Raw genomic sequence first — 57671 nt, forward strand, 5'->3', positions numbered from 1 at the left:
GGCAACGCGATGTTCGCGGCGTTCGCCGAGACGCGGCGGATGATCGGATGGACCAAGGGCAGCGAGATGATCGTCGTGGGGGTTGGGTACCCGACCCATCAGGCCTATGACATGCGGCGTCTGAACGATTTCACCGGTGCGGCGACAGATTCCGCCGCCTATGCCAAGTTCGCCAAGGAGAAGTATGGCGGTTGGGACCGGTTCCTCGATTTCCTGACCGGCAAGCTGCGCACGGAGATCGGGACGCGGTACAAGACGAACCCGTTGCGCCAGTCACTGTTCGGCCATTCGCTGGGCGGGCTGTTTGCCACCCATACGCTGTTCACCCGGCCGGACGCCTTTCACGCGATCATCGCCGCCAGCCCGTCGCTGTTCTGGCACGAGGCGCTGACGCTGAAGGAGGAACGCGATTTCGTCGCGCGGTTGCAGGCAGGCAAGGGCGGACGGGTCGCGCGGCTGCTGGTGGTGTCGGGCGAGCGCGAGGAGGCGATCCTCGAACGTTGGGACGGCGAGGCGTTCGTAAAGCGGATGGAGCCGCTGTCGGCGCACGGCCTTCGCGTACAGTCGCATGTTTATGCCGATGAGGGACATATGACGGTGCCGGTGCGCGCGGTGACCGACACGCTGCGGTTTGCGCTGGCGTGGCCGTGAGGGCGGGGTAAGCGGCCAGCATTAGATGCCGTGCGTCATCGAATATTGCGACCTAACCACGGGGCGCTATGAGTCTCGATATGCGATGGCTATCACGCTTGCTTGCCTTGGCGTTCTTGTCGGGAACAGCGGCGGGTTCGAGCTTGGTCCGCGATGCGGGCGACCTTGTCGTATTCGGCAAGCTGGACCAGCAGGAATATTCTGAATCGCTTGATGAACTCGGCCTCAATGGTCTCATCACGGCGCGGTTGCGCATCACGCGCGTCGTCAGCGGACGTCCGCCGTCCGAGCTGCTCAGAATTCAGTATATTGCTCACACCTACCGATCGCAGGGTCGCGCATTTCTCTTTCATCTGCGCCGCTCGGACGACGGCACATATCTTGTGTGCGGCGAGGGCGGGCGAGGTTTTATATGCGATTGACCGCTACGGCGTAACCTCGCCGAGATCCCCGTAAACCACCTTGCCCTGAAACACCGTCGCCAGCACTTTTGCCTTTGAGATTTCATAGGGCGAAATCTTGAACAGATCGCGGTCGATCACGACCAAATCGGCATTCTTGCCCGCGACGATTGAGCCGGTGAACTTGTCCATCCCGTTGACAATGGCGACGTTGAGCGTGTGGCTTTCGATCGCCTCGGCCAGTGTCACGCCCTCCTTCTTCAGCAACGGCCTTGCCTTCGCATCCCCAGCGGTACGGCGGGTCATGGCGACCTCCAGCCCCTCGATCGGGTTGGCGGTGGCGACGGGCCAGTCGGCTCCGTAAGCGAGCTTGCCGCGGTAACTGACGATGCTGCCCGCCGGATAAATCGATTCCATCCGCTTCTTGCCGATCACCGCTTCGGTCAGCTCCATGTACGGATACCAGGACGACCAGGTCGGCTGGAACTGCGCATAGGTGTTGAGCTTGCCGAAGCGCGGCTGGTCCGCCGGATCGACGACGTTGAGATGCGTCACCATGTGCGGGATCGACGATTTGCCGCTCGCCTTGCGCGCCGCCTCGACCGCGTCGAGCGAGATGCGCACGCCGCCGTCGCCGATCGCGTGGAGAAAGGCGTGGAGCCCCTTGGCATCGACCGCGGTAACCGCCTGTTTTAGCATGTCCGGGCTGATCTGCGGCGCGCCGCGCGCGGTGTCGCCTTCGTACGGTGCCAGCATATAGGCGGTTTTTTGCGGAATCACGCCGTCGACATAGAATTTGACGGTGTTGGTCAGCACCCCGCTCGCGCTGGCCCGCTCGACCGCCTTCAACAGGCCGGGCAGCTGATCCATGCCGCGCTCGTTCTTCCATTTGAGCGAAACGGTGATGTAGCTGGTCAGCGCGCCCTCGTCCTTCACCGCCTTATAGGCGTCGACCATGCGGCTTCCGCCCTGATCGTCGAACTCGACGCCCGCGTCGTTCCACGCGACGATGCCCAGACTGTTGAACAGCTTTGCGGTATATTTGACCGAGTCCTGGATGTTCTTGTCGGTCACCGGCGGGATCAGCTTTGCCATCAGCGCCTGCGCCGATTCCTGCAACCCGCCGATCGGTTCGCCGGTCGCGGGATCACGGTCGATGGTGCCGTTCACCGGGTCCGGCGTATCCTTGGTGATCCCGGCCATTTCCAGCGCTTTGGAGTTTACCCAGTTGGTATGGCCGCCGACCGAATCGAAGATCAGCGGTCGCGTGGTCGATACGGCATCGAGATATTTCTTGTGCGGCACGCCGTTGGGCGGGAACAGCGAATCCTCCCATCCGGCGCCAAAGATGGTGCCGGTGCCGGGATTGTCGGCAATGCACTTGCGGATGATCGCCTGATAATCTTCGATCGTCTTGCCATTGTGCAGCGAGCAGCGCGTGAACGACAAGGCACCGAACAGCGGGTGCGCATGCGCATCGCCGAATGCGGGCAGGACGAGGCGACCGACCAGATCGACGATCTTGGTCGCGCTGCCCCTGAATTTCGCGGTTGCTGCCTTCTTGCCGACCGCGACGATCTTGCCGTCACGGATCGCTACCGATTCCGCCCAGGGCTGCTTCTTGTCGACGGTATAGATGCGCGCGTTGGTGATGATCGTGTCGGCGGTGACCCGCTGACCGGCGAGCGCGCTGCCGCTTGCGCTCAGCGCCAGGAGGATCGCGGCGCGGCGAAGCGGGGCGGGGGCGTGCAGCATCGGGGACTCCTGATATACTAAAAAAGGGCCGGAACCGCGTGACGATTCCGGCCCATTGGGGGTGGTTCAGAACTTCTTGCGGATCGACGCGAGGATCGTTCGATCGCGCGAGAGGTAGCAATAACCCTCCGGCGCGGCCGGGTTGCGGCTGCAACTGGTGTAGATCGTCGTGTCGAAGATGTTGCTGGCGTTGATCCCGAAGGTCCAGCCCTCGCCATAGGTCAGCTCGACCATCGCGTCGGCGACGGTGAAGTCGGGCGTCACGAAGTTTGCGAAGGAGTCGATCTTGCTGCTGTTGTAACGGACACCGCCGCCGACTTTCAGGCCGATGTCGTTTGACAGGTCGAAGCCTTTGGTCGCCCAGAAGGTTGCCTGATGCTCCGGCAGATTGGCGATGCGTGCGCCCGCTGCGGCGGACGATGTTGCGGTCAGAACCTTTGCCTGGGTGTAGCTGTAGCTGGCGGTGAGGTGCGTGTCCCCGGGCAGGCGCATATTGGCCTCGAGCTCGACGCCCTTCGATCCGACCGATCCGCCCTGAATGAAGTTCTGGATGTTGTTGGGGTCGCGGCTGATATAGTTCGATTCCTTGATGTCGAACAGCGACACGGTGATGAGCGAACCGCGCATCGGCTCGAACTTCACGCCCGCCTCATATTGGCGACCGGCCTGTGGCACATAGGGAATGCCGGCAAAGGTGATGCCGAAACGCGGCAGGAACGATTCCGAATAGTTGAAATAGGGTGAGACGCCCTCGACCAGATCGGCGATGATTCCGACACGGAACGTCCATGCCGAGTTTGGCGGGGGGCTGGCCACGGTCGGATTGACCGCGCGGGTGGTGATGGTGGTGACGGTCCGTGAGGTGACGCGATCGCGGCGCACACCGGCGACCAGCGTGACGCGATCCCATGCGCGGATCTGTTCCTGCGCATAGAAACCGAAATTGGTGTTCTTGACCTCGTTGAAATTGGTCAGCGGCGGCGTGGTGATGTTGACGCCATAGACCGGATTGTACGCGTCCAGCGGATAGTCCGGCGTGGCGGGAAATGCCTCGCCCGTCCGCGCATGGAAATAGGTATAGTCGATACCGAACAGCAGCTGATGCTCGAGCGGGCCGGTGTCGAACTTCAGCGCGAGATTGTTGTCGCTGGCATAACCGTCATAATTGCCGTCGAGCAGATAGACCGATCGGCGGATGATGCGGCGCGTGGCCGGGTCGGCATAGCCCTTGGTGCCATTGCCATAGATTTCCTGATAGCCGGTCTCCATGCCGAAGATGCGCGAGCGGCTGTTGAACGTGGCGACATCGCCGAAATTGTGGGTCACCAGCAGCGACAGCGCCTTATAATCCGAATCCATATGGTTGAAGTCGGGCTCGCCGACGAACAGATGCGGATCGACCCGGTCGGCGGCGTTGACCGCGCCGATCGTCTTGGTGATCGGCACATAGGTCTGCGTGCCCAACCGATCCTTCTGGTACAGGCCGAGCAAGGTGATCTCGGTGTCCGGGGTCGGGCGGAAGCTGATCGACGGCATCACCAAAAAGCGATTATCGTCCTGTGACTCGTGGATCAGGTTGCCGTGGCGGACCAATGCGACAAGGCGGGCCGACACGCCGTCGGTCAGGCTTCCGGTCACGTCGAACTGGGCTTCCTTGCGCCCCTGTGTGCCGAAAACGACGCCGACTTCACCGCCGAATTCCTCGCGCGGCTTTTTGCTGACCCCGTTGAACAGACCGCCGACGCCGCCCGCGCCGTAGAGTGTCGAGGAAGGGCCGCGCAGTACTTCGGCGCGCTCCAGCGTGAACACCTCCATGCGCGCGCCATAGACAAAACTGGGCATGCGGTTGAGGCCGTCGAGATACTGGACGGTCTCGAACCCGCGCGAGAAAAAGAAATCGCCGCGCGTGTCGAGGCCGCTGCGCTCCGTCTGGACACCGGCCGAGTAGCGGAAGATGTCCTGAAAATCGACGGCGGCGCGATCCTGAAATTCCTCACTGGTGATGATGCTCACCGACTGCGGAATCTCGGTCAGCGCGGCATCGGTCTTGGTGCCGGTGACGGTGCGAGAACCGATGACGGTGACTTCGTCGTCGTCGCTTTTGTCTTGCGCGGCCGCGATGCCCGGCAGCGCCGCGATGCAGCAGGCGGTCAAAAGTGCGCGGCGCAACGCCCGCGCTGCGATGTGGTGTCCTTTATGCTTGGTCATGTGATGCCCCTTCCCCGAATGTCCCTGCAAACCGCCCGCCGCTTTTCGGGCAGGTCGATCTTCCCGAGTGCATTCAATCCTAGACCGGGCGACATGCCACGCGGTTTTCGGGGTAAGTGGGACAGCAAGTGGGTAAACGGGCGGGGCACAAGGCTGTCCCGCCGGACACCGGACAAAAATGCCGGAACCACGCGGACGTGGCCCCGGCACTGTCATTTACGGGAGTTTCAGAACCTGCGGGTAATTCCCGCCATGATATTGCGGTCCTTCGCCGCGACGCAGGAACCGTTGGTCGGCCCAAGCGAAGAGCAGAGATCATAATATTGCTTGTTCAGGATGTTGCTGCCGTTGACGGACAGCGTCCACAGGCCCTTCGACAGTGAGAGCATCGCATCCACCAGCGTGACGTCCGGGTTCAGCAGCGTCTGGCTCGAGTCGATGCGATCACCGATGTAGCGCACGCCAACGCCCGCACGCAGCTTCCAGTCGTTGCCGAACAGGAAGGTCTTCGATCCCCATGCCGATGCGATGTGGCGCGGCTGGCCCGGCACGCGGTTCCCGGCAGCGAGCGTGGTGCTGGCCTCTTTGCCCTTGGCGTCGATATAGCTGTAGGATGCGGTGAACTCGTAATTGTCGGGCACGCGGATCACGAGTTCAGCCTCGAACCCCTTTGACTGGATCGAGCCGCCCTGCAGGAAGTTCTGAATGTTGACTGGATCCTGCGACACGTAATTCGATTCGACGATGTCGAAATAGGATGCGGTGAACAGTGCGCCGCTGAACGGCTGGATCTTCACGCCGCCCTCGAATTGGCGACCCAGCTGCGGCACGAACGGGTTGCCGAAGAAGTCGCCACCCGGAACGGGCAGGAAGGATTCGGCGTAGCTGAAGTATGGCGACACGCCATCGACCACCTCGGCACTGATGCCGCCACGGAACGACCAGGCGACGTTCGGCTCCTCGTTCACGCCGTTGCGCTGCGACGTCGCCCGGTCTCGACGCACGCCCAGCACGACATGGACGCGATCGGCGAAGCTGATCTGATCCTGTAGATACACGCCCAGCTGCGTGCTCTTGTAATCGAGGAAGTTGAACGCCCCGAAGGCGAACGGTGCGGTCGGCTGCGGATTATAGATGTTGATCGGCGGCGGCGAGCCGAACGGCAGGCCGGGCGGGAAGATGATATTGTCGTAGGAGAAGCCTTCGCTCTTCGTCTGGTTGAAGCGGGTATAATCGATGCCGAGCAGGACTTTATGCTCGATCGGCCCGGTGTTGAAATCGAAGGTCAGGTTGTTGTCGGTGTTGAAGACGTTGCTCTTCTCGTAATTCACATAGAATTCGCGCTTGTGCATCGTCTCCGCCGCATCCGCCCACGGGTTGGCGAGGTAGTTGAGATACACTTCCTTGTAATCGGTATCCATGTGGCTGAATCGCGTCGCGCTGCGGAAGGCGACGTTCTCGGTGAATTTGTGCGACAGGATCAGCGCGGCGGAGAGATACTCCGTATCCATGCCGTTGAAGCCCGGCTCACCCTGATAGAAATTGAAGTCGACCTTGCGCACCCCGGCGGGGGCGAGGAACGACTTGTACAGCGGCGAATAGCCAAGCGAACCCTGCTTGTCCTTCTGCCACAGGCCAATCAGCGTGATGTCGGTCGCCTCGCCCGCCTGAAGCCGGATCGACGGGTTTATCAGCCAGCGATCGTCGGGCGTTCCCCACTGGGTCTTGCCGTCGCGGACCAGACCGACGAAGCGTGCCGCGACATTGTCGCTGAGCGGGCCGGTGACGTCGAGCTGACCCTGAATGCGATCATCGGTGCCGCCAAGCACGCCGACCTGACCGCCGAAGGTGAATTGCGGCATTTTGCTGACACCGTTCAGCACGCCGCCGGGACCACCCGCACCGTACAGCACTGAGGAAGGGCCGCGCAGCACTTCGGCCCGCTCCAGCGTAAATGCTTCGAGCCGCGCGCCATAAATGAAGTCGGGCATGCGCTTCAGCCCGTCGACATATTGGGCCGCCGCAAAGCCGCGTGTGATGACGAAATCGCCGCGGGAATCGACGCTGCCCGGCGCGGCGACGCCAGCGCTGTAGCGATAGATGTCCTGGAAATCGACGACCGAGCGGTCCTGAAACTCCTGCGCGGTGATGACGCTGATCGACTGCGGGATTTCGATAAGGGGCGTGTCGGTCTTGGTACCGGTTTGCGCGCGCGATCCGGTAACAGTGACGTCCTCGCCACTGGCATCTTCATCGGCGTCCTGCGCCACTGCAGACCCCGGCAGCGCGGCAACGCAACATGCGGCGAGCAACGCCAGCCGCAAACCGGTCGCTGACTTCATACGCATATGCCTCTTGTGCTTCATCATGTACAAATTCCCTTCCCCGAGATCTGAAGTCAGAGCCGCCCGTGTCTGTTGCATGGGCCGTTCTCCTCGCCGCCGCATTCAAGCGCAGATGCGGTCAATCGCTATGTGGTTTTCAGGGTAAATGCGTCGCAATATGGGTAAATCGGGTTCGCTTACCCGATACCGTCTCAAATGCATTCGCCGACTCAGTCGGCCAGCGAGGTGCCGCTGCTCGAAATAAAGCCGCGTTCGCGCAACACGCGCACCGCGTCGCGGCGTTTGTGAACGCCGATCTTCTTGAACACCGATTTCAGGCGGTATTTGACCGTATCGGGCGACATGCCGATCAGCCGCGCGATTTCCTTGTTCGAATAGCCAAAGCCGAGATGCTCGAGGATCGCGGATTCGGCATCGCTGAGCAGACCGGGTGCGGGGCCGGTGGCGGGGCGTGATGCGAGCGTGCGCGCGATGCCTTTGAGAAACTGACCGCGAAAGCGATCGAGCTGGCCGGTCCCGCCCAATGTTTCGTTGAGCAACGGTTCGGCGAAACGGCGCGCGTCGATGAACGGGCGGGCGATCCCCTGAAACATCGCGCTGCCAACCGCGTCGTCGAAACACGCACGCGCCTGTGCGGCATCGCCCGCTGTGCGATGGGCGTAAGCGAGCAGGATATTCACATCGATCAGCAATCGGCCAGCGCCATGCTGGGTCGCCCAGCGGCGGAGGTCGGTGAGTTCGGTGAGCGCCGCTTCATGCTCGCCGTCGAGGAGGGCGAGTCTGATCCGGCACAGCGACGCGGCGGTCACGACCGGACGATGGACGGTGATATCCGCCTCAGACGCCTGAGCGAGCGCATTGAGGTCGATGGCGTCGGCGGCGACGTGGGCTGCAGCACTATCCTCACCATGCTGGATCAGCAGGTCCAGCTCGCACAGCCCAGCCAGCAGATCGAGTTGTCGCAGCCGCCGGCGACTGGCGAGACGACGCGCGCGCGCGATCATTTCCTGCGCCGACTCGACCGATCCGTCGGCGGCCAGCGCGTGCGCGGCGGTGAAATAGGCGGCGGCATAGACGTCGGTCCAGCCGTCCGACTGCTCCATATGCGGCACCGCCCAGTCGAGCAGCGCCATCGCGGCGGCGGGCTGATCCTGTTCATACAGCAGCTCCGCCTCGAACGCGGCGCAATTGGCGGCAAGGTCGGAGCGGTCGCCAAAGCCGCTGCCGATCTCCAGCCGTGTCGCGGTCAGGATCGCGGTCGCATCCTTGACCCGCCCCTGTGCGTGACGGATGCGCGCTTCGAGGAAGCGGGTGAACACGTCGCTGTAGAGCGATCCCATCGCCTGATAATGTTCGCGCGCGGCGAGCGTGGGTTCTAGCGCGCGCTCCAGCCAACCGCCCTCGAAATACTTTGCGCCCAGCGTCTCGCTGACATTGGCGAACACCAGGTGATCGTTGGACGGCAATGTGCGCAGCAAGGCTTCGCGGGAGAGCAGATCGTCGAGCGTGACCGGCTCGTTCTCATAATCCGCGAGCACATCGCCGACGACGCGGATTTCAGTCATCTGGTCGGGTGACAGGTCGGTGGCGGCTGCGGCAAAGCTGTCGTAATCGGCGCGTGCGGTGGTCAGTTCGCCGCGTTTGATCTCAAGATAGACGCGGGCGAGGGCGAGGCGGGGGCGCACGGCGACGATCGCGGCGGGCAGTTTTTCCAGCCCGCGCTGGATCATCGCCTGATGGCCGAGCGGGATCAGCCGCCAGCCGCCGGCATCCTCCAGAATCGTCGCCAGCATCGCATCGTCATCGGCCTGAATGGCGTGGCTGACCGCCTCTGCGGTTTCGCCGCGTTCGGCGAACCAGGCGGCGACGCGGCGGTGGAGCGCGCGAAACTGCGCACTGTCTCGGCGGGCGAGGCGCTCGCGCAGATGTTCGGCGAACAGCTGGTGATAGCGATAGGCTTGCCGCTCGGGGGTGAGCGGCGTCAGGAACACGCCTTGTTCCTCCAGCCGCTCCAGCACCATCCAGCCGTCCTGCCGGTCGCACAGCAAATTGACGGCATCGCCGGTCAGCCGGTCGAGCAACGCCGTGCGGATGACGATTTCGCGCGTCTCCTCCGGCATCGTCATCAGCACCTGTTCGGACAGATAGCGTGCCAGTTCGGAGCTGGGACCGCGGAATTGCTCGACCAGACGGCGGTGATCCGCGCCGCGCTTCAGCGAGAGCGAGGCGAGTTGCAGTGCGATCGGCCAGCCTTCGGTCCGCTCGACGATGCTGCGGACATCGTCGCCGGCCAGGCCTTCGCCCACACTCCCGTCGAGCGCGCGGGCAAGCAATGCCTCCGCCTCGTGCGACGAGAATTTGAGATCGTCGGCGGTAAGTTCGACCAGCTGCTCTTCGGCAGCAAGGATCGACTGGCCCAACCACGGATAATCGCGCGAGGCGACGATGAAATGGCAGTTCGGCGGCGCAAGCTGAATCAGCGAGCGGACGAATGCGTCGACCTCCGGGCTTTCGGCGCGGTGGAAATCGTCGAGGATCAGCACCACCGTGCGTTTTTCCTGCGCCAGTCGGTTGACGATTGCCGAAACGGCGGCGCGCGGGGGCAGGCTGGCGGCCATGCGATCGCCCTCATCCCCGGTCATGTCGTGCGGTCCGGCACCTTCCAGCGCGAGGGCGATATAGCGGGTCAGGCGGCGCAGGTCGGAATCGTCGCGCTCCAGCGTCAGCCACGCGACGAGGACATTCGCTGGGTCGAACCGTTCCTTCCACTGCGACAACAGGCTGGTCTTGCCATAGCCGGCGGGTGCCTGAATGAGGGTGAGGCGGCGTTCGAGCGCGACATCGAGCCGCGCCAGTAGCAAATCGCGCCGGATCTGGTTGCCCATCCACATCGGAGGGGCCAGCTTGGTGTGGATCATTTCATCCATCGGGCGTTGTCCGTCGAGACCTCCGTCTGCGCATTCTATCCCATTTGTGCCGCAAGCCTATGTTACGATTTCATGGCGCTCAAGCGACGGGGCCGGGATTACCCGGAAACCCCCTGTCATTACCCGTTCCCCGAGGCCCGGCACCCGTTTTTCGCGTTGCGGACAGAGGCTTGCGCCCGCACCCTTAATGACAGTGCAGTGGGGCGGGAGTTCAGGTTGGTGCGGATTGGTGTCGATGTTGGCGGGACGAACACCGACGCCGTGTTGATGGACGGAAGCGCGATCGTCGCCTGGACGAAGCGCCCGACCACCGCCGATGTCAGTTCGGGCGTGGCCGCCGCGACCGAATCCGTGCTGTCGCAGGGCGGAGTCGCCGCGACGGCGGTCCAGTCGGTGATGATCGGCACCACGCACTTCGCCAACGCGCTGATCGAACGGAATAAGCTCGACCCCGTCGGCATCCTGCGGCTGGCCAGCCCGTCAGGCGAGGCGCTCCCGCCGCTGACCGGATGGCCCGCCGATCTGGCGCGCGGCATCGGCGATCACATCTTCCTGTTGCCCGGCGGATACGAGGTCGACGGGCGAGAGATTGCGCCGTTGGAGGAGGGCAAGGTTCGTGCTGCAGCGCAGACGCTGAAGGCGCGCGGGATCGACGCGATCGCGATCAGCAGCGCGTTCGCCCCGGTCAACGCCAGCATGGAGGAGCGCGCGGCGGCGATCGTCCGCGACGTGCATCCCACGGCCAGCATCACGCGGTCGAACACGATCGGGCGGATCGGCTTTATCGAGCGTGAGAATGCGGCGATTTTAAACGCGGCGCTGTCGAAGCTGGCGGCGTCGGTGGTGGCGTCTTTCGAGCGCGCGCTGCGGGATCTGGGCATCGCAGCGCCGCTGTTTATTTCGCAGAATGACGGCACCCTGATCTCCGCGCCACAGGCGGCGGCGAACCCGGTGCTGACGATCGGATCCGGGCCGACCAATTCGATGCGCGGCGCGGCTTTCCTGACCGGCGTGCAGGACGCGATCGTGATGGATGTCGGCGGGACGACAACCGATATCGGCGTGCTGGCGGGCGGGTTTCCCCGGGAGTCGTCGATCGCGGTCGATATCGGCGGGGTGCGCACCAATTTCCGCATGCCGGATATTCTCGCCATCGGCCTCGGCGGCGGCACGCGGGTGCATCTCGACCCCGCTTTCTATGCGGCGGGGGATATTCCGCCCGAGGCATTGCGGGTCGGGCCGGATTCGGTGGGCTTCAGGATTGCGCAGGAAGGGATGCTGTTCGGCGGCAAGACGCTGACGACCAGCGATGTGGCGGTGGCCGCCGGTCGCGCGGCGTTCGGCGACCGGGCAGGGTTGCCCCAATTCAGCCCCGCCGCGCTCGGCGCGATCTGGGGACGGTTCCAGACGATCCTCGAGGAAAGCGTCGACCGGATGAAAACGTCGCGCGGCGATGCGACGATCCTGGCGGTCGGCGGCGGCAATTTCCTGATCGCCGATACGCTGAAAGGGGCTGCAAAGGTCGTGCGTCCGCCACACGCCGCCGTCGCCAATGCCGTGGGCGCGGCAATTGCGCAGGTCGGGGCGCAAGTCGAACAGATCGTCGCCTATGACCATATCCCGCGCGCGACCGCGCTGGACCATATGCGTGCCGATGTGACAGCACGGGTCGTGGCGGCGGGCGGCGACGCAGCAACCGTTAAAATCGTGGAAGTGGATGAAGTGTTCTTGAGTTATCTTCCGGGCCGTGCCGCCCAGTTGCGCGTCCGCGCCGTCGGCGATCTCGCCACCCAAGCGCGCGATGATGCCGCCGTTCCTACCAAAAAGGCGGTTGCCCAGCATGCGCATTGATCGCACGGCGCTGCTCGATCTCGCTTCCGGAGCCGCATTTCTGGGATCGGGGGGCGGGGGTGACCCTTATTACAGTCGTTTGCTGGGCGAAGCCGAACTGGCGCACCGCGACGCATTCGACATGATCGCGCTCGACGATCTGGCGGATGATGCGCTGGTCGTGCCGTGCGGCTGGATCGGCGCGCCGACCGTGTCGGTCGAGAAATTGCCGAGCGGGCGAGAGGCGCTGGCCGGGCTGCGGCGGCTGGAGCAGGAGCTGGGCCGTAAGATCGACGCGGTGCTGCCGATCGAGATCGGCGGAGGCAATGGCCTCGCCCCCTTGATGAGCGCGGCACGGCTGGGCGTGCCGGTCGTGGATGCAGACGGCATGGGCCGGGCTTTTCCCGAGTCGCAGATGGCGATCTTCAACATTCACGGCCTGTCCGCCTGTCCGTCGGTGCTGACCGCCGCGTGCGGATCGCTGACGGTGATCGAGACCGACGACAATCTGACGCACGAACGGATCGCGCGCGGTCTGTCGGTCGCGCTCGGCGGCATCGCGCATATGGTCGAATATCCGCTGACCGGGCGACAGGCCAAGGATCATGCGATCGGTGGCAGCGTGTCGGCGGCGATTGCGGCGGGGGCGGCGATCCGCCTTGCGCGCGAAAATGGCGACGACCCGTTCGAGGCGCTTTACGCCGCGCTGCGCGCCAGCGGCCTTTACCCCTATGCGGGCGGCCTGTTCGACGGCAAGATCACCGATCTGGAGCGTGAGACGCGCGGCGGGTTTTCGGTCGGTCGGGTGGTGATCGAGGGGTTCGGGGGCGACGGCATGATGGAACTGGAGTTCCAGAACGAGAATCTGATTGCGCGGCGCGACGGCGCGGTGGTGGCGATGGTGCCGGATCTGATTACCGTAATGGACCTTGAAACCGCCGATTCGATCACGACGGAACGGCTGAAATATGGTCAGCGGGTCAAGATCGTCGGCGCGGCGGCGCCGGCGGTGCTGCGCGAGGCGCGGGCGCTGAGTTTCGTCGGACCTGCGGCGTTCGGCTTTGGTGACACATATCGGCCGATCGAGGCCCTAAACGACTGGCATCACGGATGGGACAACGGATGAGCGCAGCACCGGGCGGCGAATATGCAAATGCGCCGGTTCCGGAGCATCTGACAGTCCCCGGCTGGCGCGTCGCGCTTATTATCGCAAGCTTTGCGATTGCCCTGCCAAGCTTCCTGAACGGCGCGCAGACGAGCTTGGCGCTGGGGTTCTGGGGCGGCGTGCTCGTCGCATTTCTGGCCGGTCTGATCCTGTGCGGCGGCGCGATCCTGACCGCATGGGTCAGCGTCCGTACCCGGCTCAACACCTATCTGCTGATCCAGCGATCGTTCGGCCTGTGGGGCGCGGCGCTGGTCAATATCGTCGTCGCCATCGTGCATTATTGCTGGTTCGGCGTGAACGTGTCGTTCTTTGCCGGGGCGATCATGGCGCTGGTGGGGCAGGGCTATGCCATCCCCGGCGATTTCGGGACGTTCGTGATCGCGGGCAGCATTCTGATGACGGTTTCCACCATCTATGGTTTTCGTGCGCTTGATCGGCTGGCGCTGATCGCGGTGCCGTTGCTGGGGATCATCCTCGTCGCAGTCGCGGTGATCGTGACACGCCGCTACGGCATCGTGTTGGAACGATCCGCGACACCGCCGGTGCCGATGAGTTTCGGCATCGCGCTGTCCGCACTGGTCGGCGGCAACATGCTGACGGTGGCGGCGATGCCCGATCTGTCGCGCTATATCCGCACCGTGCGCAGCGCGACGTGGAGCATGATCCTGTCCTTCCCGATAGCGACGCCATTGTTGCTCATCGCCGCCGCATTGCCCGTGCTGGCGACGGGTGAGACCGATATCATGAAGCTGGTCGTGATGTCCGGCTTCGGCCTGCCGGTGTTATTGATCCTGATCCTGTCGATCTGGACGGTAAATGCGCTCAATCTCTATTCGGCCAGCCTGTCGATGAGCGCAACCTTCCCCAAGGTGCGTCCGTGGATGTTCATCTGTGTCGGTGGCGCGGTCGGCGGCGCATTCGCCGTGATGGGGATCATCGATTCCTTCGTGCCGTTCCTGTTGTTTTTGGGCATCCTGATCCCGCCGATCGCGGCGATATATGTCATCGACACCTTCATCACCTTTCGGAACAGCGATGCGGGGGTGTCGATTGCGAACCTGCCAGCGGTGCGCTGGCCCGCGATCGGCGTATGGCTGGGGTCGATCGTCGTCGCGCTGGCGATGGAGCGGCTGGGGTTGACGCTGACAACGGTGCCGATGATCGACGCGACGATCCTGGCGATGCTGGCCTATCTCGCGTTGATTCGACTGGCACCAAAGGCAGTTCTCGCCCCGGTCGATGCGAGGTGATGGCGCGCGACATTCATCACCAGTATCGAATAAATTATCGCTAATGCTAGTGACTCGCAACAACAACATGGCTAATGCGCCCTCGCAACAGCGAAAAGGGTGTTTGGCATGCGTACGTTCGGGGTGTTTCTGGTGAGTGCGGCAGCGGTCGGTTTGTGGTTTCCGGCGGCGGCGCATGCCAATGACGCCGCCGATGGCGAGGGTGCCGATCCGGTCGCCGCGCATGACGATGTCGTGATTCTGGGCAAGAGCTATGGCCAGGAAGTCGGCAAGACCGTCACCCCGCTGAAGGACGTGCCCAACACGATCACCGTGATCGACCGCGAGCAGATCGAAGCGCAGAATCTGTTCACGCTGGAAGATGCGGTGACCGCAACGCCGGGCATCACCGTCAACGGCGTTGGCAGCGAGGATCCGTCCTTCCTGTCGCGCGGCTTTGCGATCAACAATTATCTGGTCGATGGCGTGGCGACGATGGCGTTCGGCTTTCCGGCGGTGGTGCCGGACCTGTTCTTCTATGACCGGCTGGAAGTGTTGCGCGGCCCGGCGGGCCTGTTCAGCGGATCGGGCAATCCGGCGGGCAGCATCAATCTGGTGCGCAAGCGCCCGCTGGACGATTTCAAGGCACAGGCGTCGGCGGGTTATGGCAGTTACCGGAATTTCCGGGGCGAGATCGACGCCTCCACCCCGATCGGCGACCGTGTCGGGCTGCGCGTCGGCGCGATGGTGCAGGATCAGGACCAGTTCTTCGACACCGCGCACCGCAACCGCGTGGGCGCGTTCGCGGTCGGATCGGTTGAGATCGGGAGCCGCACGACGCTGACCTTCGGCGGCAATTACGACCGGTTCAAGCCGGCGATCCAGTCCGGTCTGCCCGGCATCATCGGCGGGATGGACGGCAGCGACGGGCGGCTGCTCGACATAGACCGTTCGACCTATCTGGGTGCGGACTGGAATCGCTTCCGCTCGGAAAGCTGGTCGGGGTTCGTCGAGCTGGCGCACAAGATCAGCGACCGCTGGACGCTGCGCGCGACCGGGCTGGTCGCCAATGTCGATCGCATCGACGTGTACAGCTATATCGGCAATCAGCCGATCACCGCGACCGACGGACGGACCAACCACATCGCCTATCGCGGCGACAATTTTCAGGACACGGTGGCGTTCGATTTCAACGGCGTCGGCAGTTTCGCGCTGTTCGGGCGCGATCAGACGCTGATCCTGGGCGCGGATTATCAGGCGAAGTCGGGCAGTTCATACTTCACCCGTCTTTCCAACTATGCACGGATCGATGTGTACAACCCGGTGTCGCCCGCCGAGCCACCGCTGAACCCCTATGGCCCGCTGCCGCCCTATCCGGTGCAGGGCGGCGCGCCTGGGCAAACGGTGACGCAAGTATGGGGCGCGACCTATAGCGAGGTCGAGCAATATGGCCTGTATGGCCAGCTGCGCCTGTCCCCGCTGGCAGGGGTGACATTGGTGGGCGGCGGTCGGCTGACGTGGTGGGATACCAACAACCAGACGCTGTTGCCGACCCTGCTCAACCCGACCGGCTATAATATCGAGGGGCGGTTCACGCCCTATGCCGGGCTGGTGTGGGACGTGACCGGAAACCTCAATGTCTATGCCAGCTATGCCGACAGCTTCGCGCCGCAGACGTCCAATCTGCCGCGCGCCGATGGCGCGCAGATCGAGCCGCTGATGGGTGCGCAATATGAAGCGGGGACCAAGCTGTCGCTGATGGGCGACCGGCTGTTACTGTCGCTCGCCGGATACCAGATCACCCAGTCCAACCGCCTCTTCACCGACTCGGCGGTGCCGGGCGTGGTGTTCCAGATCGGCAAGGTCCGCGCACGCGGGATCGAGGCGGAGGTGGCGGGCGAGATTCTGCCCGGATGGCGCATCAACGGCGGTTACAGCTTCACCCGGAGCAAGTATCTGGAAGACAGCGACACGCTGATCGAGGGGATTTCGTTCGTGCCGGTGATTCCCGAACATTCGGTCAAGGCGTTCACCAACTATGTCGCGCCCGACGGCGTACTGAAGGGTGCTAGCATCGGCGGCGGCCTGACCTGGTTCAGTTCGACCTGGGGCGGCAATGCGGCGGTGTTCAACGCCGATGGCAGCCTGCGCACGCGATCCAGCATCGTGCGGCAGGGCAGCTATGCCGTGGTCGACCTGCGTGCCGGGTATAAGGTGACGGAACAGGTGTCGCTGTCGGTCAACGTCAACAATCTGCTCGACCGCACTTATTATTCGCGCATCTCCGCCACCGGGCGCGGCAATTTCTATGGCAGCCCGCGCACGGCGTTTGCGACGCTGAGGGTCGCTTTCCCGTGAGTGAGCGAGCGGGACGGGCCAAGGGGCCGTGGCGGCGGCGCGGAGACATGATCCTGCGCGTCGTCGCGGCGCTGCCGCTGGGTTATGCGGTGGCGACCCTGTGGGCGATGGCGCTGTCGCGTGTCCTGCCGATGAGCGCCGCCAATGCGACAGGGACGGGGATGCTGATCGCCTTCGTCATCTGTGCGGTGGCGGCTATGTGGGCGTTCGCGGCGAAGAGCGGCTGGCGCGCATTCTGGACCATCGCAGCGGCGGGTGCCGTCGCCGGGGCATTGCTGTGGCTGTCGTTCGTCGGCGGTGCGCGATGAGCGAGCCGGGCGACAAGGGCTTTCGCCAGTCGCAGGCGTTCCTGCACACCTGGTCCGGGCTGTTGCTCGGCTGGTTGCTGTTCGCGGTGTTCGTGACCGGCACGATCGCATTCTACCGCGAGGGGCTGAACCGCTGGATGCGGCCCGAGCTGGCGAAGGTCGAGCAGCCGGACGTGGTGCTGGCGGGTGCGCAGCGGTTCCTGTCGGACAAGGCACCCGAAGCGAAAAGCTGGTCCTTCTATATGCCGACGCGCGAGATGCCCGGCGCGGTAGTGTCGTGGCGACCGCAGCCGGTGGAGGGCGAGACACCGCGCCGCGGCCGAAACCGCAATCAGGCGCTGATCGGTGCCGACGGTCGGCCGACGGAAGCGCGCGAGACGCGCGGTGGGGAGTTTTTCTACCGCTTCCACTTCGACCTTTATTACATGCCGGTGATCTGGGCGCGGTGGCTGGTCGGCATCGCCGCGCTGTTCATGCTGGTAGCGATCCTGAGCGGGGTCGTGACGCACAAGAAGATCTTCCGCGATTTCTTTACGCTGCGCCGGGGCAAGAGCCAGCGGTCTTGGCTGGACGGCCATAACGCGACCGCCGTGCTGGCGCTGCCGTTTCATCTGATGATTACCTATACCGGGCTGGTCACGCTGATGGTGACGTTGCTGCCCTGGGCGACGATGGCGGCATTCCCGGACGAGGGTGATTTTTACGACGCGCTGTATCCTGAAGCGGCGGAGGTCGAGCGGACGGGAAGGCCCGTGCCTTTGGTCGATCTGAGCGCAATCGTCCGCGATGCCGAGCAGCGGATCGGTGGCACGGCGGGCTATATCGAAGTGACCGAGCCGGGCGATGCGGCGGCGCGGGTAACCGTGATACGATCCGGCGAGTCGATGCTGTCGTCGCGCACGCCACGACTGACCTATGACGGCACCACGGGCCAGCCAGTGTGGATAGCCCCGCCACAGGGCGCTGCATCGGTGACGGCTGGCGCGATGATCGGTGTGCATGCCGGGCGGTTCGCCGACCCGTGGCTGCGTTTTCTGTATTTCCTGTGCGGCGTTGCCGGGTCGGTGATGGTCGGCAGCGGGTTGGTGCTATGGACGGTCAAGCGACGCGAGAGGCTGGCCGATCCGGCAAAGCCCTATTTCGGGTTTCGGCTGGTTGAGCGGCTGAACGTCGCGGCGATCGGCGGGCTGTGCCTGGGGATTGCAGTGATGTTGTGGGCCAACCGGTTGTTGCCCGGTGGCATGGCGGATCGCGCGGCGTGGGAGGTGCATTGCCTGTTTATGGCGTGGGGTGCGGCATCGCTGCTCGCAGTCGTGCGGCGGCCCCAGCCCAATTGGGTCGCGCTGCTGGGGCTGACCGGCGTGCTGCTGGTGGCGTTGCCGGTCTATAACCTGTTGGGCACGTCGAAAGGGTTGGTGGCGACGCTGGCGGCAGGCGACTGGATGATCGCCGGAATCGACTTGTCGCTGCTGGTGTTCGGCATCGCGTTTCTCGCCATTGCCCGGCGGGTGAAGCGGCACCAGCCAGCCGAACGGCGGGTGCGGCGGCGCGATGCGGCGATCCCGGCGCGCGAGATGGAGCCGGCGGAATGACCGCGCTGAGCATGATGCTGGCGCTGGCGGCGTTTGCGCTGTTCGGGCTGTCGGTCGCCGATCATCAACGTAGGCGGCTGGGCAGGGTTTTGCCAAACACGGCGGTGCGGCGGATGCGGATCGCTGCGTGGATTGCGCTAGCCGCCGCCTTTCCCCCCGCAATCGCGGCGCAAGGATGGGTGTTCGGCCCGATATTATGGGTAGCGCTGTTGATGCTGGGGGCCGGGTTGGTGTTCTTGGCGCTCAACTTCCTGCCCGTGCGGCAAAAATAGGTTCAAGAGGAGAGTATCATGAAGAAGCTGTTGATCGCCGCACTGGCGCTGAGCGTCGTAAGTGCCGCACAGGCGCATGAAGTGTGGATCGAGCGCGGTGCAAACGGCAAGGCGCAGATCTGGCTGGGCGAACCTGAAAAGCCGATCCCGGCCGCTGGCGACCCCGCCTTCCCGATGCTGAAGGCACCGAAGCTGGTACCCGCCTCCACCGCCGCACAGACGCGCGGGCCGGGCTATATCGAGGTGGCACTGCCCCCCGGCGACGTGCGCGCCTGGGACGACAATATCTTCAAGCCGTGGACAGAGGACGGCAAAGCCGCGGGCGGTGCCTATTATGCCCGGTCGGGCCGCGCTGAAACCAAGGCGCTGATGCCGCTGGAGATCGTGCCGGTCGCGGCGAACGGCAACACCTTTACGCTGATCCGCGAGGGCAAGCCCGCCGCCGCTGGCATACCGGTGACGGTGGTGTCGCCGGAGCGCTGGATGATGGCGCTGGAGACCGACGCAAACGGCCAGTTCACGGTGACGACGCGGGAAAGCGGTCGCTACATCATCAAGGCTGAGGTGAAGGATGAGGGCGATTTCGCTACGCCTGGCGGAAAGGTCGCGATCCTGACGCGGCTGACGACGACGAGTTTTGTCGCGCCGTAACGCGGGTCGCCCTCACCCTTCGCGCCTTCGGCGCTCTTCCCTCTCCCGGTGTGAGAGGGAGGGAGGCGCAACGCGCCGGAAGGGTGAGGGTGATCTATCGCAGTGCGCGGACCGCCGGGGTTTTCAAACACGCGTCGATCCGCGCGTCCGCCACCGGCGGCGGTGCAGCGCCAAGCGCCGGAATATCCCAAGCCCGCCCGATATTCTGCGGGGCAAAGCGGCCCGAAGTCTCTCCCGCGCACGCCTGAACCGCGCGCAGCATCCGGGGTGGCGTCCAATACCCCTCCCACGTCAGCCGGAACGTGCCCCAGTGGATCGGCAGCGTGACGGGACGGCCCATTCGGCTCCACAGCTTCATCGCGTCGCCGGGGCCGATATGGCTGGCCGTGTCCATCTGCCCTTCCTGGAATCGAAACGCGCCGATCGGGAGGATGGCTAGGCGGATCGGGCCGTAGCTGGCGGCCTGATCTGCCCATTTGTAATCGCCCGCCCCGGTATCGCCCGCGAAAAACAGATTGCCGCCGGGCAGCGTCACGACGAAGCTGGACCACAACGCGCGGTTGCGGTCGGTAAACCAGCGGCTGCCCCAATGGTGGTTGCGGTTGACGATGACGTCGATGCCGGGACGCAGCGGCGTGCGCTGGCCCCAGTCGAGCGCGCGCGCCTCGATCCCCGCCGAGCGCAGGATGGCGTCATTGCCGAGACTGGTGACGATCGTCGGACGATCGCTGTCCCACAGGCGCTTTAGTGTCGTCAGGTCGAGATGGTCGTAATGATTGTGGCTGACGACGATCAGGTCGATTTTCGGCAGCCGGCCGAAATCGATCCCCGGTGCGGCGACACGGCGCGGGCCGAGCAGCCCGAACGGTCCGCCGACGTCGCTCCAGATCGGGTCGGTCAGGATGTTGAGGCCGTCGGCCTGAACCAGCACCGTCGCATGCCCGACCCAGGTTGCGCGCATTGCGCCATCGGTCACGCGAGCGGGCGGTGCGTCCTTCGTCACCGCGACGGTGGTCGGCCAGACCGGTCGGTCATCGGGTCGCAGCATGCGTGCGAAGAACCCGGCGCGGTTGCCACCGGTGGGCGGGACCGACGTGTCGGCGCCGTTGGGGTTGAAGAAGCGCTCACCGTCGAAATGCCTGCTGTCGGCGCCGCGATAATAAATGCGGTCGAGATATTCCGGGACGATCGTCACGGCGAGGCCGATCGCGACGATGAGCCAGAGGAGAATGATGGCTGCCCAGCGCAGAACCCGACGGAAAAATTGCATCGGCGTTCAGATGCGCGTTGCGGCGAATGAACTCAAGGTCGCTTGCGCGCGCGTCACAGATTTCCGGCCAGCGCTGCGACAACGCCCGCCGTCACCAGCAGGAGGCCGGCGACTTCGCTGCGCGATACGCGCTCGCCAAGGTAGAAATGGCCGAACGCCATCGTGAACGCGACCTCAATCTGGCCGACCACACGGACCAGGGCGACGGGCGCGGTGGCAAAGCCGGTGAACCAGCAAGCGGAGCCGAGCGACGAGAGCAAGCCGACTTGCCCCGAGATCCGCCAGCTGCGAAACACCGGGCCGACCTGATCGCGTTCGCGCCAGACGAGCAGGCCACCCTGCATCAGCGTCTGCAACGCGACGGTGACGGCGAGCACGATCAGCGCGGCGCGGATGGGGTCATCCGTACCGACCTGAACCGTCGCGCTGCGGATGGCGATGGCGGTAAGCGCGAAGAAAAACCCCGAGGCGATGCCATAGCGTGCGCCGGGCTGACCCAAAGCGCGGAACAACTCCCCCGGCGTCATGCGCTTGCCACCCGCCGACAGGATCATCACCCCGCCGACACCCAACGCGATGCCGATCCAGCTGAGCAGGTTAAGTCGCTCGCCGAGTAGTGCGATCGAGAGCAGTGCGCCCTGTACTGCTTCGGTTTTGGAATAGGCCGTGCCGACGACGAAGCTGCGCTGATCGAACGCCATCAGCAGCAAATTGGTCGCAACGATCTGCGCCAGCCCGCCTGCCGCGCAAAAGACGAGGAACCAGCCGCCCAGCGCCGGGAAGGGAGTGGGGAAGAGCAGGAGTTGATAAGTCGCCGCCATGCCCAGCGCGAAGGGGAGGCCGTAGAGATAGCGGACCAGCCCGGTGGCGTTGATCGACAATTCCTTGCCGACGCGGCGCTGAACCGCCGTGCGCCAGGGCTGAAGAACGGCGGCGATCAGCGTTGCGGGAAGCCAGATCGAAGAGGTGATCACGCCCCTTCGAGCAGCTTTTCCCGCGCGATCTTCTCACGCCAGACCAATGGCGCCAGCTGGTGGACGTTGTTGCCTTCGCTGTCGACGGCGACGGTTACCGGGAAGTCCTGGACTTCGAACTCGTAGATCGCTTCCATGCCAAGGTCGGCGAAACCGACGACCTGGCTGCCCTTGATCGCGCGCGCGACGAGATAGGCCGCGCCGCCGACGGCCATGAGGTAGGCGGATTTGGCATCGCGGATCGCCTCGGTCGCTGCGGGGCCGCGTTCGGCCTTGCCGACCATGGCGAGCAGGCCTTGCTCCAGCATCATCCGGGTGAACTTGTCCATGCGGGTCGCGGTGGTGGGGCCGGCGGGGCCGACGACTTCGGTGCCGACCGGATCGACGGGGCCGACATAATAGATGACGCGGCCGGCGAATTCGACCGGGAGCGGCTCGCCCGCCGCCAGCATGTCGGCGATGCGCTTGTGCGCCGCGTCGCGGCCGGTGAGCATCTTGCCGTTCAAGAGGAGGCGGGCGCCCTGTTTCCAGCTCTGGACGACGTCGGGGGTGAGCGTGTCGAGATCGACGCGGATCGCGGCCTGGTCGGGCTGCCAGTCGACGTCGGGCCATTGGTCGAGCTTCGGCGCTTCTAGATAGGCGGGGCCGGAACCGTCGAGCGTGAAATGCGCGTGGCGGGTGGCGGCGCAATTGGGGATCATCGCGACCGGCTTGCCCGCGGCGTGGCAGGGGGCGTCGAGGATCTTGACGTCGAGGATGGTCGAGAGCCCGCCCAGGCCCTGCGCGCCGATGCCGAGCGCGTTGACCTTGTCGAAAATCTCGATGCGCAGCGCTTCGAGGTCGTTGGCGGGGCCGCGCGCCTTGAGCGGGCCCATGTCGATCGGCTCCATCAGCGCCTGTTTGGCGAGCAGGACGCAATGTTCGGCGGTGCCGCCGATGCCGATGCCGAGCATGCCGGGCGGGCACCAGCCGGCACCCATTTGCGGGAGCATCTCCAGCACCCAGTCGACGATCGGGTCCGACGGGTTCATCATCTTGAACTTGGACTTGTTCTCGCTGCCGCCGCCCTTGGCCGCGACGTCGACATGGACCTTGTCCCCAGTGACCATCTCGACATGGAGCACGCAGGGGGTGTTGTCGCGGGTGTTGCGGCGGGTGAAGGCCGGGTCGGCAAGGACCGAGGCGCGCAGCTTGTTTTCCGGGTGGAGATAGGCGCGACGGACGCCCTCATCGACCACGTCCTGCAACGACGCCGATGTATCATCGAGCTGGCAGTCCATGCCCCATTTGACGAAGACGTTGACGATACCGGTGTCCTGACAGATCGGACGATGGCCCTCCGCGCACATGCGGCTGTTGGTCAAGATCTGCGCGATCGCGTCCTTGGCGGCGGGGGATTGTTCGGCCTCATACGCCAAGCCCAGCGCGCGGATGTAATCCATCGGGTGGTAATAGCTGATGAACTGAAGCGCGTCGGCGACGCTGTCGATCAGATCGGCGGTTTTGATGGTGACCATGGCCCGTCCTGTAAAGCGTTTGGCGGTTCCTTTAGCGGATGACAGGCGGGTTTCCAGCCGCTAACCGCGCTGGCGTGTTCAGGGGGCTGATCCTTTCCCATCCGCGCCTCGCCGCCGCGCTAATCGCGCTGGCGGTGCTGATGAAGATCGTCGTCCCCGCTGGGTTCATGCCGGTCATGGACGGGGGCAAGATGATCGTCATGGTCTGCACCGGCATGGGGCAGCAACAGGTCGAGATCGACGTGCCGGGCATGCCCGCTAAAGAGGACGGGGCGACCCGCACTGCGGCCCAGCCCTGTGCCTTTGCTGGGTTTGCCGATGCGCTGCTGCCCGGTGCCGATCCGGTGCAGCTTGCCGCTGCGCTGGTGTTCATCCTTGCACTGGGTTTCGTCGCGGTCGTTCTGCCCGCCCTGCTCCGCCCGCGCTACCTGCATCCGCCGCTTCGGGGACCGCCGGTCTCCGCCTGATCTTTCGCTGAAATCAACGAACCAGCGTGCGGGATTGTGATCCCGCACGCCGATCAGGAATGCATATCATGAAGAAGTTCCACGCGGCGGCGCTGTTCGCCGCCACCTGCCTGTCGTCGCCCGCTTTCGCCGCCGATCCATCGGACAAGGAGCCGGACATCATCGTCACCGGCAAAGCCAACCCTGACGATCCGCCCGTCGTCGCCGAAGCGCGCGAGCGGCTCTCGCGCACGCCGGGATCGGTCGCTGTGGTTGCGGCGGAGACGTTCGAGGATCGCCTCGCCATCGGCATGCCCGATGTGTTGCGCGATGTGCCGGGGGTGTTGTCGAACAAGCGCTATGGCGAGGAATCACGGCTGTCGATCCGGGGCTCCGGGATCGGGCAGGGCTTTCACCAGCGCGGCGTGCTGATCGCCGAAAATGGCGTGTCGTTCGCCGATGCCGACGGGTTTTCGGACTTCCAGAAGGTTGATTTGCTGAGCGCGCGGCTGATCGAGGTGTATAAGGGCGGCAACGCGCTGCGCTTTGGCGGAGCGCAACTGGGCGGGGCGGTCAATCTCGTCACCGTCAACGGTCGCACCACGCCCTCAACGTTATTGCTGCGCGCCGAGGCGGGCAGCTATGACAGCTATCGCGGGCAGGTCGCGGCGGGCGGGGTCGTCGGGGACTTCGACGCCTGGGGATCGGCCAGCGGCTATAAGGCCGATGGCTATCGCGTGCGATCGGGCAGCGAGCAGCTGCGCGGGACGATCAACTTCGGCTACCGCATCGGCGAGGACAGCGAAATCCGCCTGATTGCCACCGCCGCCGATATCGATCAGGCGGTACCCGGCACGCTTACGCTGACGCAGGCCCGCGCCAATCCGCGTCAGGCAAGCGTTGCCGCCAACACAAACCGCTGGCGGCGCGATCAGAAGGTCAAGCGCGCCACGTTGCAAACCCGCCTGCGCCTGTCCAACGGGCTGGTGTTCGAAGGCGGAGTCTATGCCACCGGCACCAATTTGCGCCACCCGATCTCGATCGTCATCGAACAGGACATTCATACCCAAGGCGCGTTCGGTCGCTTCGACCTGTCGGGCGAGATCGGTGGCAGGAAGGCCGATCTGTTTTTGGGCGCATCCTTCCGCACCGGCGCGGTGAACCAGCAGACCTTTGTCAATAACGGCGGCAACAACGGCGCGCGGACCGGATCGGTGCGGCAAGAGGCAAGCGGGCTGGACCTGTTCGCAGAGGGCCGCCTGTTCGTCGTCGATTCGCTCGCGGTTGTCGCCGGGGCGAGCTGGGGCCATGCCAGCCGCGATTTTTACAATCGTCTGCTCAATAATGGCGACGATACCGATTACGAATGGTTCGCGCCGCGTTTCGGCCTGTTGTGGGAGCAGGGACGGTCTCAGGTCTATGCGAACTTCACGCGCTCGGTCGAGCCACCGACGTTCGGCGCACTGGCGCAGGCCGGCTTTTCGGGCGTCAACTTCGTGCCGGTCGATCCGCAGCGGGCATGGACGGCCGAGATCGGGACGCGCGGACGCAGCGGGGCCTGGTCATGGGATGTTGCGATTTATCGGGCGTCGATCCGGGGCGAGATGCTGAACTTCGTCGTCTCGCCGAACGTGCCGGCGTCGGTGTTCAACGCCGACCGGACGCGGCATCAGGGGATCGAGGCGAGCGTCGATTGGCGGATCATCGACAGCGAAGGCACGCTGTTGCGGTTGCGGCAGGGGTGGACGTGGTCGGACTTCAGCTTTGTCGGTGATGCGACCTATGGCGACAATCGCTTGCCGGTGGTGCCGGAGCATCAGTTGCGGACGTCGCTACGCTACGAGCATCCATCGGGGGCGTGGATCGAGCCGATGCTGGACTGGCGACCGAAGGATGTGTGGGTCGATTATCGGAACAGCTTCAAGGCACCCGGCTATGTGCTGCTGCATCTGTCGGCGGGGGTCGATCTGTCGGGCGGGGTCAGCCTGTTTCTGGATGCCCGGAACCTAACTGACACCGTTCATGTGCCGGAGTTCGGGGCTGTGGTGAATGCGAATGGCGCGGATCAGGCGACCTTCTACCCCGGCGAAGGCCGCTCGCTGTTCGGCGGGATTCGGGTGCGGTTCTGAACTGTCGGGGTCAGGGCAGGCAACTGCCATCCCTGACCCCGCTGACGCTGCCGACGCCGAGGATGATCTTGGCGCGGCGGGAGAAGGTCAGCGCCTGCCACCGGCCCGAATTGCCGGTGGCGGTGCGGCTGCGCAGGAAGGTGAGGTGCAAAAGCTCGTACTGCTCGTCATCGATGCGGCCCCGGTCGATCAGGCAGGTCCATTCGGCGACGTTCCAGGCATAGTCGCGGGAGACGCCGTCCTGATCGACCGCCTCGCTTAACGCGCGATACCAGCCTAGCATCGACTTCAACCGGGCAGGCCGGTCGGCGGGGGCGAGGTCGGCGAGCTTGCGGCGCAGGCGGGCGGCGTCCTCATTGTTCGGCAACGTCTTTTGCTGGACGCGGGTGTCGATTGCCCATTTCACCTTGCGCGCCCTGATCGGGCCGGTCGGCCAGAGGCGGAAGAGTTCGCCGCGCACCTCCAGCAGTAAGGCTACATAGGTGTTCGTCTGAACCTGAAGCATTGCGTCATGCTCGAAAATGCGGGTCAGTTCGGCGATGGCGGTTGGGTTCAGTTTCCCGTCCGGGCCGTGCGCCGCGAGGATGCCGTCGCGGCATTTCTGGCGGACCGGGGTGTCGAGGCAATCTTTCGAGAACAGCAATTTGCCATAGGTTGGGGCGAGCGTTTTCAGTTCACGCTTGAAGCGACCCCGGCTGCGGAAACTGTCGCGCCATGCTTTTAGCACCGGTTGCAGGCTGCCGGTGCCGTAATTCCATTGCGACATGCCGACCGACACCAGCATTGAATCGAAATTGCCGACCGGCATCGCCCAGCAGCCCATCGTCTCGGGAATCGAAGTTTCGCGCATCCGTTGGAAGATCGCGGTGCGGTCCAGGCCGATTTCGGCGAGTTGGGTGGCGGATTGCGGGTCGAGGGTGATGTGCGCGACGTCGCCGACTTCGCGGCAGGGCGGGCGGTTTTGGGCGGCGGCGGGAAGGGTGCAGAGGAGGGCGGTAAGGGCGATGATCCAGCGATGCATTCCACTTCCCCCTCCTTGTCACCCCGGCCTTGCACCGTTGTCCCACTACCTTCCCGCCGTTTCAGAAGAAGCGGGACCCCGGGTCAAGCCCGGGGTGACGATGGTCGTGATCACAGCACATACCGGCTCAAATCCGTATTGCGCGCGATGCTGGCCAGCTGGCTATCGACATAGGCGGCATCGACCACGATCACCGACCCCTGTCGGTCCTCGGCGTTGAAACTGATTTCCTCCAGCAGCTTTTCCATCACCGTCTGCAACCGCCGCGCGCCGATATTCTCGACCTCGCCATTCACTTCGGCGGCGATGCGGGCGATTGCGCGAATGCCGTCTTCGGTGAAGCTGATCTCGACGCCTTCGGTCGCGATCAGCGCCTTATACTGTTCGGGTAAGGACGCCTTGGTGTCCGACAGGATTGCGACGAAATCATCCTCGGTCAGGCCTTTCAGCTCGACGCGGATGGGAAGGCGGCCCTGAAGTTCAGGCAGCAGGTCGCTGGGCTTGGCAACATGGAAAGCGCCGGATGCGATGAACAATATATGGTCGGTTTTCATCGGACCGTATTTGGTGGCGACGGTGGTGCCTTCGATCAGCGGCAACAGGTCGCGCTGAACACCCTCCCGGCTGACCGATCCGCCGCGCACGTCGCTGACGGCGATCTTGTCGATCTCGTCGAGGAAGACGATGCCATTGGCCTCCGCGTCGGCGAGTGCCTGACGGCTGACTTCGTCCTGATCGAGACGCTTGTCGGCTTCTTCCTCGACCAGCTTCGCCCAGGCGTCGTGGACGTTCATTTTGCGGCGCTTCAATTGCGGCCCGCCAAAGCCCTTCATCATCTCCGACAGGTTGATCATCTGTGGCGCGCCGCCGGGGATCTCGAACGGGGTGGCGGATGCGGCTTCGACTTCAATCTCGATCTCGCTCTGATCGAGATGGCCGTCGTTCAGGCGCTGGCGGAACGCTTCGCGGGTCGCGGCGCTCGAATCCTTGCCGGTCAGCGCGTCGAGCAGGCGAGTCATTGCGGCCGCCTCCGCTTTGTCCTTCACCGCGACACGGCGGCGTTCCTTTTCCAGCCGGATCGCTTCCTCGACCAAGTCGCGGGCGATCTGTTCGACGTCGCGGCCGACATAGCCGACTTCGGTGAACTTGGTCGCCTCGACCTTTACGAACGGCGCGTCGGCGAGTTTGGCCAGACGGCGGCTGATCTCGGTCTTGCCGCAACCGGTGGGTCCGATCATCAGGATGTTCTTGGGCGTCACTTCGTCGCGCAGATCGGGCGACAGCTGTTGGCGGCGCCAGCGGTTGCGCATTGCGACGGCGACGGCTTTCTTGGCGTCATTCTGGCCGATGATGTGTGCGTCAAGGGCGGCGACGATGGCCTTGGGAGTCAAATTTTCGTTCATGATCAATCTTTGACGGGGGTGTAGGGGGCGCCGGGTTTGGCGGCGAGGGCCTGTGCGATCGGCTGGTCGGCCCAGTCGATCATCATGCCGGGATAGGCGCGGGGGTGGCGGGTGAGCTTGTCGAGTTCCTTGATCTCGTCGGGCGAGAGCGCGAGGTTCACGGTCGCCAGATTGTCGTCCAGCTGGTGCAGCTTCGTTGCGCCGAGGATGATGCTCGACACTGCATCGCGGGTCAGCAGCCAGACGAGCGCGACCTGTGCGACCGTCGCGCCGTGGCCGGCGGCGATTTCGCGCAGCCGGTCGATCAGCACGAAACCCTTGTCCTTGTCGATCGGAAGCCCTTCATAGGTGGCGAGGCGGTCGTCGGCGTCGCCGGGATTTTCGCGGGTGTATTTGCCCGACAGAAACCCACCCGCCAGCGGGCTCCAGGCGGTGACGCCAAGGCCGTAGTGCTTCGCCAGCGGGAAGAACTCAGCCTCGATATCGCGACCGATTAGCGAATACATCAGCTGGGCGTGGCTGAACTGTGCCCAGCCATTGGCGCGTTGCAGTTCGATCGCAGCGGAGACTTTCCACGCTGGCCAGTTCGACACGCCGAGATAGCGCGCCTTGCCCGCACGGACGATGGCGTCGAGTGCCTGAAGTGTTTCCTCCAGCGGCGTGTTCCGATCGTCGCGGTGCGCGATGTAGAGATCGACATGATCGGTGCCGAGCCGTTTCAGGCTCTGGTCGATCGACCAGTGGAGGTGGGAGGCGGACAGGCCCGAGCGGTTGAGTGGTCCGCCCGTGCGCCAGCCCGCCTTGGTCGCGATCACCAGATCGCCACGGCGTCCGGCGATGATCTGACCCAATATCTCCTCGGACTGGCCATTGGCATAGATGTCGGCGGTGTCGAGGAAGTTGATACCCGCGCCGATGGCGCGATCCACCAATGCTGCGGCGTCCTTCGGGTCGGTCTTTGCAATGGCGGGCGTGCCACCGCCGCTGGTGAAGGTCATCGTGCCCAGCGAAAGCCGCGAGACGATCAGGCCGGTATTGCCGAGGCGGGAATAGAGCATATCGGTCTCCTGAATCAGGCCGGGGTTTCAGGTGGGCTGGCGAGCCACGCTTCGGCTTCATTCATCGTGAGAAATATCTTCAGCCGGGGGTGCGTCTGGGTGCGTTCCGCCTGCATCTTGTTGAGCGCGCTGCCGACGACCGAAGCCGCGCGGCCGGAGGTTAGCGCCAGTCCGCCATCGGCGATAGCGGGCAGCAGGTCGGCGACGTCATTCGCCTGAACCGGGAAATTGCGCGAATCGATCAGCACGTCGTAATCGGCACGGATCGCCCGGGTTTCCTGTGCCTTTGCGCCCGAGGCGGCGGCGAATTCCTTGACCGTCTCAACCGTCCAGAAATCACGGATCATCACGTTGAGGCGATTGCGCAGCGGATCATAGTCGATCTGGAAATTCATGCGGCGGTGTCGAGCGCTTCGACGGTGAGCCGGTCGTTGGTATAGACGCACAATTCGGCGGCGATCCCCATTGCCTTGCGACAGATCGTCTCGGCATCCTGTTCGTAGTCGGCCAACGCGCGGGCGGCGGCGAGGGCGAAATTGCCGCCCGATCCGATCGCGGCGATGCCCGCTTCCGGCTCCAGCACGTCACCATTGCCGGTGATGATGAGGGTGATGTCCTTGTCCGCGACGATCAGCATCGCCTCCAGATTGCGCAGAAACTTGTCGGTGCGCCAATCCTTCGCCAGCTCGACCGCAGCGCGCATCAACTGACCCTGATGGCGTTCGAGTTTGGATTCGAGCCGCTCGAACAAGGTGAAGGCGTCGGCGGTCGCGCCCGCGAACCCGGCAATGACCTTACCGTCGCCCAGCGGGCGGACTTTGCGGGCGTTGGGTTTCATGACGGTCTGGCCCTGCGTCACCTGGCCGTCCCCGGCGATGACGACACGACCGTTGCGGCGCACGGAAAGGATGGTGGTGCCGTGCCACTTGATGCTGTCACTCATGGACCGCGATATGGGGAAGGGGACTTGGACTTGCCAAGCCCCCCGGCGTTCGTGCGCGAAAAGTGGCGAAGGTCGCCTATTTATCCACGCCCTTGAGCTTCCCCCATTGGCGCGCGGCGGTGTAGCCGAGATAGCCGGTGCCGAAAAGCGCGTAGAGCGGTTCGGGGATGCCGTTGAGGTATGCGTTCATGCCCGCCGCGATGCCCTTTGCCATGTCCGGCTGGACCGCGCCGATGAGCCCCATCGGGATCGCCCACAGCAACAGCGCGTACATGACGTAGAGAAAGCTGGGGCGGGCGCGGCTGGTCCACGGGTCGGTCGAGTTCGCCTCCGCGACGATGGCCGAGATTTGGGTGCGGACGGTTTCGAGTTCCTGTGTTCCTTCGAGTTTGAGGAGTTCCAGCTTGGCCTGGTCGCGGGCCTTGGGATCGGGGATGATCTTGTCGATCAGGCCCGCGATGGGGCCGATGATTCCTTCGATGATGCTCATGCTGATTTCCTTGACAGACTTGACACAATGACGGGGTTTACGAACCGATACGGTTGGCGAGCCAACCATAGAGAAAGGCCTCGTTGGCCGGGCGGGATTTGGCGAGGGTGAGGTAGCGGGCGCCCTGAAGCGCCTCGACCGCCTTGAGCAGCACCGCCTCGCCTGCGTCGCCGCGCGTGGCGAGGAAGGCGGCGAGTGCGGCGAGGGTGATCGTGCCGATCTGGCCGTCGACGGCCATGTCGGGATAGTCCTTGCCCTCGCGATTGAGCGCGTTGAGTGCGCGTTGCAGAAAGCGCGCGGCGACCGCTGGCCCCATGTTGACGCCGGTGTCGAACAGCTCGGCCGCGAGGGCGGGGGCGTGGCTTGCGACGCCTGAGAAATTGGGTTTGAGCCAGTAGATGCGGCGGTAGATCGCGGCGGCTTCGTCGCGCGGGAAGACGCGCATGTCGCCGGGGTAGCCGTGCGCGCGGGCGACGGCTTCGGTAATGCCCCAGCGCGTGGCGCCGCCGCGATCGGCGGGGTGGTTGGAATAGCCGCCCTCCCGGGCGATCACGTCTTCGATGAGATGGTCGATGGTCATCTTGCCCTCCTGTTGAGGGCAATTCATTTACCCATATGGTTCGTTGTAGGAAAGCTCCAATTGTTAGGGTAGAGGATGGCATGACCAAATCCCGCCCCGATCAACTCCTCGTCGAACGCGGCCTCGCCGAAAGCCGGACGCGGGCGCAGGCGTTGATCCTGGCGGGGCTGGTGTTCAGCGGCGACAAGCGCGTGGACAAGCCGGGGCAGGCGATGGCGGCGGACGTGCCGCTGGAGGTGCGCGGGCGCGATCATCCGTGGGTGTCGCGCGGGGGCGTGAAGCTGGCGCATGGGCTGGACGTGTTCGGGATCGACCCGGCGGGCATGGTGGCGATTGATGTGGGGTCGTCGACCGGCGGGTTCACCGACGTGCTGCTGACGCGCGGGGCGGTGCGGGTTTACGCGGTGGACAGCGGGACCAATCAGCTGGCGTGGAAGCTGCGGCAGGACGATCGCGTGGTGGTGCATGAGCAGACCAGCGCGCGGATTCTGACGGCGGCACATGTGCCGGAGCCAGTGGATATCGTGGTGTGCGATGCGAGCTTTATCGGGCTGGCCAAGGTGCTGGAGCGACCGTTCGCGTTCGTGCGTGAGGGGGCTTGGGTGGTGGCGCTGATCAAGCCGCAGTTCGAGGCGGGGCGCGAGGAAGTGGGCAAGGGCGGCGTGGTGCGCGATCCGGCTGTGCATGCGCGGGTGTGCGATGACGTGGTGGCGTGGCTGGAGGGCGCGGGCTGGAGCGTTGCGGGGGTGACGCAGAGTCCGATTACCGGGCCGGAGGGGAATGTGGAGTTTCTGGTTGCAGCGCAGGCCGGGGCGGCGGGGGAGATGGTGGGCAGCGCGGCGGATATTTAGGCTACTGCTAGCTCGTGGTGATGAGCGGTCATTTTCTAATCGAGCGATTTAGTCAAAGCAGCAACGTCGATCATCCCGGCTCGGTATGGTCCATCGCCGTCTCCATCAATCTGCGGCTCATCGAACACTATCCATGCCTGCTCCTTTGTGCTTTTCATCGTTGGGACCAACATGATTACGGGATTTGTAAGATCGCCCGTCATCTCGTCAGCTATGGATGCGGGATACGGCTTCACTGTTCCGGTTGCACCGCACGCCCAGTGGAATGTATCAGCTATTTGAACGCGATCACCAGCCTCGATCTTCATTAAAGTCTGGGAGGCAAATGCGTTGTTGTCTGCAACCGGATCGCAAGCAGACAGAAAGTCACCTTATTGTCACCCCGGCCCTGAGCCGGGGTCCCGCTTTCTGGCGTTGGGAGAAGAAGCGGGACCCCGGCTCAAGACCGGGGTGACGGTGTGTTTAGGCGGCGGGTTTTTGGGGCAATGCCCTACTCACCCATACCCATTCCGAGCCCGCTCCGCCGCCCGCACCACCCCGCGCCCCACCGGTTGCGGCTTGGCCGGGTCGGGCCACGCTGGCGCCGTTGTCCAGCCGAGATGCGGCAGGCTGACGCTGCGTTTGCCGGAGAGGTCGGTGCGGGCGACGATCAGGCCCTTTTCCTCGATGAACGCCATCATCCGCTTGGCGCGGCCGAGCGAGCTGGTGCCGTAGAGCGCGGCGATTCTGGCATCGGACGGGCAGGGTTCGCTGGCGCGGGCGGCGCGGGCGAGGGCGAGGAAAGGGGCGAGCATTTCCTCCGGCAATGACGCGGCCAGCGTGATCGCTTCGTCCCAGTCGGCGGGGTCGAGGATGCCGGCGCGGGCGAAGGCGAGGGCGGAGCGGAACGCAGCCATGTCCATGCCGGTGTCGACGCCGCGCATCCGGCAGCGGACGGTGTAATCCTGATATTGCGACGGCAGCGGCTGCGGGTTTTCCTCGGCCACGATCTCGGCAAGGATGGCGTGGCGGACATCGGCCTGTTCGCCCTCTTCCAGCACCGGCATGTCGGGGACCGGCGGCGGGGCGGGCGTGGCGACGGCGCGCAACAGGTCCGCCATCGGCACCGGGGCGGGCGGCGGCGGGGGTGGCGCTTCGTCGGCAGCGTGCGCGGCGAACAGCATGTCGCGCATCTCATCGGTGGGGCCGGTGGGGAGCGGCATCAGTTTCGGGCTGGCGGCCTTGGAGCCGGTCTTGACCTCACCGATTCGAATGCTGATCGGGCGGCGGGTGATGGCGGGGCCGAGCGCGAGGAACTCGCCGCGCGCAAGGTCGCGGATCGAGTCGGCCTGTTTGCGCTCCATGCCGAGCAGGTCGGCGGCGCGGGCCATGTCGATGTCGAGAAAGGTGCGGCCCATCAGGAAGTTGGACGCTTCGGCGGCGACGTTCTTGGCGAGCTTGGCGAGGCGCTGCGTTGCGATGACCCCGGCGAGGCCGCGCTTGCGACCGCGACACATGAGGTTGGTCATCGCGGACAGCGAGGCGCGGCGGGCGTCCTCGGTCACTTCACCGGCGGCGGCGGGGGCGAAGAGTTGGGCCTCATCGACCACCGTCAGCACGGGATACCAGTGTTCGCGCGGGGCATCGAACAGGCTGGCGAGGAAGGCTGCGGCGGCGCGCATCTGGCCGTCGATCTCAAGCCCTTCGAGGTTGAGGACGACGCTGGCGCGATGTTCGCGGACGCGCGCGGCGAGGCGGCCGAGTTCGGGGAGACTGTAGTCCGAAGCATCGACCGCGATATGGCCGAAGGCGTCGGCGAGGGAAACGAAGTCGCCTTCGGGGTCGATCACGACTTGCTGGACGAGGCCTGCGCTGCCTTCGAGGAGGCGGCGCAGCAGATGCGACTTGCCCGAGCCCGAATTGCCCTGAACGAGCAGACGGGTGGCGAGCAACTCCTCCAGATCGACGGCAACCGGGTTGCCGCCATTGTCGAGTCCCATGTCGATGCGGGCAGTCATTGGGGGATGCTGTGGCGCATGGCGGGGGGTGGGGGCAAGGGCGGTGAGACGAAAATCCTCCCTGTGCTGGGGAGGATTTTATACCGTGATGACTTCACTCTGATTTTCTTTCACCCCGGGCTTGACCCGGGGTCCCGCTAACGGCGACCGCTCGAAGAAGCGGGACCCCGGGTCAAGCCCGGGGTGACGATGGTTGGTTCAAGCTGAAGTCATCATGCTCTAGTCCTTCAACCTCGCCGCCAGAAACGCCAGCACGTCGGCCTCGGTCGCCGCCTTCGCAGTGGCGTTCGCCTGCACGGACTGCCGCGATTTGGTCGGCGTGTCGTAGCTGTGCGTCGCGCCCTCGAACATGCGCAGCGCGATGTCGTTGCCGGCCGCCTTGCTGCGATCGACGAAGGTCTGGCAGAGTTTGGGTGAGACCTCTTCATCCGCGGTGCCCATGAATACGCGGACGGGGTGGTAGGGTTTGTAGCCCTTCTCGAAGCGCTTCTTGAGCCCGCAGCCGGGGTAGAGCGCGACGCCCGCTGCGAAGCCGAGCTTGCGCATGTCGCCGGGCTTGTCGTCCGCCATTGCGGCAAGCGTGGTGCTGGCGCCGTTGGACCAGCCGAGCAGGGCGACGCGGTTGGCGGTGATGTCGGCGCGCGACTGGAGGAAGCGGAGCGCGCCATAGGCGTGCAAGGGACGGAAATCGACTTCGTCGACGGCGGCGGGGCGGTCGGCATAGGTGCCGGCGGCGAACCCGGCGGGGAAGCCGACTGCGCCGAAATCATCGACCATGAGGGCGGCGTAACCGCTTTTCGCCAGCAGTTCGCCCCATGCCTTATGGCGGCTGGAGAGGGTCGAGGCGTCGTATTTGCCCTTGGCCAGCGACGAGTATGCGCCACCGCGACCGTGCATCATCACCACCGCCGGGAGCTTGGCTGGGGCGTTTGCTGGCTTGAAGAGGTAGCCTTTCACTTGCGTCTTGCCATCGCGGCTGAGGAAGGTGACATCCTCGACCTTCACCTCCTGCGCGGCGGCGGGGGTGACGATCACGATGGCGGCGGCGAGCAGGTGGCGCATTATTTCCTCGCTGGCAAAATGATGGTGCGGGCGACCCCGTCGCGGCGGGGATCGGCACCGCCGTCGAACTTGCCGTCACGGATGAACACGCCGTGGAGCCCGGAATCCTCGCCGGTGCCGCCGCGCACGGTGACGCCGCGTTCGGCCATCGCGGCGAGCAGTGAGGGGGCAAACTTGTCGGTCTCGCCATTGAAGCTCGATCCGCGCGCAACGAGGTTGGGCAGGGCGATGGCGTCGGCGACGGACATGTTCCAGTCGATGATGCCGATCAGCGCCTTTGACACATAGCCCAAGATCGCGTTGCCGCCGGGCGAGCCGATCGCGCCCGCGAGGCTGCGGTCGCCGTTGAGAATGACGGTGGGGACCATCGACGAGCGCGGGCGCTTGCCGGGGGCGATGATGTTGGGACCGGTCGGCACGAACGAGAAGTCGGTCATCTGGTTGTTCAGGAAAAAGCCATCGACCATCCGGCCGGTGCCGAAGAAGCTTTCGACCGTGGTGGTGACGGAGACGGCGTTGCCATCGCCATCGACGACGATGAAGTGCGAGGTGCCGGGGACTTCGTTGGTGAAGTCCACGCTGGCGGTGGTGACGCCCGGGGGCGTGCCTGCGACGGGGGGCGCTCCGGCCCGGTCGGAGATGAGTGCGGCTCGGGCAGCGACATAGGCAGGGTCGAGCATGCCCTTGACCGGCACGGTGGCCACGTCGCCGACATAGGCGTCGCGGTCGGCATACATCAGGCGGCTGGCCTCGGCATATTTGACCCAGGCGACGGGGTCATTCGGGCCACGTGCGGCGATGTCCGTGCGCTCGACCATTGCCATCAATTGCAGCAGGCCGACGCCGCTGGAGGGCGGGGGCGGGGCGCAGAGGATGTAGATGCGATAGCCGTTGCACAGCGCCGGGCGCATCACCGATCTGTAGCGCGCCAGATCGGTCAGCGTCATCGTGCTGGCGAGGTCGCCTTCGCGGACACGGGCGACGATGCGGCGCGCTGTCTCGCCGGTGTACATCGCGTCCCGCCCCTGTGCGGCGAGGCGGCGGAGGAAGGCAGCATAAGCGGGGTTACGGAGCGTATCGCCCGCCTTGATCTTCTCGCCGCGTTCGTTCTTGAAATAGGCGACGGCGTCGGGCGCATTGGGTTGCGGGCCGCCCGAGTTGACGAAGCGGCCAAGGCGGGCGGTGACGGTGAAACCCTGATCGGCGGTGCGGATGGCGTCGTCGAACAGCGCGTTCCATGGCAGCTTGCCGTTCTTCGCATGGGCCTTGTCCAGCATTTCCACGACGCCGGGGACACCGGTGGCGCGACCGGAGAGGACGGCAGTGCGGAAGGGGAGCGGCTTGCCATCCGGGCCGAGGAACATTTCGGCGGTGGCACCCGCGGGCGCGGTTTCGCGGCCGTCATAGACGGTGACGGCTTTGGTCTGTGCGTCGTAGCGGACAAGGAACGCGCCGCCGCCAAGGCCGGAGCTTTGCGGCTCGACGAGGCTGAGCATCGCCTGAATCGCGACGGCGGCATCGACCGCGCTGCCGCCCTTGCGCAGGACATTGAGGCCCGCTTCGGCGGCAAGTGGATGGGCGGCGGCAACGAAGGCCTGACGCTCCGTGGCGGCCGGTGCCGCCGGCGGCGCGACGGGGCCAGCGGTTCCCGGCGCGTTTCGTGGCGTGCAAGCGGCGAGACCGGTGAGCGCGAGCGTGAGCGCGAGTGGCTTCATCAGCTTCATGGCTCGATCGCCTTGGCACCGGGACGTCGCGGATCGGTGCCGCCGAGGAACAGATTGTCGGTAATCATGATCGACTGCGCACTTCCCATCGTTTCATCAGACGTGATGCGATGGCCCTTTGCCTTCAACGCCGCAACCGTATCCGGGTTGAAATTGGGTTCGACGCGGAGCGTCGCGGTCGTTCCCTGATAGATTCGCGGCTGGTGCGTCGCCTCATCGACGTTCAGGCCATAGTCGATCGCATTGACCACAATCTGAACCACCGTGGTCGGGATCGTGCTGCCGCCCGGGGTGCCGGTGACCAGCCACGGCTTGCCATCCTTGAAGATGATCGTCGGCATCATCGTGGACAGCATGCGCTTGCCCGGGGCCATCGCGTTGAGCGGCGGGGCTTCGCGCTTGCGCTGGGCCTCCCATGCCTGTTCGTGGCTGAAATTGTTCATCTGGTTGTTGAGCAATATGCCGGTGCCCGCGATCATCATGCCCGATCCGAAATCGGAGCCGAGCGTGTAGGTGGTCGAGACGGCGTTGCCCTCTGCATCCGCGACCGAATAATGCGTGGTCGAGGGGCTTTCATATTTCAGGGGGTCGCCCGCTGGCAGGTCGCGGACGGGGGTGGCATTGTTCGGGTCGATCAGCTCGGCGCGTTCGGCGGCATATGCCTTGGACACGAAACCCTTGACCGGCGCGGTGACGAAGGCGGGATCGCCCAGCACACGGTAGCGGTCGATGTACGCTAGCTTCATCGTCTCGGCGAGGATGTGGAGCGAGGCGGCGGACCCTTGCCCCAGCGCCTTCATGTCGAAATGCTCGAGGATGTTGAGCATGTTCAGCAAGGTCGCACCGCCCGCGCTGGCCGGGGGCGCGGTATAAACGGTATAGCCGCGATAGGTGCCGGTCAGCGGCGCGCGTTCGACTGGTTTGTAGGCGGCGAGATCGGCGGCGGTGACGATGCCGCCATTGGCCTTCATGTCCGCGGCGATGCGGCGGGCGACTTCGCCGGTGTAGAAGCCTTTCGCGCCCTCTTTGGCGATCTTGCCGAGCGTCCAGGCGAGGTCGGGTTGCTTGAGGATTTCGTCCTTGGCGTAGAGGGTGCCGTCGGGCTTGTAGAAGGTCGTCTTGCCCGACGTGCTTTTCGACAGGCGTTCGCGACCCCAGCCGAAGACAAAGGCTTCGTCGGCGGTGAGTTTCACGCCGTCGCGGGCGAGGCGGAGCGCCGGTTCGACGACCTTGGCCCAGGGGAGTTTGCCCCATTTTTTGTGGGCGTGCTCAAGCCCCGCAACGGTGCCGGGGACGGAGGGGGCGAGATAGCCATAGGAGGCGATCGCGCGTTCCTTGCCCTTTTCATCGACGAACATTGCGGGGGTGGCCGCACGTGGGGCGATGCCGCGAAAGTCGATGACGCGGACCTGTTTCGACTTGGCGTCGTAAACGGTCATGAAGCCGTCGCCGCCGATGTTGCCCGCGCGCGGCAACGTGACGGCGAGTGCGAAGCCGATGGCGACGGCGGCGTCGATGGCGTTGCCGCCATCGCGCATGATCTGTGCGCCGACCTCGCTGGCGATGGCGTTCTGGCTAACCACCATCCCGCGCGTGCCGACGACGGGAGAGTGGACCGAGGGGTATTCGAGGAGGTGTTTACTCTGCGCCGCGACGGGCAAGGGCAGCGCAAGGGCGAAGGCAGTTAGGGCTAGGACAAGGTTACGCAGGAACACGGGCAAACCCCTCATACATCGTCGGCGGATTTATAGACGGCCACGTCCAGTTCCCCCTCCCACCGCGCGACGGCGGTGGCGATGGCGAGGTCGGAGGTGACGTTGGGGACGGTACGAGTCATGTCGAGAATGCGGTCGAACGGCAGGATGAAGCCGACGACGATGGCGGTCTGTTCCGGCGTGATGCCGATCGCGTGTAGCACGGCGGCGAGCACGAACAGCGATCCGGAGGGGACCGGGGCGACGCCCATCGCGACGATGGTGGTGGTGGCGGCGATCACCAGATAATCGGCCCAGCTGAGATCGATGCCGAATGCCTGGGCCGAGAACAAAGTGAGCATGGCGACATACATCGCCGCGCCGTCCATGCCGATGGTCGCGCCGAGTGGCAGGACCGTGGAGGCGATGGGAGGTGAGACGCCCAGATTGCGCTCGGCAACGCGGATCGCGACAGGCAATGTGGCGGAACTGGACGAGGTCGAGAAGCCGACCATGATCGCGTCGGCGATGCCGCGGAAGAAGGGCAGCGGGGGCAGCCACGCCATCAGCCGCACGACGATCAGCCCGTGAATCAGCAAGGTGACGATGGCCGATCCGATGACGACGCACAGGCCGAGTTTCAGCACTGCGAGAAAGCTCGACGGACCGGTCGTGCCCATGACCACTGCGATCAGTGCGAACACGCCGAACGGCGCGGTTTCCATCACGAAGCCGACGATCTTCAGCATCACCTCCGACCCGGCATTCAGGAACTGGCGCACCGGCTCCGCGCCCTTGCCCGCCGCGATCACGCCCGCGCCGACGAGGATGGCGAAGAAGATGACGGCGAGCGTCTTGCCCTCCGCCATCGCGCCGATGGGATTGTCGGGGATGATCTCCATGAACATCTGTGCGGTGTCGGGTGGGGTCCCCATCGCTTTCGGAATCGCGCCCGCGAAACTGGCACCCAGGCCGGGGGCGATGAGCGTCGCCACAATGAGCCCGGTGGTGACGGCGAGCGCGGTGGTGAAGATGTACATCGCCAACGTCTTCACGCCGATGCTGCCAAGGCGTTTGGGATCCGCCAGCGCGGCGACGCCGGAGGCGATTGTCAGGAACACCAGCGGCACCACCAGCATGCGGATCAGGCGCACGAACAATGTGCCAATCCAGCCGATCGCGGTTGCGCCTTCACCCCATAGCAAGCCGACGGCGGCCCCGAGGACAAGCGCGCCGAGGATGCGTTTCCACAGCGCGACGCCGAACCACCATGCAAAGGCGCGACGGACGGGACCGCGTCGTTCGGACGTTTCCACGGCTTCGGGCGCGGTCGTTTCGGTCATGCGGGGCAGTTCCACTTCGGTTGGCGTGGCTTGGGCAGCGGACGTCCGGCGAGCGTGCCGGTCAGGCGACCCTTGTCCACTGCGAGACGGCCATTGACCAGCACGTATCGCACGCCGACCGAGGGCCGGTCGGGCGAGTCATAGGTCGCCTGTTCGGCATAGGTCCGTGCGTCCAAAATCGCGATGTCGGCGAACTTGCCGGGGGCGAGCGTGCCACGATCCAGCAGGCCGAGGATCTGAGCGGTCTGACCGGACGAGCGCTGGACAAAACGTTCGGGCGTCATCAACTGCTTCTCGCGCACGAACAGCCGCCAGCCGCGCGCGAAGCTGCCCATGCGGCGCGGGTGGCCGTTGGTGGCGTCGGAGGATGTCACCACCCAGGGTTCGCGGGCAAAGGCATCGATGTCGGATGCGATCATGTTGAAGCTGGCGATGCTGGCGCCGGGTTCGGCGATGAGCAGCCGGATCGCGGCGTCGAGCGGGGGGAGGTTCCACGCGCGGGCAATGGCGTCGAGGCGTTTGCCCTTGTGTGCGCCGCTGACGAGAAGGATGGCGTTCGCGCCGCCGCGTATGCGCAGTTGTTCGGTGATCTCGGCGCGCAGTTTGGCATCAGCGGTCTTGAGGTTGGCAACCATCGCGAACGCGCCACCGTCCTGTGCGCGGCGCGGGACGAGCGCGGCAGCGAGCGACGTGCTGGAGGCTTCCCACGGATATTCGTCGGCGGTGATCTTCAGGCCGGATTTCTGCGCAGCGCGGATATGCGCGATGACTTTCGGCGCCATGCCCTGCGCGTCGACGCCAAGTGCCTTGATGTGCGCGATGTGGAGCGGGAGTTTGCCGGTGCGCGCGATCGTCATCGCTTCGTCGATTGCGGGGAGCAGGCCGATCGAGGCGCTGCCTTCGTCGCGCAGATGGGTTTCATAGATCCCGCCATAGCGTCCGGCGACGCGGGCTAGGGCAGCGACTTCCGCCGTTTTGGCGAAGCTTTGCGGGGCGTAATAGAGACCGGCGGACAGGCCGAGCGCGCCGTCGCACATCGCGCGGGCAACGAGCGTTTCCATCCTTGCGGTTTCAGCGGGCGTCGGTGCGCGGTCGCGGTTGCCGATCACCGCAAGGCGGGCTTCGCCGAAGCCGGTGAAGCTGGCGACATTGGGGCCCGTGGGATTGGTGGACAGACGGGCGAAGAGCCCGGCGATATCGGTCGCGCCGCCGCCGTCATTGCCGATGGCGATGCTGGTGACCCCTTGCAGCAAATGGTTGGCGAGCTGGCGCTTGGTCACGTCCTTCGACAATGCATCGGACGTCGAATGGGTATGCGGGTCGATCAGGCCGGGCGTGACGGTCAGGCCGCGCGCGTCGATCGTGCGGAGAGCGGTCGTGCCGCGTGGGCGTTGGCCGACATAGACGATGCGATCGCCGGTGATGCCGATCTCGGCGGCACGCGGCGCGCTGCCCGTGCCGTCGATGACTTGCCCGCCGGTGATGATGAGGTCGAGGGTGCGAAGTGTCTGGTCAAGGCTGGGGCTTGCCGCACTGCCCCACCCCAACCCAGTGGCAGGTCGCTCAGCGCCCCGGGCTGAGCTTGGACTGCCGGGGGCAGTCCAACCTGCCACTCCTGAAGGGGAGGGGCTAAGGATCAGCAGAACCGTAAGCCCGAACAAACGCATCAGAATTTCTTGCTGACCGACGCGTAGATCTGGCGGCCGCGGTTGCCGTACAGATCGCCGATATAGCCGGTGCTCTGGTCGGCGATCGGTGCAAGCTGGTTGAACATGTTGCGCGCGCCGATACGGAAGCGGGTGCCGTCGAGCACGCCGCTGTCCGGCGTGACCTGAAGGTACAGGCTGTGCGTCATGTAATCATCGACGCGGAAACGGGTGCCGTCCGCCAGCGAGGCGGACGTGTCGTTGACCGCCCCGACATAGCTGGTGAAATAACCCGCGCCCCACATGCCCGACTTCCAGGTGATGCTGGCCGAACCGCGCCATTTCGGACGGCCATTCTCCTCGATGATGCTCTGTGCACCGGTAATGTTGATCGTCGGATCGATCGTGCCGTCGGCCTGGGCGTCGATCAGCGCCTGTGACGCCGGCCCCGGCACCTGATAGAATTCAAGAAGCCGCGCGGCATTCAACCGCACGCTGAAATCGCCGAGCGCGGTGTCCTTGACCTGATAATAGACACCCAGATCATAGCCGCGCACGGCACGCGGCGTCAGGTTGGTGTAATTGTCGATCACCTGAATGATCCGGCCGACCGGCGCGATGCCGGTGCCCGCGACCGCATCGATTTCCGCCGGGGTCGGCGCGGCGCGCTGAACGTTGGGGTTGGACGAGCCCGACAGGCGCAGGAAGTAGTCGAGCACCAGCGCGTTGGAATCGCCGAACAGGCCAATTACGTTCTTTTGCCGGATTTCCCAGTAGTCGGCGGTGAAGGTCAGGCGACCCGCGCTGCCCAGATTCAGCTGATAGGTGCCGCCCAGTGACAGGCTGTCCGATTCCTCGGGCGTCAGCGTCTGGCTGCCCGACCGGTTGCTGACCACGCCCTGACTGCGCGTGCAGGCGTCGAAATTGGCGATGCGCCCGGCGCGCAGATCGGCCTCGCACTTGATCCAGTCGGTGCGGGTGTTGGAACGCTGAATGCCGTTCTCGAACAATTGCGGCAGATTCGGCGCGCGGAAGCCCTGTGACCATGACCCGCGCAGCTGGAGGTTGGCGACGGGGTACCAGGACAAAGCGACCTTTGGCTTCGCCACCGATCCGAAGCCCTGATAGCTTTCCACGCGGCCCGCGAGCTGGAGATCGAGCGAACGGACCAGCGGGATATCCATATCTTCGGAGACCACCGGTACCGCCAGTTCGAGGAAGGCGGAGAAGGCGTCGCGCTTGCCCTTGCTGTCCGGCGTCGGGCTGGCGCCGATCGTGTCGCTGCCGTTCGATGATCCGTCGAGCGCGGTGAAGCTGATCGTACCGTCGAGGCGCGGATCGCGGTCGTCGGCGAAGGTTTCGTGCCGGAACTCGATCCCCGCCGCCATGCCGACACGACCGCCCGGCAAGTTGAACAGGTCGTTCTTCGACAACTTGAAGTCCGCCATCGCCAGCTCGGTCGTGCTGACGCGGCCGATATCGACCATGAAGCCGTCGATCACGCTTTGCGGGTTGGGCGTGGAGTCGATGCGGCCGGGATTGGCCGGGTCGCCACCGTTGAACGGGTTATAGGCGGTGGCGTCGAGGCGACCGAGTGCTTCCTGAAACTTGGTCAGGCTGACCGTGCGCATGCTGTCCGCCGTGCGCGCCTTTGAATAGAGCGCGGCGCTGTCGAAGTCGAAGCCCAACAGTTCGCCCCGGAACCCGGCGAGGAAGCGGGTGGTGTCGTTGCGGACATTGACGACCAGCGGGCCGGCATCGACCGGGCGATAGTCGATCAGCTCGATCGGCACGCCGGTGGTGGCGACGCCGGTCAGACCGGGGATGCGGTTTGGGCTGCCAACCGGACCGAACGGGTTGTAGAAACCGTTGGCGGGGATAATCAGCCGCTGGCTGGCGAGCGCGGTGTCCTGTTCGCGCTGCGAGCGATAATCGGCGCGATACCAACCCGCCTCGGCAAAGAATTCGAGGCCGCTGTCGAATTCATGGTTGAAGAAGCCGAACATGTTGATCCGCTGATTGCGGCCGACGATCGTGCGGACGTCGTTAATGTCGTATTTGAGATTGTTGTCGGTGGAGGCGGTCGAGAGCGAGCTGTTGTCGAAACAGGTGCCGGCATAGCCGCTGGCGACGACGCAGCCCTCGTTGGTGCTGGGCTGAATGTGGAAGATGCCGCTGGTCGTCAGCGTGACGCCATTGGCCTGTGCGGCGGTGGTCGATGCGACGAAGCTGTTGGTCAGCCGCTGAAACTCGCCCCAGATGCTGTCGACCGAGGTGTTGTCGAAATCGGTGTCACCTTCAAACGGCGTACCCACCACCAGCGGGCGCAGATCGGCCGAGCGCGAATTGCGGCGCTCGCGTGCGAACAGCGCGTCGCGGTGGTTGAACGACCCGAACAGCGAGATGTTGGTCTTGCCATCGTTAAAGCTGTGTCCGGCCTCGAACCCCAGTTCATATTCGCGCTGGTCCGAATTGTCGGTGAAGCCGACCTCACCGGTGACACGCAGCCCCTTGAAATTGTCCTTCAGCACCGTGTTGATGACGCCGGCAACCGCGTCCGAGCCATAGATGGCGGCGGCACCGTCGAGCAGCACTTCGACCCGGCGGACGCCGAGCACGGGGATGGTGTTGGTGTTGACGCTCTGCACCGGCACGAGATTTTCGGCCTGGGTGCCGGGGTGAAGGACCATGCGGCGGCCATTCAACAGCACCAGCGTGTTGCCGGTACCGAGCGCGCGCAGGTTGATCGACGCGGTGTCGCCGCGCGCATCGTTAATGCCGCCGGCATCGCGGCTTTCGTTGAAGGCGACGTCGCCCGCCTGCGGGATCGAGCGGAACAGATCGTCGCCGCTGGTGGCGGCAGTGGCGGCGATGTCGTCCTCGTTCAGCACGACGACGGGGAGCGATCCGGCGACGTCCGCGCCCTTGATCTGCGATCCGATGACGACGACTTCCTCACCCTCGTCGCCCTGAACATCGGCGGCGGTCTGCGGTGCGTCCTGAACCGGGGCGGGTGCGCCGGTGTCCTGTGCCATGGCGGCGTTGGCGGCGGCGAGAAGCGAAATCCCGCCCATCAGGCTGGCGATGCGGATTGCAGTCTTCATGTTGTTACCCCTTTTACAAAAACCCGGTTGATATGCTTCGGCGTCTTCGCACCGTCAGGCTTTCCCCTCCACCAGTCGGGCGACGCGTTCGGCTGACCCTGCGGCATAGGTCCAGCCGAGCGCGCCATGCCCGGTATTGGCGATAATCCCCGGCGCGATGGTCCGGGTGATTGGCAGCGAATCGGGGGTCATCGGCCGCAGCCCCGCCCAACTCGATTCGATTGATTCATAGTCTGCCGCCTGGGGAAGCGCAGCCCGCGCGCTATCGATCAGGTTGCGCAATCGTTTCGGTTCGACCCGGGTGTCGCGTTTGCCCAGTTCGGCCAAGCCCGCGATCCGCATATGATTGCCGAGACGGGCAAAGACGACGCGATTGGCAACGTCGGTGATGCTGGCCGACGGTGCGGCAGGGCCGGGCAAGGCGGTGATCGAATAGCCCTTCATCGGCTGAATTGGCAACCGCACGCCGAGTTGCCGGGCGAGGCGCGGTGCACCGTTTCCGGTCGACAGGATGATGCGATCGGCGGGGACGCGGTGGCCGTCGGCGGTGACGATGCCGGGCTTGCGACCGTTCGCCTCGATCCGGTCGATGCCGGTGGCGAACATCGAGCTGCCACCCGCGCGGAGCAGCGCGGCATGCGCGCTGGTACAGAAACGATGCGGATCGCCGACCTCTTCGTCGGGCGTGTGAAGCGCGCCGACAATGTCGCCGCGCACTGCCGCGAGCATCGGTTCGAGCGCGACCACGGCATCGGGATCGAGCAAGGTCTGGACGACGCCGTGACCCTCTTTCAGCTCGACCATCCGCTGCGCGGCGGCGAAGGCGCCGGCGGTGCGGTAGAGATGGATCTTACCCGGAATGCTGTGGCCATATTCCAAGCCGTGGCGCGCGGTTAGCGCGTTAAGCGCCGCGCGGGATTCGGTGGCGAGTTCGAGCCCGGCGAGCGTGTTGGCCCGGAAACGATCGGCGCTGCCGTTGCGCAGGAACGCGATGGTCCATGCGATGAAGTCGGGATCGAAGCGCAGGCTGAAGCGCAGACCGGGATCGAGGCCGAGCAGAAGGCGCGGGATTTGCGACAGGGTGGCCGGGCTGGCAAGCGCGTCGGTATAGGAATAGCTGAGTTGTGCGCCGTTGGCGAAGGATGTGCCGAGGCCGGGGCCGCTGGCAGAATCGATGACGGTGACGCGGTGGCCGCGATCGGCCAGCGTCAGCGCGGTCGCCATGCCGACCACGCCCGCGCCGAGCACGATGATCTCCTCGCTGCGCGTCATCGCATATGCCGATCGGGCTTGAACGCCATGGTCAGTCGATATCCCCCGCGCTCCGGGTTACCGTTCCGGCGTGCGAGGTGAAACTATCGTGCGCGAGCGTGATGCAAAGTGTGGTTTTGATTCACTACCCATAACCAGAGGCTATGGATTGCACCGACTTTCCGTCAGAACCGTCTCCAGCGTGCGTAGGAACTGGCGGGCGACGCGCGATGGCTGGCGTTCCTCGAGCGTCGCCCATGAGATGGTGAAGCGGAGCGGCGGATCGGTGGGGAGCCAGCGGAAACCGGGCGACTGCCAGGCGCGGGCGGTGAACTCGTCGATCACCGTGACACCCTCTTCGAGCTGGGCAAGGCGCGCGGCGATGAAGAAGGTCTGGACCGACACGGTCTCACGAAAGGCAATGCCGCGGTCGCGCGCGGCGCGGGTGAGCACGTCGCCGATCGGCCCCGTTGCAGTGACGCCGATCACGTCGCGGTCGGCGAGCAAGTCGAGCGGGAAACGCGGACCCGTGGGCGCGAACATGGTCTCGGGAAATTGCACGACCAGCTCGCCCTCGGCCAGCACATTGCGGGTCAGGCGCGGGTGTGGCGGCGGGGTGTAGGCGATGGCGAGGTCGATTTCGCGTTCGATCAGCGAACGGACAAGATCGTCGTGGTGATGGGTGTGTACCTCGAACGTCACGCGCGGATATTCGCGGCGGAATTGCGCCATCGCTTGCGGCACCACGTCGAGCGCGAGGCTGGGGACGATGCCCAGCCGGATATGCCCGCCACCCGCCTGCGCCAGATTGCGCGCGGTGAGTTGCAGCGTGCCGAGCCGGTCGAACAGGTCGCCCGCTTCGCGCATCAACGCATGCGCCTCGTCGGTCGGGATCAGGCGGCCGCGCGAGAGCTGGAACAGCGTGAAGCCCAGATTATCCTCGGCATGGTGCAGCGTTTTCGACACCGACGGCTGCGAAACGCCCAGCGCGCGCGCCGCCGCGCTGATCGAGCCGTGGGTATAGACGGCGTGGAAGACTTCGAGTTGCCGAAAGCGCATGGCCAAACCCTAAGCACAGCCGCCGCGAAGTCCAGTTCGGCGCAGATGCCAAACCCGCTGTTAACCTCACGCCGCTACCGTTCCGGGTGAGGAACAACCGGGGAGGGCGGGTTGGACGCAGACCTGCGATATAGTTTTCCGCGATGGCGCATCGTCGACTGGCTCACGCGATCGCACCAGCCGGTGAGCGATTCGATTCACGCCGCACAAGTCAGCACGCTCTATAGCTCGCTGTCGATTTTCTATGCCGCCGCATTGGCCACATTGATCTGCGCGGCGGTGATCTGGTGGCGACACCCGACGCCGTTGTTCACACTGTGGCTGCTGCTGGAGGTGACGACGATCGCGGCGCGGATCGTGTTGCTGAACCGCGACCGGCGCGCGGCGCGGGCGGGGCGGGCGACCGGCACCGACCTGTATCTGGCGATGACGCTGATCTGGGCGGCGACCCTGGGTTATGGCGCGGCGATCACGACGCTGAGCGGCGATTTCGCGGCGGCGATCGTGGTCAACATCACCTCGGCCTGTATCGCCGGCGGCATGAGCATCCGTTATTTCGGCGCGCCGCGCTTCGTGCTGCTGGCCTGTACCGCAGCGCTGGGGCCGATGGCGATGGGCGCGGCGTTCGCAGGCGACTGGGTGCTGATCGTGACCACCCTTCAGGCGCCGCTGGCGCTGTTCAGCATGTCACAGGCGGCAAAAAGGCTGAACCGGATGATGATTGCGACGATGGAGGCCGAGCATGAAAATGCCCACCGCGCGGCGCATGACGAACTGACCGGGCTGCTCAATCGCGCGGGCTTCATGCGTGCGGCGGCGGCGCGGGCGGGGATCGGCGGCACGTTGTTCTATATCGATCTGGACGGGTTCAAACCGGTCAACGACCGGCACGGGCATGAGGCGGGCGATGCGGTGCTGCGCGAAGTGGCGGCGCGGCTGGCCGGGATCGCCGGACGGCACAGCCAGGCGGCGCGCATGGGCGGCGACGAATTCGTGCTGCTGACGCCGATGCTGAGCGCAGGGGCAACCGAGCGGTTGGGCGCGCGGATCGTGGAGGTGATTGCCGGGCATGGCTATGCGCTGGGCTCGGCCGAGGCGCGGATCGGGGTGAGCGTGGGTGCTGCCGCGATGACGGCGAACGATGCGATCGACGATGCGCTGCGGCGGGCGGATGCGGCGCTGTACGGTGCGAAGACGCGCGGCGGTGGGACGGTGCGGCTGGCGGCTTAGGGTGTTGCCCACCGGACTGCGCACTGTTCACCGGATGCCCCGCGTGGATTCGAACCACGACCGCCGCAGTCAAAGTGCGGTGTCCTACCATTAGACGACGGGGCAAGAAGCTCCGGGTCTAATGGCGCGGATCAGCGATGTCACTGGGTTCGGTAGCATCTGCACAAATATGTCTAGACATAATGGGGGTCGCGGTCTTCGCGCAGATCCTCGTAATGCACCAAAGCCGGTTCGGGGCCGAGCGGGACGGGTTCGCCGCCCTGGAAGGTAAGTTCGCCGCGCTCGCAATCGTCGGCGCGGACATAGCCATTGATGTACAGGCGGCGTTGATGGGTCGAACTGTTCCGGCCCGATCCATGGACCAGATAGGGATTCCATAATGCGACATCGCCGGGATCGAGGACGAGATCGACGACCGTGGCGGGGTCGATGCCCGCAGCGATCAGCGACCCGTCGGACATTTCGGTGCCGAGCACTTCGGTGGTCGTGTCGAGGTCGAGCGGCCCGGCATGGCTGCGCGGGATGAAACACATCGCGCCGCTTTCCCGCGTGTGAGGATCGATGGCGAGGCCGGTCTGGACATAGCTGGTGCCGAGATTGCGGTAATGTTCTTCGGGCGTCCGGAAACGCGAATCCTGATGCCAGGCGAAATCGCCCATCGACCCCGGCGCCTTCCAGTGGAGCTGGTTGATGATCTGCTTGAGGTCGCCGCCGATCAGCGGTTCGAGGATGGCGATCCAGCGCGGGTCCATGCGGACGGCGTTGAGCACCGCATTATGATAGGACGGCCATTGCACCATGCGGACGAGCGGCGTGCCGTCGGCATCGGGGGCGATGTTGTAGAACAGGTTGCCGTGGCGGAAGCTGCGGCCGTGCGCGACCCCCTCGGCATGCACCGCATCCGCCGCTGCGCCGATCGTTTCGATTTCGCTGGGGGAGAATACGCCCTTGACGATGGCGTAGCCGTTTTCGCGATAGGCGGTGACGTGGTCCACTTCACACTCCCGCTGCGGTAAGCCGGTCGAGCTGCTCGCGCGACAATTCCAGCGTCCAACCCGCAATCAGCTCATCGAGCTGAGCGACGCTCGTGGCGCTGGCGATCGGTGCGGTAATGCCGGGTTGTGCAGCGATCCAGGCGAGTGCGATCTGCGACAGGGTCGCACGGGTTTCGGCGGCGACCTGATCCATCGCGGCGAGCACCGCCGCGCCTTTGCCCTCCAGATGCTTGGCCATGCCACCGCCGCGCACGCTTTTGCCGAGATCTTCGGCGGTGCGATATTTGCCGGTGAGAAAGCCCGATGCGAGGCCATAATAGGGCAGCACGCCGATATTGTGCTCGACGCACAGATTCTGGAGCTCGCCTTCGTAGCGGTGGCGGCTGACGAGATTATATTCGGGCTGGAGTGCGCGATAATGCGGCAGGCCGCCGCGGTGTGCGATGTCGAGCGCGGATTTGAGGCGGGCGGCGGTGAAGTTCGATGCGGCAATGTGGCGGACCTTGCCCGCGTCGATCAGCTTGCCGAATGCGGCGAGGACGTCTTCCTGCGGCACGGCATCGTCGTCCTGATGCGCGTAATAAAGGTCGATGGTCTCGACCCCAAGCCGTTTGAGCGAAGCGTCGCAGGCGGTGGCGATGCGGGCGGGGGCGAGCTTGTCGCCGCCCTCGCCGGGGAGCATACCGACCTTGGTGGCGACGCCGATTCGCTTGCCCGACGTTTTCATCCATTCGCCGATCAGGGTTTCGGATTCGCCGCCCTTATGCCCCGGAACCCACGCGGAATAGACATCGGCGGTATCCACCAGCGTGCCGCCGACATCGGCAAAGCGATCGAGCAGCGCAAAGCTGGTGTCGCGGTCGGCGGTCCAGCCGAAAACATTGCCGCCGAACACCATTGGCGGCGTCGAAATGTCGCTGACGCCGAGCTGGCGCATGGGTTACTCCTCGGGGGCGGGCGTTCCGGGTTCGGTCGCGTTGATGTCGAGCGTGTCGGCGGCGGCGTTGAGCTGCGCGGCTTCCCCGGCGCTGACACCGGTGGTGTCGTCCGCGCGATCACAGGCGGTAGCGAGCAACAGGAGCGGCAAAAGGGCGATGGCGCGCATGACGTCCTGACGTGAAAGGGACTGACGGGGAATGGGGCCGCCGCGAACGGCGGCCCCGGTTCGCTTACTTGTCGAGTTCGTTGCCGGCGGCATCGGCGGCGTTGCCGACGCGATCCGCGCCCTCGCTCACCTCGCGCGCACCCTCGCCGATTGCGGCACCGGCGCGGTCGGCGGCGTTTTCAGCCGTGCCGAGCGCGCTGTCCGTCGCAGCTTCGACGTCCGAAGCGGCTTCGCCCATCGTTGCGTTGGCGTCGGCGGCGATGGCCTCTGCAGCTTCCCCGGTTTCGTTCTGTGCCTTTTCGCTGCATGCGGTCAGGCCTAGTGCCGCGACGGCAGCGAGGGGAAGAAGGACTCGTTTCATAATGTGCCTCTCAGATTATTTCGGTGCGTGCAGGACGCCCAATACGACACTAGGTTCCATGGATGACTGCTGCAAGACGCTTGCCTCTCGTCGCGCACGCGCCTAGATCACGCAAGTTGCGGCCGCCCGGTGAGGGCGGCCCTTATTGTTTCTGGAGACTTTGACGTGGCCCAGCCGCTCATGCCGCACGCGACCGCATCCTGGATGGTCGACAACACCGCGCTCTCGTTCGAGCAGATCGCCGATTTCTGTGGCCTGCACATATTGGAGGTGCAGGCGATCGCCGACGACACCGCCGCGACCAAGCTGACCGGGCGCGATCCGGTTCGCGCGCACGAGGTGACGCAGGAAGAGATCGAGAAGGCGCAGGCCGATCCCGAATATCGCATGAAGATGAGCAAGGGGCCGGAGCAGGTCCGCCGCACCAAGGGGCCGCGTTACACGCCGGTCTCGAAGCGGCAGGACAAGCCCGACGGCATCGCGTGGATCATCCGCAACCACCCCGAGATCACCGACGGCACGATCGGCAAGCTGATCGGCACCACGCGCAACACGATCGCCGCGATCCGCGACCGCAGCCATTGGAACATCGGCAACATCACGCCGAAAGACCCGGTAACGTTGGGCCTGACGACTCAGCGCGAGCTGGACGCGGCGGTGGCCAAGGCGGCCAAGGCGGCCGGCATCGAAGCACCGGTCGACACCCGGCTTGAGGGCGACCGCGAGGCGCTGATCCAGCAGCTGCGCGACGAGCGTGAGGCCGCGCTGCGCGAGCCGAGCGAGATGATCGGCGACACCGGTCTGGTCGATCCGTTCAAGCGCTGACGGGTTCTCCATCGGGAAAGAGGGCGCTGTGCCGGGCGGCCACGCGTGGCCACAGCCCGGCGGCTTCTGGCAGGTCGAGATCCATCGTGTCGCGGAGCGCTGCGACCAGCGCGTTCGCATTGTTCAGTAGGTGCCGCGACCGACCCTGCGCGGTGGTCTCCGTAAAGGCGCGGTCGCGTAAAGCGATATGCCGGTCGCCGATTCGACGCTGAGCAACGAGGTTAAGCGTGAAATTGCTGTGCGGGCTGGACTGTTGCCAGACGCATTGATCGACCAGCAGTGTTTCGTCGGCGGGCTCGTCGCGGAAATCGAAGCTGATGCCGCTAGCGCTTCCCGCCGCATGTTCGGAAAAGCGCCAATAGCCATCGTCGGTACGGGCCAGTGTGAGGGCGTAGCGCGGATGGTCGTGGTTGCCCTTGCTCAGCGGGATCGGCTTGGCCTGACTGCCGCCGAACCCTGCATCGACCAGCCAGAGTTGCCCGTCGAGCGCGACGATCAGGGTGAGGTGGTTGCCGAGCATGGCATCGCCCATTTCGGCGCGGCGGACCCCGGCATGCGTGCGCTGAACATCGAAGCCGATCTGCGCCAGCGCCCAGCCGAGCAGGCCGTTCTGTTCATAGCACCAGCCGCCGCGCCGACGCGTCACGATCTTGTCGAACGCGGCATCGAGCGAAATGCCGAGCGTCCGGCCAAGCTGAACGTCGAGATTTTCAAACGGAACGGATATGCGCGCGCATCACCCCGTCGAGCGTGACGAAGTCCGGCACCGCGACATCGCGGTATCCGATGCGATCGAGATAGGCGGCGAGATTCATGATTCGAAGATCGGGAATGGCGAGCGTGTTCGCAAGAGTCGACAGCGGCAGGAGTCCGCGCCAGAAGGGTTGCACTATGCAACCCGAACCCGATCCGGCCGCGATGTCATTTTCGCCCGACGCCTCGCTGGTCGAGGATGAGGGTGGCGTTGCGACCAGCCATCGCGGGCTGACCTATCCGATGGGCGCGCGAACGCCGGGGGTGGGAGAGGCGATTGCGGTCGGTCCCGGCATCCACTGGGTGCGCATCCCGATGGTCGGGCCGCTGAGCCATATCAATTGCTGGCTGATCGACGATGGCGCGGGGACGACGATTGTCGATAGCGGGCTGAACGTCGGCGTGTCGGTGGATGCGTGGCGGGCATTGTTCGCGGTGACGCCGCTGAACGAAAAGCCGCCGAGCCGGGTGATCTGCACGCATTTCCATCCCGATCACACCGGGCTTGCGGGGTGGTTCGCGCGCAAATTCGCGGCACCGATCTGGATGACGCGCGGCGAGTGGCTGACCATCCGGGTGCTGACCTCCGATGCGCGCGACGATGTGCCGGACGAGCAGATTGCGTTCTGGCGCGCGGCCGGGTGGGACGCAGAGCAGATCGCGGCGGCGTCCGAGAACGGTTTTGGCCGGATGCGGCGGATGATCGCGCCGCTGCCGCTGGGCTATCGCCGGATCGTGGACGGCGAGGTTATCCGCATTGGCGATGCCGAGTGGCAGGTGGTGGTGGGGTCTGGCCATTGCCCCGAACATGCGTGCCTGTGGAATGCGCGCGACGGGTTGCTGATCGCGGGCGACCAGGTGCTGCCGCGGATCAGTTCCAACGTGTCGCTCGGCGTGAGCGAGCCGGAGGCCGACCCGCTGGGCGAATGGCTGGCATCGATCGACCGGCTGCTGGAATTGCCCGACGATTTGCTGGTGCTGCCTTCGCATGGCGAGCCGTTCACCGGGCTGCATGCGCGGCTGACCGCGTTGCGCGACGATCATTTGAAACAGCTCGACATGCTGCACGCCCATTTGATCGAGCCGCGCCGCGCGGTCGATTGTTTCGGGCGGCTGTTCCGGCGCAGGATCGGCCCCGACGTGCTGGGCATGGCGAGCGGCGAGACGCTGGCGCATTTGCGGCGGCTGGAGGTCGATGGCCGTGCCGTGCGCGAGGTTCTTGACGGCGTCTGGTGGTATCGCGCGGCGTGAGTTAGGTTGTGCGGGGCGGGATTATGGAGAGCAAACGATGTGCGATGAACTGACCGCCGCCGACAATGAAAAGCTGAACGGCGGTATTTCGCGCCGCGACTTCGGGATCATGGCCGGGGGCGTCGGCCTTGCTGCATTGCTGCCCGCGCCTGCCAATGCGCAGGCGGTGAAGGGGCGTGACGTGACCTTTGCCGTGCCGGGCGGCACTGCTGACGGCTATTTCGTGGCACCGGCCACGGGCAAGCATCCCGCCGTTTTGGTGTGGCCCGACGTGATGGGGATGCGCCCCGCATTTCGCCAGATGGCCGACCGGCTGGCGCAATCAGGCTATGCCGTGCTGACGGTGAACCCCTTTTATCGATCGGTCGCGGGGCAGTTTCTGAAACCTGGCGAATCCTGGGGCGATCCGGCGATCCGCGCGAAGGTGGGGCCGTGGCGCGCGCTGTTGACCCCGGATGCGGTGGTCAGCGACGCGACCGCTTATGTCGGCTGGCTCGACAAACAAACCGAGGTCAATCGCAAGCGCGGCGTCGGCACCACGGGTTATTGCATGGGCGGGCCGTTCACGATGCGCACCGCCGCCGCGCTGCCCAAGCGGGTGCGGGCGGGAGCTTCGTTCCATGGCGGCGGGATCGGGACCGATAAGCCGGACAGCCCGCATCTGCTGGTGCCGAAGATGAAGGCCGATTTCCTGTTCGCCGTCGCCGAGAATGACGACCAGCGCAATCCGAACGAGAAGGAACTGGTGCGCAAGGCGTTTGCCGATGCGAAGCGTGCGGCGGAGATCGAGGTTTATGCCGGGGCGCAGCACGGCTGGTGCCCGCCGGACAGCCAGGCCTATAATCAGGTTCAGGCTGAAAAGGCGTGGGGCCGGTTGCTGGCGTTGTTCGACAAGGCGCTTTGAAGATGACGATGAAACTCTACACCAACCCGATGTCGCGCGGCCGGATCGGACGCTGGGCGTTGGAGGAAGTCGGCGTCGATTATGAGGTCGAAGTGATCGACTATGGGCCGCGCCCGCCCGCATTTCTGGCGGTGAACCCGATGGGGAAAGTGCCGACGATCGTGCATGACGGCGTAGTCGTGACCGAATGCGCGGCGATCTGTGCCTATCTGGGCGATGCGTTTCCGGCGGCGGGGCTGGCACCCGCATTGGACAAGCGCGCGGACTATTATCGCTGGCTGTTCTTCGCGGCGGGGCCGCTGGAACAGGCGGTGACGAGCAAGGCGATGGGCTGGGATGCGGCGGGCGATCCGCAGAAGGCCGGCATGCTGGGCTTCGGTGATTTCGACCGCACGATCGACACGCTGGAGGCGGCGGTTGCGGCAGTCGGTGACGGTTGGCTGGCAGCGGATCATTTCACGATGGCGGACCTGTATGTCGGCGCGCATCTGAGCTGGGGTACGCAATTCGGGACGATCCCAAAGCGCGATTCGTTCGTGGCGTTCGTCGAGCGGGTGACGGGGCGTGAGGCGGCGGTGCGCGCGGCGGCGAAGGATGATGCGCTGATGGCGGAAGCTCAGCCTGCCTAACCCGCCAGCTTTGACCCCAACTGCGCCGCCAGATATTCCAAATTCGCAATCCGCCGCCACAGCGCGCTGTCGGTGATGCGGTCCATGCGGAAGAAGCGGCGCATCGCGGGGAAGCCCGGGTCGATCACGCGGTTCATGTAATCGGGGGTGAGCAGCCCGCCATGCTCGTCGCTCATCGCGCTCAGGCGGCGATGGACGGCGTAGCTGTGCTGGCGCAGCCACACCGGGCGGATGCGGGTCGACCATTCGCTGAAGCGGTGGCGGCGACCGGGTGCGCCGGTGAAGTCATGGCCATAGGCAGAAGGTTGCGCGGCGAGTTCGGGGTCAATCGCGTTCATCAGCATCGCCTCGAACCGCCCGGCGTGCTTGAGTGACAGCGGGAGCGTCATCGCTTCCGCCACGACATGATGGTCAAGGAAGGGCATGAGGTACGGGCTGTAGCGCGCCTCCAGGCTGATCTCCCGCCCGAACAGCGCGCGGCAGCGGATCCGGGGATAGATCTGCTCGATTCGCGCGCGGGGCAGGTGGCCGCTGGCGGCGGGTGGCTCGATCGCGGCGCGGATCTTTGAGGTGATGCCGGCGAGGAAGGTGCGTGAGTCGAAGCCGTCGGTGGCGTCGCCCGGCGTGAAGCGCGCGAAGAAGGTGCGGGCGACGGCATCGGCGGTGAACGACCGGTCGGGGAGGTAGAAGAAGTTGCGGTAGATTTCTCCGCAGCCGCCGGACACCGCCAGCGCGCCATCGGCGTGGCGCAGCAGCTGCGCCGCGCCATTGCCGCCATTGTCGAAGATGTTTCCGAAGGTGGGCAGGCCGTCATATTGGTGGAAATTGCGGGACACCACTTCCGCGAAACCGTCGGGTGTGACGTGTGCGCCGTCCTTGTCCACCCAGTTGACCGGAAAACCGAGCGTCGCGCCGATCGCTTCGGCGACGATAACATCCTCATCGTCGCGGGGGCCATAGACGTAGATTTCGGGGTTCGATCCTTGCTCACGCAGCGCGCCGAGCAGCAGGCGGGAGTCGAGACCGCCGGACAGCGGACAGCGGATATTGTCGCCGAAATGCGCCGTGTGGGCGCTGATGATTGCCGACAGCCGGGCGCGGTGGCGGGCGATGCGCTCGTCGAGCGACAGGTTTTCGGCGGCGGCGGGGAGGGGCTTGGCGACCGCGTGATGGACGACGCCGTCGGGCGTGAGTTCGAGGACGACGAAGGGGGACAGCGTCTTCAACTCGACGAACACCGTGTCCTCGCCGATCGGCATGACGTTGAAGGCGAGTTCGTACACCCCCTGTGGATCGAAGGTCAGCCGGGGCAGGGCGTTGGCGGCCGCCAGCAGCGAGGTCGAGAACACGCGCGCGTCGTTGCTCTGGAATAGCTGGAAGGCGGAGAAATAGTCGCCGAACAGGAAATTATGGCCACCCCGGCGCACGAACGCGACGAACTGACCAGCGATACGGTCCCAGTCGGGCGCGAGCGGGTCGATCGACAACAGCGCTTCGAGCGCAGGGCGACCGAGCTTGCCGTCGACGACCGGCGTGCCCGCGACCGCGACCAGATCGTCGCCATGGGTGAGCAAACCGTCCGGACCGCCGATGATGTGGGCGAAGTGCAACAGCCTCCAGCCGGGCAGGTCGTGCGCGGCGGGCGCGGGAAAGCCCTGTGCGCCGAACGACGCGCGTGCCGTCGCCAATGCTGCCTCGGCGACATCGGGTTTGTCGTTTCGGACGAGGAACAGGCCAGCCATGCGGGCGCTCTAACCGATCAAACCGCGACTGGCGCGGGGGAATCGCGCCGTTTTCGCATGGGTTGCAGGCTTTCCTCCGCGCGTTTGCGAGCGAGATAGGTGTCGAGACCGATCTGCGCGCCGACCAGCATGTAGCAGAACGGGTTGAGCGCGATGCCGACAAAGGTGGAACCGAGCAGGTAGATCAGGTGCGAATGCTGAAGCGCCGTGGCGAGCGGGGATATCCACGCCTGATCGGGCGGTGCCTTCCAGTAACGGCGGCGCAGCACCTCCATGCGGAAGATGCCACCAAGATGGATCATCAGCCACAGGATCAGCCCCGGCCAGCCCTGTTCGCCCAGCATCTCAAAATAGGCGGAGTGATAGGCGCGCGACTTGTCGATCTCGAGCGTGCGGACGACCGTTGCATTGGCACCTTCGCCGACGACCGAGACTTTCTCATAACGGATCTGATTCTGGCGATACGCCTCGAACCCGCCGCCAAAGGGGTGCTCCTTGACGTATTCGAGTGTCCATTTCCACACTTCGACGCGGGTCGAGGCGGAGGCGTCTGCCTGATAGGATTTCATCGTGCTCATGCGTTCGGTGAAGGCGCTGGGCAGGAAGGGCAGGGCGACGACCC

Annotated in this window: 49 protein-coding genes and 1 tRNA gene (2 of these 50 only partly in view); 18 read left to right on the forward strand and 32 right to left on the reverse strand. The window is 65.1% G+C overall.

What is annotated here, in order from left to right; all coding sequences use genetic code 11:
* Positions 1-651 carry the 3' portion of an alpha/beta hydrolase gene (locus U1702_RS01385; protein WP_332721453.1) on the forward strand. It extends 237 nt beyond the left edge of the window, so the window shows 651 of its 888 coding nt (coding positions 238-888); its start codon lies off the left edge, out of view; its stop codon occupies positions 649-651.
* 68 nt (positions 652-719) lie between these two features.
* Positions 720-1073 (forward strand): hypothetical protein, encoded by a 354-nt coding sequence (locus U1702_RS01390; RefSeq protein ID WP_332721454.1) that lies wholly within the window; start codon positions 720-722, stop codon positions 1071-1073.
* 3 nt (positions 1074-1076) lie between these two features.
* On the opposite strand, the gene U1702_RS01395 is transcribed toward U1702_RS01390, so the two are convergent.
* The 4 genes from U1702_RS01395 to U1702_RS01410 form a co-directional block, all read right to left on the reverse strand.
* A complete protein-coding gene (locus U1702_RS01395; RefSeq protein ID WP_332721455.1) occupies positions 1077-2807 on the reverse strand; it encodes an amidohydrolase in 1731 nt (576 codons plus the stop codon).
* A gap of 66 nt (positions 2808-2873) precedes the next feature.
* On the reverse strand, positions 2874-5015 hold the full coding sequence (locus tag U1702_RS01400) for a TonB-dependent siderophore receptor (RefSeq protein WP_332721456.1): 2142 nt from the start codon (positions 5013-5015) through the stop codon (positions 2874-2876).
* A 227-nt stretch (positions 5016-5242) separates the two neighbouring features.
* Complete coding sequence (locus U1702_RS01405) at positions 5243-7363, reverse strand: TonB-dependent siderophore receptor (RefSeq protein ID WP_332721457.1); 2121 nt, start codon at positions 7361-7363, stop codon at positions 5243-5245.
* Between the two features lie 206 nt (positions 7364-7569).
* Complete coding sequence (locus U1702_RS01410; protein ID WP_332721458.1) at positions 7570-10287, reverse strand: helix-turn-helix transcriptional regulator; 2718 nt, start codon at positions 10285-10287, stop codon at positions 7570-7572.
* Between the two features lie 219 nt (positions 10288-10506).
* Between U1702_RS01410 and U1702_RS01415 the strand changes: the two genes are divergently transcribed.
* The 8 genes from U1702_RS01415 to U1702_RS01450 all read left to right on the forward strand — a co-directional run bounded on the left by U1702_RS01415 (position 10507) and on the right by U1702_RS01450 (position 19692).
* The gene (locus tag U1702_RS01415; protein ID WP_332721459.1) at positions 10507-12138 is read left to right on the forward strand and encodes a hydantoinase/oxoprolinase N-terminal domain-containing protein; all 1632 of its coding nucleotides are present in this window, start codon (positions 10507-10509) and stop codon (positions 12136-12138) included.
* Positions 12128-13243 (forward strand): S-methyl thiohydantoin desulfurase family protein, encoded by a 1116-nt coding sequence (locus tag U1702_RS01420; RefSeq protein ID WP_332721460.1) that lies wholly within the window; start codon positions 12128-12130, stop codon positions 13241-13243. Before U1702_RS01415 ends, U1702_RS01420 begins: the two co-directional genes overlap by 11 nt.
* Positions 13240-14532 (forward strand): cytosine permease, encoded by a 1293-nt coding sequence (locus U1702_RS01425; RefSeq protein ID WP_332721461.1) that lies wholly within the window; start codon positions 13240-13242, stop codon positions 14530-14532. Before U1702_RS01420 ends, U1702_RS01425 begins: the two co-directional genes overlap by 4 nt.
* Positions 14533-14640: 108 nt before the next feature.
* Positions 14641-16869, forward strand: a complete 2229-nt coding sequence (locus tag U1702_RS01430; protein ID WP_332721462.1) for a TonB-dependent siderophore receptor — start codon at positions 14641-14643, stop codon at positions 16867-16869.
* Positions 16866-17177: a hypothetical protein gene (locus U1702_RS01435; RefSeq protein ID WP_332721463.1), complete on the forward strand. Its 312-nt coding sequence runs from the start codon at positions 16866-16868 to the stop codon at positions 17175-17177. Before U1702_RS01430 ends, U1702_RS01435 begins: the two co-directional genes overlap by 4 nt.
* A complete protein-coding gene (locus U1702_RS01440; RefSeq protein WP_332721464.1) occupies positions 17174-18769 on the forward strand; it encodes a PepSY-associated TM helix domain-containing protein in 1596 nt (531 codons plus the stop codon). Before U1702_RS01435 ends, U1702_RS01440 begins: the two co-directional genes overlap by 4 nt.
* Complete coding sequence (locus U1702_RS01445; RefSeq protein ID WP_332721465.1) at positions 18766-19041, forward strand: DUF3325 family protein; 276 nt, start codon at positions 18766-18768, stop codon at positions 19039-19041. Before U1702_RS01440 ends, U1702_RS01445 begins: the two co-directional genes overlap by 4 nt.
* Positions 19042-19059: 18 nt before the next feature.
* Positions 19060-19692 carry a DUF4198 domain-containing protein gene (locus U1702_RS01450; protein WP_332721466.1) on the forward strand — a complete coding sequence of 211 codons (633 nt, stop codon included), beginning with the start codon at positions 19060-19062 and terminating at the stop codon, positions 19690-19692.
* Between the two features lie 94 nt (positions 19693-19786).
* Here the strand turns inward: U1702_RS01450 and U1702_RS01455 are convergent, their stop codons facing one another.
* The 3 genes from U1702_RS01455 to U1702_RS01465 are packed head-to-tail and all read right to left on the reverse strand — an operon-like array spanning position 19787 to position 23453.
* Complete coding sequence (locus tag U1702_RS01455) at positions 19787-20962, reverse strand: MBL fold metallo-hydrolase (RefSeq protein ID WP_332721467.1); 1176 nt, start codon at positions 20960-20962, stop codon at positions 19787-19789.
* Between the two features lie 53 nt (positions 20963-21015).
* Positions 21016-21936 (reverse strand): EamA family transporter, encoded by a 921-nt coding sequence (locus U1702_RS01460; RefSeq protein ID WP_332721468.1) that lies wholly within the window; start codon positions 21934-21936, stop codon positions 21016-21018.
* Positions 21933-23453 carry a fumarate hydratase gene (locus U1702_RS01465; protein WP_332721469.1) on the reverse strand — a complete coding sequence of 507 codons (1521 nt, stop codon included), beginning with the start codon at positions 23451-23453 and terminating at the stop codon, positions 21933-21935. Before U1702_RS01465 ends, U1702_RS01460 begins: the two co-directional genes overlap by 4 nt.
* A 74-nt stretch (positions 23454-23527) precedes the next feature.
* Between U1702_RS01465 and U1702_RS01470 the strand changes: the two genes are divergently transcribed.
* The gene (locus U1702_RS01470; RefSeq protein ID WP_332721470.1) at positions 23528-23920 is read left to right on the forward strand and encodes a DUF2946 family protein; all 393 of its coding nucleotides are present in this window, start codon (positions 23528-23530) and stop codon (positions 23918-23920) included.
* 68 nt (positions 23921-23988) lie between these two features.
* A complete protein-coding gene (locus U1702_RS01475) occupies positions 23989-26028 on the forward strand; it encodes a TonB-dependent receptor family protein (RefSeq protein ID WP_332721471.1) in 2040 nt (679 codons plus the stop codon).
* Between the two features lie 10 nt (positions 26029-26038).
* Here the strand turns inward: U1702_RS01475 and U1702_RS01480 are convergent, their stop codons facing one another.
* The 7 genes from U1702_RS01480 to U1702_RS01510 all read right to left on the reverse strand — a co-directional run bounded on the left by U1702_RS01480 (position 26039) and on the right by U1702_RS01510 (position 31523).
* Positions 26039-27049: a hypothetical protein gene (locus U1702_RS01480; RefSeq protein ID WP_332721472.1), complete on the reverse strand. Its 1011-nt coding sequence runs from the start codon at positions 27047-27049 to the stop codon at positions 26039-26041.
* A gap of 110 nt (positions 27050-27159) precedes the next feature.
* Positions 27160-28452 (reverse strand): ATP-dependent protease ATPase subunit HslU, encoded by a 1293-nt coding sequence (gene hslU / locus U1702_RS01485; protein WP_332721473.1) that lies wholly within the window; start codon positions 28450-28452, stop codon positions 27160-27162.
* Positions 28453-28454: 2 nt separating this feature from the next.
* The gene (locus U1702_RS01490; RefSeq protein ID WP_332721474.1) at positions 28455-29510 is read right to left on the reverse strand and encodes an aldo/keto reductase; all 1056 of its coding nucleotides are present in this window, start codon (positions 29508-29510) and stop codon (positions 28455-28457) included.
* A 14-nt stretch (positions 29511-29524) separates the two neighbouring features.
* Positions 29525-29905 carry a hypothetical protein gene (locus tag U1702_RS01495; RefSeq protein ID WP_332721475.1) on the reverse strand — a complete coding sequence of 127 codons (381 nt, stop codon included), beginning with the start codon at positions 29903-29905 and terminating at the stop codon, positions 29525-29527.
* Entirely contained in the window at positions 29902-30453 is a 552-nt protein-coding gene (gene hslV / locus U1702_RS01500; protein WP_332721476.1) for an ATP-dependent protease subunit HslV, read from the reverse strand. The genes U1702_RS01495 and hslV overlap by 4 nt, the downstream gene beginning before the upstream one ends.
* A 76-nt stretch (positions 30454-30529) precedes the next feature.
* On the reverse strand, positions 30530-30943 hold the full coding sequence (locus tag U1702_RS01505) for a holin family protein (protein WP_332721477.1): 414 nt from the start codon (positions 30941-30943) through the stop codon (positions 30530-30532).
* 37 nt (positions 30944-30980) lie between these two features.
* Positions 30981-31523: a glycoside hydrolase family 108 protein gene (locus U1702_RS01510; protein ID WP_332721478.1), complete on the reverse strand. Its 543-nt coding sequence runs from the start codon at positions 31521-31523 to the stop codon at positions 30981-30983.
* A gap of 80 nt (positions 31524-31603) precedes the next feature.
* On the opposite strand from U1702_RS01510, the gene U1702_RS01515 reads away from it, so the two are divergent.
* Positions 31604-32374, forward strand: coding sequence for a TlyA family RNA methyltransferase (locus U1702_RS01515; RefSeq protein ID WP_332721479.1), 771 nt, complete (start codon positions 31604-31606; stop codon positions 32372-32374).
* Positions 32375-32409: 35 nt separating this feature from the next.
* On the opposite strand, the gene U1702_RS01520 is transcribed toward U1702_RS01515, so the two are convergent.
* The 10 genes from U1702_RS01520 to U1702_RS01565 all read right to left on the reverse strand — a co-directional run bounded on the left by U1702_RS01520 (position 32410) and on the right by U1702_RS01565 (position 47254).
* Positions 32410-32682: a hypothetical protein gene (locus U1702_RS01520; protein WP_332721480.1), complete on the reverse strand. Its 273-nt coding sequence runs from the start codon at positions 32680-32682 to the stop codon at positions 32410-32412.
* 186 nt (positions 32683-32868) lie between these two features.
* Complete coding sequence (locus tag U1702_RS01525) at positions 32869-34371, reverse strand: helicase HerA domain-containing protein (RefSeq protein WP_332721481.1); 1503 nt, start codon at positions 34369-34371, stop codon at positions 32869-32871.
* Between the two features lie 219 nt (positions 34372-34590).
* Positions 34591-35433 carry a dienelactone hydrolase family protein gene (locus tag U1702_RS01530; RefSeq protein ID WP_332721482.1) on the reverse strand — a complete coding sequence of 281 codons (843 nt, stop codon included), beginning with the start codon at positions 35431-35433 and terminating at the stop codon, positions 34591-34593.
* Positions 35433-37157: a gamma-glutamyltransferase family protein gene (locus U1702_RS01535; RefSeq protein ID WP_332721483.1), complete on the reverse strand. Its 1725-nt coding sequence runs from the start codon at positions 37155-37157 to the stop codon at positions 35433-35435. The genes U1702_RS01530 and U1702_RS01535 overlap by 1 nt, the downstream gene beginning before the upstream one ends.
* A complete protein-coding gene (gene ggt, locus U1702_RS01540; protein ID WP_332721484.1) occupies positions 37154-38872 on the reverse strand; it encodes a gamma-glutamyltransferase in 1719 nt (572 codons plus the stop codon). The genes U1702_RS01535 and ggt overlap by 4 nt, the downstream gene beginning before the upstream one ends.
* A gap of 11 nt (positions 38873-38883) precedes the next feature.
* Positions 38884-40194 (reverse strand): dicarboxylate/amino acid:cation symporter, encoded by a 1311-nt coding sequence (locus U1702_RS01545; protein ID WP_332721485.1) that lies wholly within the window; start codon positions 40192-40194, stop codon positions 38884-38886.
* Positions 40191-41741 (reverse strand): N-acyl-D-amino-acid deacylase family protein, encoded by a 1551-nt coding sequence (locus tag U1702_RS01550; RefSeq protein WP_332721486.1) that lies wholly within the window; start codon positions 41739-41741, stop codon positions 40191-40193. The genes U1702_RS01545 and U1702_RS01550 overlap by 4 nt, the downstream gene beginning before the upstream one ends.
* Before the next feature lie 119 nt (positions 41742-41860).
* Positions 41861-44944 (reverse strand): TonB-dependent receptor domain-containing protein, encoded by a 3084-nt coding sequence (locus U1702_RS01555; protein WP_332721487.1) that lies wholly within the window; start codon positions 44942-44944, stop codon positions 41861-41863.
* Positions 44945-44998: 54 nt separating this feature from the next.
* A complete protein-coding gene (locus U1702_RS01560) occupies positions 44999-46216 on the reverse strand; it encodes an FAD-dependent oxidoreductase (protein WP_332721488.1) in 1218 nt (405 codons plus the stop codon).
* A gap of 141 nt (positions 46217-46357) precedes the next feature.
* The gene (locus tag U1702_RS01565) at positions 46358-47254 is read right to left on the reverse strand and encodes a LysR family transcriptional regulator (protein ID WP_332721489.1); all 897 of its coding nucleotides are present in this window, start codon (positions 47252-47254) and stop codon (positions 46358-46360) included.
* Positions 47255-47437: 183 nt separating this feature from the next.
* On the opposite strand from U1702_RS01565, the gene U1702_RS01570 reads away from it, so the two are divergent.
* Positions 47438-48484: a GGDEF domain-containing protein gene (locus U1702_RS01570; RefSeq protein WP_332721490.1), complete on the forward strand. Its 1047-nt coding sequence runs from the start codon at positions 47438-47440 to the stop codon at positions 48482-48484.
* Positions 48485-48518: 34 nt separating this feature from the next.
* Here U1702_RS01570 and U1702_RS01575 read toward each other — a convergent pair.
* The 5 genes from U1702_RS01575 to U1702_RS01595 form a co-directional block, all read right to left on the reverse strand.
* Positions 48519-48589, reverse strand: a tRNA-Gln gene (locus U1702_RS01575).
* 68 nt (positions 48590-48657) lie between these two features.
* The gene (locus U1702_RS01580; RefSeq protein ID WP_332721491.1) at positions 48658-49479 is read right to left on the reverse strand and encodes a phytanoyl-CoA dioxygenase family protein; all 822 of its coding nucleotides are present in this window, start codon (positions 49477-49479) and stop codon (positions 48658-48660) included.
* A gap of 1 nt (position 49480) precedes the next feature.
* Entirely contained in the window at positions 49481-50416 is a 936-nt protein-coding gene (locus U1702_RS01585) for an aldo/keto reductase (protein WP_332721492.1), read from the reverse strand.
* Between the two features lie 3 nt (positions 50417-50419).
* Entirely contained in the window at positions 50420-50584 is a 165-nt protein-coding gene (locus U1702_RS01590) for a hypothetical protein (RefSeq protein WP_332721493.1), read from the reverse strand.
* Positions 50585-50648: 64 nt separating this feature from the next.
* Complete coding sequence (locus U1702_RS01595; protein WP_332721494.1) at positions 50649-50945, reverse strand: hypothetical protein; 297 nt, start codon at positions 50943-50945, stop codon at positions 50649-50651.
* Between the two features lie 165 nt (positions 50946-51110).
* Between U1702_RS01595 and U1702_RS01600 the strand changes: the two genes are divergently transcribed.
* Positions 51111-51770 (forward strand): cell cycle transcriptional regulator TrcR, encoded by a 660-nt coding sequence (locus tag U1702_RS01600; RefSeq protein WP_332721495.1) that lies wholly within the window; start codon positions 51111-51113, stop codon positions 51768-51770.
* On the opposite strand, the gene U1702_RS01605 is transcribed toward U1702_RS01600, so the two are convergent.
* The gene (locus tag U1702_RS01605) at positions 51760-52497 is read right to left on the reverse strand and encodes an arylamine N-acetyltransferase family protein (protein ID WP_332724533.1); all 738 of its coding nucleotides are present in this window, start codon (positions 52495-52497) and stop codon (positions 51760-51762) included. The two genes, U1702_RS01600 and U1702_RS01605, sit on opposite strands and share 11 nt — an antisense overlap.
* 164 nt (positions 52498-52661) lie before the next feature.
* Between U1702_RS01605 and U1702_RS01610 the strand changes: the two genes are divergently transcribed.
* The 3 genes from U1702_RS01610 to U1702_RS01620 are packed head-to-tail and all read left to right on the forward strand — an operon-like array spanning position 52662 to position 55307.
* On the forward strand, positions 52662-53774 hold the full coding sequence (locus tag U1702_RS01610) for an MBL fold metallo-hydrolase (RefSeq protein ID WP_332721496.1): 1113 nt from the start codon (positions 52662-52664) through the stop codon (positions 53772-53774).
* Positions 53775-53811: 37 nt separating this feature from the next.
* On the forward strand, positions 53812-54678 hold the full coding sequence (locus U1702_RS01615) for a dienelactone hydrolase family protein (protein ID WP_332721497.1): 867 nt from the start codon (positions 53812-53814) through the stop codon (positions 54676-54678).
* Between the two features lie 2 nt (positions 54679-54680).
* Entirely contained in the window at positions 54681-55307 is a 627-nt protein-coding gene (locus U1702_RS01620; RefSeq protein ID WP_443026796.1) for a glutathione S-transferase family protein, read from the forward strand.
* Here the strand turns inward: U1702_RS01620 and U1702_RS01625 are convergent.
* A complete protein-coding gene (locus tag U1702_RS01625) occupies positions 55304-57049 on the reverse strand; it encodes an asparagine synthetase B family protein (RefSeq protein ID WP_332721499.1) in 1746 nt (581 codons plus the stop codon). The genes U1702_RS01620 and U1702_RS01625 overlap by 4 nt on opposite strands.
* Positions 57050-57066: 17 nt before the next feature.
* A protein-coding gene (locus U1702_RS01630) for a DUF5935 domain-containing protein (RefSeq protein ID WP_332721500.1) crosses the window boundary here: on the reverse strand, positions 57067-57671 show its end. 757 nt of this gene lie beyond the right edge of the window; the window shows 605 of its 1362 coding nt (coding positions 758-1362); the start codon falls outside the window, past its right edge; it ends in the stop codon at positions 57067-57069.

This window comes from Sphingomonas sp. LT1P40 (assembly GCF_036663835.1).
Lineage (GTDB): Bacteria > Pseudomonadota > Alphaproteobacteria > Sphingomonadales > Sphingomonadaceae > Sphingomonas.

Coding starts and splice junctions, on each gene's coding strand:
- hslU (WP_332721473.1), bottom strand. CDS start 28,452: ATGAACGAAAATTTGACTCCCAAGGCCATCGTCGCCGCCCTTGACGCA.
- U1702_RS01495 (WP_332721475.1), bottom strand. CDS start 29,905: ATGAATTTCCAGATCGACTATGATCCGCTGCGCAATCGCCTCAACGTG.
- U1702_RS01515 (WP_332721479.1), top strand. CDS start 31,604: ATGACCAAATCCCGCCCCGATCAACTCCTCGTCGAACGCGGCCTCGCC.
- U1702_RS01610 (WP_332721496.1), top strand. CDS start 52,662: ATGCAACCCGAACCCGATCCGGCCGCGATGTCATTTTCGCCCGACGCC.
- U1702_RS01450 (WP_332721466.1), top strand. CDS start 19,060: ATGAAGAAGCTGTTGATCGCCGCACTGGCGCTGAGCGTCGTAAGTGCC.
- U1702_RS01545 (WP_332721485.1), bottom strand. CDS start 40,194: ATGACCGAAACGACCGCGCCCGAAGCCGTGGAAACGTCCGAACGACGC.
- U1702_RS01505 (WP_332721477.1), bottom strand. CDS start 30,943: ATGAGCATCATCGAAGGAATCATCGGCCCCATCGCGGGCCTGATCGAC.
- U1702_RS01400 (WP_332721456.1), bottom strand. CDS start 5,015: ATGACCAAGCATAAAGGACACCACATCGCAGCGCGGGCGTTGCGCCGC.
- U1702_RS01520 (WP_332721480.1), bottom strand. CDS start 32,682: ATGAAGATCGAGGCTGGTGATCGCGTTCAAATAGCTGATACATTCCAC.
- U1702_RS01405 (WP_332721457.1), bottom strand. CDS start 7,363: ATGCGTATGAAGTCAGCGACCGGTTTGCGGCTGGCGTTGCTCGCCGCA.
- U1702_RS01480 (WP_332721472.1), bottom strand. CDS start 27,049: ATGCATCGCTGGATCATCGCCCTTACCGCCCTCCTCTGCACCCTTCCC.
- U1702_RS01525 (WP_332721481.1), bottom strand. CDS start 34,371: ATGACTGCCCGCATCGACATGGGACTCGACAATGGCGGCAACCCGGTT.
- U1702_RS01625 (WP_332721499.1), bottom strand. CDS start 57,049: ATGGCTGGCCTGTTCCTCGTCCGAAACGACAAACCCGATGTCGCCGAG.
- U1702_RS01455 (WP_332721467.1), bottom strand. CDS start 20,962: ATGCAATTTTTCCGTCGGGTTCTGCGCTGGGCAGCCATCATTCTCCTC.
- U1702_RS01475 (WP_332721471.1), top strand. CDS start 23,989: ATGAAGAAGTTCCACGCGGCGGCGCTGTTCGCCGCCACCTGCCTGTCG.
- U1702_RS01565 (WP_332721489.1), bottom strand. CDS start 47,254: ATGCGCTTTCGGCAACTCGAAGTCTTCCACGCCGTCTATACCCACGGC.
- U1702_RS01395 (WP_332721455.1), bottom strand. CDS start 2,807: ATGCTGCACGCCCCCGCCCCGCTTCGCCGCGCCGCGATCCTCCTGGCG.
- U1702_RS01620 (WP_443026796.1), top strand. CDS start 54,681: ATGACGATGAAACTCTACACCAACCCGATGTCGCGCGGCCGGATCGGA.
- U1702_RS01530 (WP_332721482.1), bottom strand. CDS start 35,433: ATGCGCCACCTGCTCGCCGCCGCCATCGTGATCGTCACCCCCGCCGCC.
- U1702_RS01425 (WP_332721461.1), top strand. CDS start 13,240: ATGAGCGCAGCACCGGGCGGCGAATATGCAAATGCGCCGGTTCCGGAG.
- U1702_RS01490 (WP_332721474.1), bottom strand. CDS start 29,510: ATGCTCTATTCCCGCCTCGGCAATACCGGCCTGATCGTCTCGCGGCTT.
- U1702_RS01420 (WP_332721460.1), top strand. CDS start 12,128: ATGCGCATTGATCGCACGGCGCTGCTCGATCTCGCTTCCGGAGCCGCA.
- U1702_RS01510 (WP_332721478.1), bottom strand. CDS start 31,523: ATGACCATCGACCATCTCATCGAAGACGTGATCGCCCGGGAGGGCGGC.
- U1702_RS01440 (WP_332721464.1), top strand. CDS start 17,174: ATGAGCGAGCCGGGCGACAAGGGCTTTCGCCAGTCGCAGGCGTTCCTG.
- U1702_RS01555 (WP_332721487.1), bottom strand. CDS start 44,944: ATGAAGACTGCAATCCGCATCGCCAGCCTGATGGGCGGGATTTCGCTT.
- U1702_RS01595 (WP_332721494.1), bottom strand. CDS start 50,945: ATGAAACGAGTCCTTCTTCCCCTCGCTGCCGTCGCGGCACTAGGCCTG.
- U1702_RS01615 (WP_332721497.1), top strand. CDS start 53,812: ATGTGCGATGAACTGACCGCCGCCGACAATGAAAAGCTGAACGGCGGT.
- U1702_RS01445 (WP_332721465.1), top strand. CDS start 18,766: ATGACCGCGCTGAGCATGATGCTGGCGCTGGCGGCGTTTGCGCTGTTC.
- hslV (WP_332721476.1), bottom strand. CDS start 30,453: ATGAGTGACAGCATCAAGTGGCACGGCACCACCATCCTTTCCGTGCGC.
- U1702_RS01560 (WP_332721488.1), bottom strand. CDS start 46,216: ATGACGCGCAGCGAGGAGATCATCGTGCTCGGCGCGGGCGTGGTCGGC.
- U1702_RS01410 (WP_332721458.1), bottom strand. CDS start 10,287: ATGGATGAAATGATCCACACCAAGCTGGCCCCTCCGATGTGGATGGGC.
- U1702_RS01590 (WP_332721493.1), bottom strand. CDS start 50,584: ATGCGCGCCATCGCCCTTTTGCCGCTCCTGTTGCTCGCTACCGCCTGT.
- U1702_RS01585 (WP_332721492.1), bottom strand. CDS start 50,416: ATGCGCCAGCTCGGCGTCAGCGACATTTCGACGCCGCCAATGGTGTTC.
- U1702_RS01390 (WP_332721454.1), top strand. CDS start 720: ATGAGTCTCGATATGCGATGGCTATCACGCTTGCTTGCCTTGGCGTTC.
- U1702_RS01465 (WP_332721469.1), bottom strand. CDS start 23,453: ATGGTCACCATCAAAACCGCCGATCTGATCGACAGCGTCGCCGACGCG.
- U1702_RS01535 (WP_332721483.1), bottom strand. CDS start 37,157: ATGAAGCTGATGAAGCCACTCGCGCTCACGCTCGCGCTCACCGGTCTC.
- U1702_RS01430 (WP_332721462.1), top strand. CDS start 14,641: ATGCGTACGTTCGGGGTGTTTCTGGTGAGTGCGGCAGCGGTCGGTTTG.